The 55,732-nt window shown below is 68.3% G+C and carries 51 protein-coding genes and 11 pseudogenes; 30 read left to right on the forward strand and 32 right to left on the reverse strand.

What is annotated here, in order from left to right:
• Positions 1-590: pseudogene (locus tag ACIPSA_RS48150) on the reverse strand (IS1182 family transposase); the annotation flags it as partial.
• A 652-nt stretch (positions 591-1,242) separates the two neighbouring features.
• Between ACIPSA_RS48150 and ACIPSA_RS48155 the strand changes: the two are divergent.
• Positions 1,243-2,094 carry a methyltransferase domain-containing protein gene (locus tag ACIPSA_RS48155; protein WP_402647820.1) on the forward strand — a complete coding sequence of 284 codons (852 nt, stop codon included), beginning with the start codon at positions 1,243-1,245 and terminating at the stop codon, positions 2,092-2,094.
• 50 nt (positions 2,095-2,144) lie between these two features.
• Complete coding sequence (locus ACIPSA_RS48160) at positions 2,145-2,522, forward strand: hypothetical protein (protein WP_402647945.1); 378 nt, start codon at positions 2,145-2,147, stop codon at positions 2,520-2,522.
• Positions 2,523-2,704: 182 nt separating this feature from the next.
• On the opposite strand, the gene ACIPSA_RS48165 is transcribed toward ACIPSA_RS48160, so the two are convergent.
• Positions 2,705-3,358, reverse strand: coding sequence for a L,D-transpeptidase family protein (locus ACIPSA_RS48165; RefSeq protein WP_402647822.1), 654 nt, complete (start codon positions 3,356-3,358; stop codon positions 2,705-2,707).
• A gap of 246 nt (positions 3,359-3,604) precedes the next feature.
• On the opposite strand from ACIPSA_RS48165, the gene ACIPSA_RS48170 reads away from it, so the two are divergent.
• Positions 3,605-4,495, forward strand: a complete 891-nt coding sequence (locus tag ACIPSA_RS48170) for a peptidoglycan-binding protein (RefSeq protein ID WP_402647823.1) — start codon at positions 3,605-3,607, stop codon at positions 4,493-4,495.
• Between the two features lie 346 nt (positions 4,496-4,841).
• Here the strand turns inward: ACIPSA_RS48170 and ACIPSA_RS48175 are convergent, their stop codons facing one another.
• The 5 genes from ACIPSA_RS48175 to ACIPSA_RS48195 form a co-directional block, all read right to left on the reverse strand.
• Positions 4,842-6,044, reverse strand: coding sequence for an alpha/beta hydrolase family protein (locus ACIPSA_RS48175; protein WP_402647826.1), 1,203 nt, complete (start codon positions 6,042-6,044; stop codon positions 4,842-4,844).
• Positions 6,045-6,311: 267 nt separating this feature from the next.
• Entirely contained in the window at positions 6,312-8,537 is a 2,226-nt protein-coding gene (locus tag ACIPSA_RS48180) for an FtsX-like permease family protein (RefSeq protein WP_402647829.1), read from the reverse strand.
• Entirely contained in the window at positions 8,534-9,220 is a 687-nt protein-coding gene (locus tag ACIPSA_RS48185) for an ABC transporter ATP-binding protein (RefSeq protein WP_402647832.1), read from the reverse strand. The genes ACIPSA_RS48180 and ACIPSA_RS48185 overlap by 4 nt, the downstream gene beginning before the upstream one ends.
• Entirely contained in the window at positions 9,217-9,741 is a 525-nt protein-coding gene (locus ACIPSA_RS48190; protein ID WP_402647834.1) for a PadR family transcriptional regulator, read from the reverse strand. The genes ACIPSA_RS48185 and ACIPSA_RS48190 overlap by 4 nt, the downstream gene beginning before the upstream one ends.
• 55 nt (positions 9,742-9,796) lie before the next feature.
• Entirely contained in the window at positions 9,797-10,012 is a 216-nt protein-coding gene (locus tag ACIPSA_RS48195; RefSeq protein ID WP_402647836.1) for a hypothetical protein, read from the reverse strand.
• A 77-nt stretch (positions 10,013-10,089) separates the two neighbouring features.
• On the opposite strand from ACIPSA_RS48195, the gene ACIPSA_RS48200 reads away from it, so the two are divergent.
• The gene (locus ACIPSA_RS48200) at positions 10,090-10,290 is read left to right on the forward strand and encodes an NmrA family NAD(P)-binding protein (protein WP_402647838.1); all 201 of its coding nucleotides are present in this window, start codon (positions 10,090-10,092) and stop codon (positions 10,288-10,290) included.
• Positions 10,291-10,375: 85 nt separating this feature from the next.
• Here ACIPSA_RS48200 and ACIPSA_RS48205 read toward each other — a convergent pair whose 3' ends face one another.
• Positions 10,376-11,086: an alpha/beta fold hydrolase gene (locus ACIPSA_RS48205; protein WP_402647840.1), complete on the reverse strand. Its 711-nt coding sequence runs from the start codon at positions 11,084-11,086 to the stop codon at positions 10,376-10,378.
• Between the two features lie 250 nt (positions 11,087-11,336).
• Between ACIPSA_RS48205 and ACIPSA_RS48210 the strand changes: the two genes are divergently transcribed.
• Complete coding sequence (locus ACIPSA_RS48210; protein ID WP_402647948.1) at positions 11,337-12,083, forward strand: AraC family transcriptional regulator; 747 nt, start codon at positions 11,337-11,339, stop codon at positions 12,081-12,083.
• 404 nt (positions 12,084-12,487) lie between these two features.
• Here the strand turns inward: ACIPSA_RS48210 and ACIPSA_RS48215 are convergent.
• Both ACIPSA_RS48215 and ACIPSA_RS48220 read right to left on the reverse strand, forming a co-directional pair.
• Positions 12,488-12,937 (reverse strand): annotated as a pseudogene (locus ACIPSA_RS48215) (transposase); the annotation flags it as partial.
• Between the two features lie 21 nt (positions 12,938-12,958).
• Positions 12,959-14,140 carry a serine hydrolase domain-containing protein gene (locus ACIPSA_RS48220; protein WP_402647842.1) on the reverse strand — a complete coding sequence of 394 codons (1,182 nt, stop codon included), beginning with the start codon at positions 14,138-14,140 and terminating at the stop codon, positions 12,959-12,961.
• A gap of 550 nt (positions 14,141-14,690) precedes the next feature.
• Here ACIPSA_RS48220 and ACIPSA_RS48225 point away from each other — a divergent pair.
• Complete coding sequence (locus tag ACIPSA_RS48225) at positions 14,691-15,449, forward strand: hypothetical protein (protein ID WP_402647844.1); 759 nt, start codon at positions 14,691-14,693, stop codon at positions 15,447-15,449.
• A gap of 401 nt (positions 15,450-15,850) precedes the next feature.
• Here the strand turns inward: ACIPSA_RS48225 and ACIPSA_RS48230 are convergent, their stop codons facing one another.
• Entirely contained in the window at positions 15,851-16,276 is a 426-nt protein-coding gene (locus ACIPSA_RS48230) for a VOC family protein (RefSeq protein ID WP_402647847.1), read from the reverse strand.
• A 344-nt stretch (positions 16,277-16,620) separates the two neighbouring features.
• On the opposite strand from ACIPSA_RS48230, the gene ACIPSA_RS48235 reads away from it, so the two are divergent.
• Positions 16,621-16,935 (forward strand): hypothetical protein, encoded by a 315-nt coding sequence (locus ACIPSA_RS48235; protein WP_402647850.1) that lies wholly within the window; start codon positions 16,621-16,623, stop codon positions 16,933-16,935.
• Between the two features lie 482 nt (positions 16,936-17,417).
• Here the strand turns inward: ACIPSA_RS48235 and ACIPSA_RS48240 are convergent, their stop codons facing one another.
• Positions 17,418-18,149: a dienelactone hydrolase family protein gene (locus ACIPSA_RS48240; RefSeq protein WP_402647852.1), complete on the reverse strand. Its 732-nt coding sequence runs from the start codon at positions 18,147-18,149 to the stop codon at positions 17,418-17,420.
• Positions 18,150-19,214: 1,065 nt separating this feature from the next.
• Here ACIPSA_RS48240 and ACIPSA_RS48245 point away from each other — a divergent pair.
• Entirely contained in the window at positions 19,215-22,574 is a 3,360-nt protein-coding gene (locus tag ACIPSA_RS48245) for a GH92 family glycosyl hydrolase (protein ID WP_402647855.1), read from the forward strand.
• Between the two features lie 307 nt (positions 22,575-22,881).
• Here ACIPSA_RS48245 and ACIPSA_RS48250 read toward each other — a convergent pair whose 3' ends face one another.
• Positions 22,882-25,845 (reverse strand): Ig-like domain-containing protein, encoded by a 2,964-nt coding sequence (locus ACIPSA_RS48250; protein ID WP_402647858.1) that lies wholly within the window; start codon positions 25,843-25,845, stop codon positions 22,882-22,884.
• 628 nt (positions 25,846-26,473) lie between these two features.
• Here ACIPSA_RS48250 and ACIPSA_RS48255 point away from each other — a divergent pair.
• Positions 26,474-26,962, forward strand: a complete 489-nt coding sequence (locus ACIPSA_RS48255) for a carboxymuconolactone decarboxylase family protein (RefSeq protein ID WP_402647861.1) — start codon at positions 26,474-26,476, stop codon at positions 26,960-26,962.
• Between the two features lie 166 nt (positions 26,963-27,128).
• On the opposite strand, the gene ACIPSA_RS48260 is transcribed toward ACIPSA_RS48255, so the two are convergent.
• Positions 27,129-27,572, reverse strand: coding sequence for a peptidoglycan-binding protein (locus tag ACIPSA_RS48260; RefSeq protein WP_402647863.1), 444 nt, complete (start codon positions 27,570-27,572; stop codon positions 27,129-27,131).
• 94 nt (positions 27,573-27,666) lie between these two features.
• Here ACIPSA_RS48260 and ACIPSA_RS48265 point away from each other — a divergent pair, with 94 nt between their 5' ends.
• Complete coding sequence (locus ACIPSA_RS48265) at positions 27,667-27,993, forward strand: hypothetical protein (RefSeq protein WP_402647865.1); 327 nt, start codon at positions 27,667-27,669, stop codon at positions 27,991-27,993.
• A 212-nt stretch (positions 27,994-28,205) separates the two neighbouring features.
• Here ACIPSA_RS48265 and ACIPSA_RS48270 read toward each other — a convergent pair whose 3' ends face one another.
• Positions 28,206-28,529: a hypothetical protein gene (locus tag ACIPSA_RS48270; RefSeq protein ID WP_402647868.1), complete on the reverse strand. Its 324-nt coding sequence runs from the start codon at positions 28,527-28,529 to the stop codon at positions 28,206-28,208.
• A 166-nt stretch (positions 28,530-28,695) separates the two neighbouring features.
• On the opposite strand from ACIPSA_RS48270, the gene ACIPSA_RS48275 reads away from it, so the two are divergent.
• Both ACIPSA_RS48275 and ACIPSA_RS48280 read left to right on the forward strand, forming a co-directional pair.
• Positions 28,696-28,833: a hypothetical protein gene (locus tag ACIPSA_RS48275; RefSeq protein WP_402647870.1), complete on the forward strand. Its 138-nt coding sequence runs from the start codon at positions 28,696-28,698 to the stop codon at positions 28,831-28,833.
• A complete protein-coding gene (locus ACIPSA_RS48280) occupies positions 28,830-30,728 on the forward strand; it encodes an SMI1/KNR4 family protein (RefSeq protein ID WP_402647873.1) in 1,899 nt (632 codons plus the stop codon). Before ACIPSA_RS48275 ends, ACIPSA_RS48280 begins: the two co-directional genes overlap by 4 nt.
• 485 nt (positions 30,729-31,213) lie before the next feature.
• Here the strand turns inward: ACIPSA_RS48280 and ACIPSA_RS48285 are convergent.
• The 5 genes and pseudogenes from ACIPSA_RS48285 to ACIPSA_RS48305 all read right to left on the reverse strand — a co-directional run.
• Positions 31,214-31,312 (reverse strand): annotated as a pseudogene (locus tag ACIPSA_RS48285) (AAA family ATPase); the annotation flags it as partial.
• Positions 31,313-31,658: 346 nt separating this feature from the next.
• Positions 31,659-31,922 (reverse strand): annotated as a pseudogene (locus ACIPSA_RS48290) (IS30 family transposase); the annotation flags it as partial.
• 12 nt (positions 31,923-31,934) lie between these two features.
• Positions 31,935-32,060: pseudogene (locus ACIPSA_RS48295) on the reverse strand (IS3 family transposase); the annotation flags it as partial.
• A gap of 154 nt (positions 32,061-32,214) precedes the next feature.
• Complete coding sequence (locus ACIPSA_RS48300) at positions 32,215-32,442, reverse strand: hypothetical protein (RefSeq protein ID WP_402647875.1); 228 nt, start codon at positions 32,440-32,442, stop codon at positions 32,215-32,217.
• Positions 32,443-32,654: 212 nt separating this feature from the next.
• A complete protein-coding gene (locus ACIPSA_RS48305; RefSeq protein ID WP_402647878.1) occupies positions 32,655-33,155 on the reverse strand; it encodes a hypothetical protein in 501 nt (166 codons plus the stop codon).
• Between the two features lie 484 nt (positions 33,156-33,639).
• Here ACIPSA_RS48305 and ACIPSA_RS48310 point away from each other — a divergent pair.
• A pseudogene (locus ACIPSA_RS48310) lies at positions 33,640-34,600 on the forward strand (IS5 family transposase).
• Between the two features lie 30 nt (positions 34,601-34,630).
• Here ACIPSA_RS48310 and ACIPSA_RS48315 read toward each other — a convergent pair.
• Complete coding sequence (locus ACIPSA_RS48315) at positions 34,631-35,008, reverse strand: VOC family protein (RefSeq protein ID WP_402647881.1); 378 nt, start codon at positions 35,006-35,008, stop codon at positions 34,631-34,633.
• A 216-nt stretch (positions 35,009-35,224) separates the two neighbouring features.
• On the opposite strand from ACIPSA_RS48315, the gene ACIPSA_RS48320 reads away from it, so the two are divergent.
• Complete coding sequence (locus ACIPSA_RS48320) at positions 35,225-35,908, forward strand: GNAT family N-acetyltransferase (RefSeq protein WP_402647883.1); 684 nt, start codon at positions 35,225-35,227, stop codon at positions 35,906-35,908.
• A gap of 47 nt (positions 35,909-35,955) precedes the next feature.
• Here the strand turns inward: ACIPSA_RS48320 and ACIPSA_RS48325 are convergent.
• Positions 35,956-36,159, reverse strand: a pseudogene (locus ACIPSA_RS48325) (IS5/IS1182 family transposase); the annotation flags it as partial.
• A gap of 5 nt (positions 36,160-36,164) precedes the next feature.
• Between ACIPSA_RS48325 and ACIPSA_RS48330 the strand changes: the two are divergent.
• Positions 36,165-36,744, forward strand: a pseudogene (locus ACIPSA_RS48330) (transposase).
• Positions 36,745-36,772: 28 nt separating this feature from the next.
• On the opposite strand, the gene ACIPSA_RS48335 reads toward ACIPSA_RS48330, so the two are convergent.
• Positions 36,773-37,243 carry a MarR family winged helix-turn-helix transcriptional regulator gene (locus ACIPSA_RS48335; protein WP_402647886.1) on the reverse strand — a complete coding sequence of 157 codons (471 nt, stop codon included), beginning with the start codon at positions 37,241-37,243 and terminating at the stop codon, positions 36,773-36,775.
• A 132-nt stretch (positions 37,244-37,375) separates the two neighbouring features.
• Between ACIPSA_RS48335 and ACIPSA_RS48340 the strand changes: the two genes are divergently transcribed.
• The 5 genes from ACIPSA_RS48340 (at position 37,376) to ACIPSA_RS48360 (ending at position 41,329) form a co-directional block, all read left to right on the forward strand.
• On the forward strand, positions 37,376-38,245 hold the full coding sequence (locus ACIPSA_RS48340; protein ID WP_402647889.1) for a 4Fe-4S domain-containing protein: 870 nt from the start codon (positions 37,376-37,378) through the stop codon (positions 38,243-38,245).
• A 350-nt stretch (positions 38,246-38,595) separates the two neighbouring features.
• Complete coding sequence (locus ACIPSA_RS48345) at positions 38,596-39,168, forward strand: YbhB/YbcL family Raf kinase inhibitor-like protein (protein ID WP_402647891.1); 573 nt, start codon at positions 38,596-38,598, stop codon at positions 39,166-39,168.
• A 178-nt stretch (positions 39,169-39,346) separates the two neighbouring features.
• Positions 39,347-39,592, forward strand: a complete 246-nt coding sequence (locus ACIPSA_RS48350) for a hypothetical protein (protein ID WP_402647893.1) — start codon at positions 39,347-39,349, stop codon at positions 39,590-39,592.
• A gap of 396 nt (positions 39,593-39,988) precedes the next feature.
• Complete coding sequence (locus ACIPSA_RS48355; protein WP_402647894.1) at positions 39,989-40,420, forward strand: hypothetical protein; 432 nt, start codon at positions 39,989-39,991, stop codon at positions 40,418-40,420.
• Between the two features lie 48 nt (positions 40,421-40,468).
• Entirely contained in the window at positions 40,469-41,329 is an 861-nt protein-coding gene (locus ACIPSA_RS48360) for a hypothetical protein (RefSeq protein ID WP_402647897.1), read from the forward strand.
• Positions 41,330-41,659: 330 nt separating this feature from the next.
• Here the strand turns inward: ACIPSA_RS48360 and ACIPSA_RS48365 are convergent, their stop codons facing one another.
• Both ACIPSA_RS48365 and ACIPSA_RS48370 read right to left on the reverse strand, forming a co-directional pair.
• Entirely contained in the window at positions 41,660-42,136 is a 477-nt protein-coding gene (locus ACIPSA_RS48365; RefSeq protein WP_402647900.1) for a DUF6924 domain-containing protein, read from the reverse strand.
• Positions 42,137-42,351: 215 nt separating this feature from the next.
• Positions 42,352-42,885 (reverse strand): GNAT family N-acetyltransferase, encoded by a 534-nt coding sequence (locus tag ACIPSA_RS48370; RefSeq protein WP_402647903.1) that lies wholly within the window; start codon positions 42,883-42,885, stop codon positions 42,352-42,354.
• 373 nt (positions 42,886-43,258) lie between these two features.
• On the opposite strand from ACIPSA_RS48370, the gene ACIPSA_RS48375 reads away from it, so the two are divergent.
• A complete protein-coding gene (locus ACIPSA_RS48375; RefSeq protein WP_402647905.1) occupies positions 43,259-44,209 on the forward strand; it encodes a hypothetical protein in 951 nt (316 codons plus the stop codon).
• Between the two features lie 70 nt (positions 44,210-44,279).
• On the opposite strand, the pseudogene ACIPSA_RS48380 reads toward ACIPSA_RS48375, so the two are convergent.
• Positions 44,280-44,504 (reverse strand): annotated as a pseudogene (locus ACIPSA_RS48380) (MFS transporter); the annotation flags it as partial.
• A 425-nt stretch (positions 44,505-44,929) separates the two neighbouring features.
• Between ACIPSA_RS48380 and ACIPSA_RS48385 the strand changes: the two are divergent.
• Positions 44,930-45,058, forward strand: a complete 129-nt coding sequence (locus ACIPSA_RS48385; protein WP_402647908.1) for a hypothetical protein — start codon at positions 44,930-44,932, stop codon at positions 45,056-45,058.
• 106 nt (positions 45,059-45,164) lie between these two features.
• On the opposite strand, the gene ACIPSA_RS48390 is transcribed toward ACIPSA_RS48385, so the two are convergent.
• Positions 45,165-45,710 (reverse strand): hypothetical protein, encoded by a 546-nt coding sequence (locus ACIPSA_RS48390; protein WP_402647910.1) that lies wholly within the window; start codon positions 45,708-45,710, stop codon positions 45,165-45,167.
• Positions 45,707-46,144 carry a hypothetical protein gene (locus ACIPSA_RS48395; RefSeq protein ID WP_402647912.1) on the reverse strand — a complete coding sequence of 146 codons (438 nt, stop codon included), beginning with the start codon at positions 46,142-46,144 and terminating at the stop codon, positions 45,707-45,709. The genes ACIPSA_RS48390 and ACIPSA_RS48395 overlap by 4 nt, the downstream gene beginning before the upstream one ends.
• A 655-nt stretch (positions 46,145-46,799) precedes the next feature.
• Between ACIPSA_RS48395 and ACIPSA_RS48400 the strand changes: the two genes are divergently transcribed.
• The gene (locus ACIPSA_RS48400; RefSeq protein WP_402647914.1) at positions 46,800-46,955 is read left to right on the forward strand and encodes a hypothetical protein; all 156 of its coding nucleotides are present in this window, start codon (positions 46,800-46,802) and stop codon (positions 46,953-46,955) included.
• Positions 46,956-46,978: 23 nt separating this feature from the next.
• Entirely contained in the window at positions 46,979-47,785 is an 807-nt protein-coding gene (locus ACIPSA_RS48405; protein WP_402647917.1) for a transposase family protein, read from the forward strand.
• 169 nt (positions 47,786-47,954) lie between these two features.
• Here the strand turns inward: ACIPSA_RS48405 and ACIPSA_RS48410 are convergent, their stop codons facing one another.
• A complete protein-coding gene (locus ACIPSA_RS48410; protein ID WP_402647918.1) occupies positions 47,955-48,524 on the reverse strand; it encodes a DinB family protein in 570 nt (189 codons plus the stop codon).
• 323 nt (positions 48,525-48,847) lie between these two features.
• Between ACIPSA_RS48410 and ACIPSA_RS48415 the strand changes: the two genes are divergently transcribed.
• Positions 48,848-49,435: a VanZ family protein gene (locus ACIPSA_RS48415; RefSeq protein WP_402647921.1), complete on the forward strand. Its 588-nt coding sequence runs from the start codon at positions 48,848-48,850 to the stop codon at positions 49,433-49,435.
• Positions 49,436-49,980: 545 nt separating this feature from the next.
• Here the strand turns inward: ACIPSA_RS48415 and ACIPSA_RS48420 are convergent.
• Positions 49,981-50,271, reverse strand: coding sequence for a hypothetical protein (locus tag ACIPSA_RS48420; RefSeq protein ID WP_402647924.1), 291 nt, complete (start codon positions 50,269-50,271; stop codon positions 49,981-49,983).
• A 377-nt stretch (positions 50,272-50,648) separates the two neighbouring features.
• On the opposite strand from ACIPSA_RS48420, the gene ACIPSA_RS48425 reads away from it, so the two are divergent.
• The 5 genes and pseudogenes from ACIPSA_RS48425 (at position 50,649) to ACIPSA_RS48445 (ending at position 53,318) form a co-directional block, all read left to right on the forward strand.
• The gene (locus ACIPSA_RS48425; protein ID WP_402647927.1) at positions 50,649-50,942 is read left to right on the forward strand and encodes a hypothetical protein; all 294 of its coding nucleotides are present in this window, start codon (positions 50,649-50,651) and stop codon (positions 50,940-50,942) included.
• A gap of 526 nt (positions 50,943-51,468) precedes the next feature.
• Positions 51,469-51,849, forward strand: a complete 381-nt coding sequence (locus tag ACIPSA_RS48430) for a WhiB family transcriptional regulator (protein ID WP_402647930.1) — start codon at positions 51,469-51,471, stop codon at positions 51,847-51,849.
• A gap of 36 nt (positions 51,850-51,885) precedes the next feature.
• Positions 51,886-52,167 (forward strand): annotated as a pseudogene (locus ACIPSA_RS48435) (transposase); the annotation flags it as partial.
• A gap of 151 nt (positions 52,168-52,318) precedes the next feature.
• A complete protein-coding gene (locus ACIPSA_RS48440) occupies positions 52,319-52,450 on the forward strand; it encodes a hypothetical protein (RefSeq protein ID WP_402647951.1) in 132 nt (43 codons plus the stop codon).
• Between the two features lie 484 nt (positions 52,451-52,934).
• Positions 52,935-53,318, forward strand: a complete 384-nt coding sequence (locus tag ACIPSA_RS48445; RefSeq protein WP_402647932.1) for a response regulator transcription factor — start codon at positions 52,935-52,937, stop codon at positions 53,316-53,318.
• 401 nt (positions 53,319-53,719) lie between these two features.
• On the opposite strand, the pseudogene ACIPSA_RS48450 reads toward ACIPSA_RS48445, so the two are convergent.
• Positions 53,720-54,505 (reverse strand): annotated as a pseudogene (locus ACIPSA_RS48450) (BtrH N-terminal domain-containing protein); the annotation flags it as partial.
• A gap of 11 nt (positions 54,506-54,516) precedes the next feature.
• The gene (locus ACIPSA_RS48455; protein ID WP_402647950.1) at positions 54,517-54,690 is read right to left on the reverse strand and encodes a hypothetical protein; all 174 of its coding nucleotides are present in this window, start codon (positions 54,688-54,690) and stop codon (positions 54,517-54,519) included.
• Positions 54,691-55,732: the final 1,042 nt, after the last annotated feature.

A 55,732-nucleotide genomic window follows, 5' to 3' on the forward strand; every position in this document is an offset into this window, starting at 1 on the left:
CGCTTGACGCAGTAGTGCGCGTCGGTGTCGTACGGGGAGTCGAACCGCAGCGACGCCGGAGGCAGAGCGTGGCCGTCGCGCCAGCGCAGGCGTCCGCGTGCATCCCAGTAGTAGTGGTGCACCCACACCCGGCGCAGGATCTCCACCTGCGGCAACGCGCGCAGCCGGGGCGGGGCGGTGGGCGCCCAGGCGGCGGCCAGGACTTTGCATCCGTCCCGGCCGAAAGCCTCGGCCAGGGCGATGACTCCGGCTTTCCCGCCAGGGACCTTGCCGATCTCGACCTTGCGTCCGTAGCGCTTGTCCCACTCCGGCTCCACCAGCGGCAGCAGCCAGTCCGGGGCTGCTTGGGCGAGTTGCTCGAGTGCAGCCCGCAGGCTCTCGCCGGCCAACTCCAGGCGGCTGAGCCTGCGGACGGCGGCGAGCACGTGTGTGGCATCGGTGCGCTGGCGGCCTCCGGCCTTGAGCAGCCCGGCTTCGACCAGCCGGTTCAGCATCACATGCAGCAGCCGGTCGGCCGCATCCCCCTCGGCCAGCCGGGCCCGGAACTCGCACAGCACCGAGTGATCGAACCCGGGATCGTCCAACTCCATGCCGAGGGCATATTTCCAGTCGTCCGAGTGCGGACCGCATTTGCGGCAGCGCGGTCGGACAGGTTCTCCGCGAACTGCAACACACTGACCAGCGCCAACTGCCCAGGCGACAGACCAGGGCGCCCATCACGCGGGTACAGTTCCGCGAAGTCCTCGTCCTCGAACACCACGTCCAACCGGTCCCGCATCAGCATCGCCGGCGCTCCCTTCGGACACGCCGCCCACGCTGTCAGCACCGTCCGCGTCGGAATCCGCTGATAACTCCTCGGCCGCAACGACATCCCCGGGCCCCTCCCCGAGACACCACCCCGCCTCACTCCAGCGAACCGCAGAACAGACGTCGCGTCAGCACCCCTCACAAGATCGCCAACAGAGTCACGGCATGGGCTTTAGGTCGTGTCTCTCAACTTCGGTGGGCATGAAGGGCTTTGTCGAGGCTCGTAAACTCATGGCGTGGCATTCATGAGCACCCCGCACTGCTGCTTCCTGTGATCGGAAGGCGATGAGGGCGATGCCGGACGGCATCGCCCTCCTTGGTGTGCCTGCTGCGTGAACTACGTTCCCGGCACTGCCCGTTCCTTCCCGAGGCAGTGACCCTTTGTGTGTGCGTGCAGGCACGGTCCCTTCCCTTCGTCCTTGCCAGGAGTGCCTCGTGCCCGTGTTGCTTCCCCCTGCCCTCGCGCTCTCCCTCGACCTGCTGCGTTGCCCGACGTGCCGCACGCGCCGCCTGTACCCCGACCGCGGTGCGCTGTGCTGCCCGGCGGACCATAGCTTCGATATCGCCCGCCACAGCTACGCCAGCCTCCTGACGGGCAACCGCGCCACCAGCGGCGACGACGCCGCCATGGTCCAGGCTCGGGACCGCTTCCTGGCCACCGGCAGGTACGCGCCCATCCGCAAAGTCGTGGCCCGCCTGGCGGCCGGCTCCGTGCCTGAGCGGGGCACGGTCGTGGACGTCGGGTGCGGCACGGGCTACTACCTGGCCGGCGTTCTCGACCAGCTGCCCGGCGCCCGAGGTCTGGGCCTGGACACGTCGGTGGGCGCGCTGCGCTCCGCAGCCCGAGCCCATGAACGAGCCGCTGCGGCGACCTGGGACGTCTTCCGTCCCTTCCCGCTGGCCGACGCGGTGGCCGACGTGGTGTTGGACGTGTTCGCCCCGCGCAATCCAGCTGAGTTCCACCGGGTACTCCGCCCGGCTGGTCGGCTGATCGTGGTCCGTCCGACTGGGCGGCACCTCGCCGAGCTACGCGGCCGGGTGCCTGCGGTGGTCACCATCGACCCGGCCAAGGAACAACGCCTACACCGGGCGCTGGACCCCTACTTGGAGGCCGTCGTTACAGAAGAGGTGGAATACCCCATGGCCCTGGTCGGGCTGGAAGCCCTGGACTTGGTGGGGATGACGCCGAGTGCACGCCACTTGAGCCGTGCAGACCTGAGCGATGACGGCCTCCTGCCCGACAGGGTCACTGTCTCTGTGCTGGCCACCGCCTATCAGCCCCGGTGACCACGAGCCGGCGCCTGCGCCTGCTGACCGACGGGCAGTGGGCACGCCTGGTGCCCTGTCTTCCCCGCAACCTAGGGAAGACAGGGCGCCCGAAGGGGCTGGTCGAGGCGGAACTCCCCCTCGACCGCGCCCCGTACAAGGCGCTCGTCACCGCCGTCCTCGCGTGGAAGACCCTGGACCTGGCGCCGTGCGAGCTGGGGCAGATCGGGCCGCAACTGACCGGCCACGCCCGCGCAGTGGCCGCCGACGTGACGCGCCGGGCCGACCAGCTGCCCCCGACAGCGGCCGGTGCCGTGCTCTGGCTGCTGCCCCAGGACAGCGACCTCCTGCCGTCCGCGGCCCGCCTGCGACCAGGAGCTGCCCGGCGCTCGACTGCGCCCGTGACTGCGTTGACCACGCCCGGTATGACCGCCGTCTTTACCATCTGACGGTTACGACGGTGGTGCGGACACCACCGTTGCGACGGCCAATTGGCACTGACCTGCCGGTGCGTGTGCCGGTGCCCGCCGAACCCAGCATCCGGCTCGGCGGGCAGGCTGGCCTCGTGTGGGAGCGGGCACGCTGATGGGGGCGTGCCCGTTCCCGCGGCCTGGTATGGGCAGGAGCAGGGTCAGACGACGGTGAGCTTGGTCGGGTGCGGGTACCGGTCGAGGTTGCGGAAGAGCTTCTTGATGTCGTTGGGGGCGAGCTTGATGCAGCCGGCGCTCTCGTAGTCGTAGTCCGCGTCCCAGCGCTGGGCTACGTCCTTGCCGCGCACCGCCGGCGCCTGGCCGCCGTTGCGGGTCATCTCGCTGTGGATGAACAGTTGGTTGCGCGCCGTCTTGTCGGAGCAGGCCTGGGTGCTGAGAGGGATGGCGTAGCCCTTGATGAGACGACCGTTGTAGCGGGTGTGGAGGGGGCCGACGGTGTAAGTGCCCTTCGGCAGCCACCCCTTGCCCGAGGCGCATTCGTTACGGCCCGCATCGTTCTTTTCCCCGAGCCCGGCTCCGGATCCAGCGCGGAACTCGGCCGCGACCCGCCCGTAACGCACCACCTGAAGCAGTGAGTGCCGCGGATTGGACCTATTGCGGATGAACTTGAGCGTGGTGTGGGCATCGATCCGGGGGGCCGTGTGGTGCGCGGGAGTGGTTCCTTTGCGGCCCGGGGTGGGGTCGGCCGGGGCAACGGCATGTGAAGGGGCGGCAATGAGACCGGTCGCCAGTGCGGCGAGGGCGCCGGCACTGATCAGGGTGGCCCGGACACGGCTGGGCGAGCTCTTGGACATGAGTGATCACTCCTTCGGGGGTTTCTACGGTTCCGTGCCCCTCGTCCTGGGGGACGACAATGTGTGTCGTGGCAGCCCTGCGGGAGCTGCGGAGACCGGGCGGCCCGGGCCGCCCGGAACCACCATGCGGCACCGCGACGCCATGCCCGTGCGGCTTTGGCCATCCGCCTGATGCGGAATCATGCATGCACTCATGCAGGCCTTTGGCGTGCGGCTACGCACGCCAGTGAATCGCGGGAGGGGCACATGGCCGAGGCGTTGCCGGAGGGGTCGGCGGACCCGGCGGGCCGGGAACTGTCGGCGCTGCTGCGGAGGTGGTGGGAGAACTCCGTTCGGGAGGGAGGGCGAAAACCGACCCAGGCGGCGCTCGCCCGGCTCATCGGCGTCACCCAGACGACCTTGTCGCGGTATCTCAGTCCGGCTCACCCGCTGACGGCGCCCGCCGACGCCGTGCGGGCCCTGCACGAGGCGTTCGGCGCACCGCCCGAGGAGTTGGAGAAGGCTCTCGCGCTCGCTCGCGACACCCGCTCTGATCAGCGGCCCGCCGGGGCAGGGTCGGCGCCGGTGCGAAACGGCTGGCTGCCGAACGGCCGTGGCGTACGGCGTGTCTTTCTGGTTGCGGCGGTGGCGGCAGGTGTCGTAATCGCTGTCTGGGGTGCCGGCCGCGACATGCTGGACAGCGGCCGCACGGTGAAGCCGGCGGCCGCACCGGCCCGGCCGAGCGCTACGGTCTGGCCGCTGGTGCGCAAGGGAGAGACGTCCTCCCTGGCATGGACTGTCCAGCGACTGCTGAAGGCTCGGGGCCGGCACCTGCGCACGGACGGCATTTTCGGCCCGGAGACCCGAGCACATGTCATCGCGTTCCAGAAGAAGAATGGTCTGCAGCCGGACGGCAAGGTCGGCAAGGACACCTGGCGGATGCTGGTCCTCCCTGTGGCCCCGGGGGACACGGGCCCGCAGGTGGAGGCGGTCCAGGACCTTCTGCACCGCGCCGGGCAGCCCTCCGACATCACCGGGGCGTACACCGCCGCCACCCAGCAGATGGTGCGGGACTTCCAGCGTCGGCGGGGGCTGTCCGCCACCGGTGCCGTTGACGAGGAGACATGGCTGTCCCTGACCGGTGCAGAGCCGGCCTGACCCAATAGCGGTCGGTGGGCGGGCAGTGCGTGGTTGATGGCGCGCAGGGCCCGGGCGCGCAGGGGCGTGTGTGGGGGCGTGGGGGGACGGCCCGGCTCCCCGAACGGCATCGGTGAGGTTCGACCACATCGACTCGGCCGTTACGCGTTCCTCCGCCCGCAGGAGACCGGCCGCCAGCCGCTGCGCGAACGCTCGACCTGAGGAGAACGACGGCGAGTGGCAGGAGCGCCGACCGGGCGACGGAGGGGCTGTGCGGGTGGCCGTCCTTGCGGAAGCCGCGGCCGGCCGGACACGGCAATTCCTGGAAGTCTCCGTCGGTACCGCACAGCCGCGCGCGGTCGTCGCGTCACGGGATGAACTTCACCTCCGGAAAGGCTGAGCTCGGGCCGTCGAGCAGATGCCCCGGGCGGTGCCGCAGGTGTAGATCGAAGAACGCGAGCGGGTACGCCTGCTGGATCCGCACCGCCCGGGCCGGATCGAGGGTGCCGATCCACTCCTGCAGGTCCGCGTCGCTCATCCCGACGGCCTGTGCCAGCTGCGGGATCAGGAACTGGACGTCGGCGTACGACGAGTGCACCGCGCCCTCGGCCTGGATGTTGAGCCGCCATCCCCGCAGGTGGGACCAGAACTCGGCGACGCTCGGCTGCGCGGCCCGGGTGAACTCGGCGGTCATCATCATGAACGGCCGGTCCAGGTCGGTGGCGATCACCGGCTGCATCGGCCCGTCGAAGCTCAGCCCGGCCCGGACGCGCCGGTCCTCGCTCATCACGAAAGCCGTCGCCGTCGCACCTTTCGACCAGCCGAACATGCCGATGCGGTGGAGATCGAGGGCGCCTGGCAGGTCGGCCGGCAGCGGCCGCTGTTCGGCGTCGGGATTACGCCCGGCCGCGAGGCCCTCGATGCAGTCGAGGACGAACCGGATGTCCGTGGCGAAGTCCGGTGGTGTCAGGGCGGGTCGGCCGAGCGGGACCGTGAGCCGGCCGTCGGGGAACTCGCTGAACGCGTCGTACGTGTGATCCACCGTCACCACCACATACCCGTGGCTGGCAAGCTCCTGCACCACGATGGTGGTGTCCGACCGGTGATCGTGCGCGGCGTGCGAGAACACGACGACGGGCAGTCGTCCGCCGGTACGCAGCACCGGGGCACCCTCGTGGCCGGCCGTGAGCGGCGCCACCGCGACGTCGGCAGGGAATCCCCCCGCCGTCGCGAGGAGCGCTCGGGTCACGGCGGGGGACGTCCAGCGGGCCAGTGCATACCGTTCGACGCGCCGGGCGGGGTACCAGACGGAGGCCATCAACTCGCGGTGATGCCCGGGGCCGGCCACGGGATCCGGACGTGAACCGTCGACGAGGTGCAGCGACACCGTGCCCACCGGGTACGGTCCGGTGGGCACCGGGAGGGTGAGCTGCACCGGGCCCGGCGTGGTCGGAGCCGCCGACGCGGGGTGGGCGAGGCCGACCGGCACGGCGACCCCGACTGCGAGCGCGGCCCCGAGTATGCGACGGCGCGTCATCGGATCTTGGCTCATGAACGGCGTGCTTGTCACGGACTCTCCCTGGGCTTCTCGGACAGAACCGGGCCACGCCCTGCGTTGGGTAGCCGACCCAGCCCGCCTTTTCTTGGGTCTCTGGTTGTTGGCGATCTTGTGATGACGATCAGAAGGGCTCTGACAGGGCCCCTTGAATGCTTTGAGCATGTTCATTGCAGGTCAACGGCTTGATCGGGCCGAATCCGCAGTCCGCTGCGGACAGCTGACACGGCGGTGCCCCGGACGGCGTTCGATCGTCCAGGGCCGCGGCGGGCCGCTGGCGCGTCAGCCGTTGCGGGCGCTTTCGGGGCCGGTGATGCGTTTGAGCAGGGGCAGGGTGGAGGCGATGATCCCGAGCGCTGCGCCCAGTCCACCCGCGACCAGTGCGTAGTACGCCGCGTCGGGCGAGATCAGGTCGTAGTGCATCTGCGAGGTCAGGAACATCGCCGACGCGGCGAAGCCGGTGCCGATCGCGATCGCGGAGACGGCCAGCAGTGGCAGCGCGCTCTCCAGGCCGACCACGCGCTGCAGCAGCCGCAGCGGCGCGCCGGTGAGCCGCAGGATCGCGAACGGCCGCCTGCGGTCGGACAGGCCCGCGACGACACTCACAGCCAGGCTGCAACCGGCGATCGGCAGTGTGGTCAGCAGCACTACGTTGGCCAGCTGCCGCCAACTGGCCAGCTCCTGCTGGAGGCCAGTGCCGTAGTCGCCGACCGCGCGGGCCTGGTGGCGCGGGTAGGCGGCGGAGAGCAGCGTCCGCACGCGCTCCATCGATGCCGTCGACCCGTCGGTGGCTACATAGACCTGCTGTGTGGGCAGCTTGGCGACGGCGGCTGTGCTGATCGCGGCAGGGGGCCACTGGTGACTCGGCTGCGACTGCAGGCGGACGAAGGCGAAGGAGTCGACGGCCGCGACGCCCGCCCCGGCCGGACAGCGGCCGACCATCGGGATCTGCGCCAGGTCCGAGCAGGTCACAAGTGCCGGCGTAGCCGGGCCAGGACGGGCCGGGTCCCTGCCGACGCCGTCGGGGTTGGTGTGGACGACGGCCAGGCCCCGGACGCCTGGGATCGCCCGCACCTCGGCGATCAGTCGCGCCGGGACGCCCCCGGCCAGCGGCGCCTCGCCGAAGTCACCGTCCTCGATCACCGTCCGGGTCTGCCGGTCACCGTCGAGCGTGCCGCGGTAGTGGTTGATGGTGCCGATGATGCTGACCGTCGCGGTGGTCACGAACAGGGCCAGGACGAGGCCGCTCACCGCGCGGAAGCCGGCCTTCGGGTCGTCGGCGAGCCGACGCACCGCGATCAGGGCGGCCGGGCGGCGGGTGCGCCGGGCCACCGCCCGGGCGACGGTCATGGTCAGCCACGGCCCGGCGATGACCAGGCCCAGCATCACCACCAGGAAGCCGGGGAGGTAGGCAGCGGCCTGGCCGTTCCCGGTCGCCGGGCGGCGGCCGACGAAGTACGCCAGCTCGGCCAGGCCCGCCAGCAGTGGGATCAGCCGCCAGGCGCGCGGTGGGCGTGGGGTCACCCGGCGGGTCACGCCGAGCGGGGAGACGGTAACCCGGCGCAGCGCCAGCCGCGCCGCGATCGCCGCCGCCACCGGCACGCCGAGGCCGACGCCGAGGGCCTGAGGCGCGCTGAGCGTCAGATCCGAGAGGAAGTACCGCTGTCCGGAGAACGGGATGGTGGCGACCAGCGGGCGCAGTGCGGCGTAGAGCCCGAAGCCGACCACCGTCCCGGCGGCCGCTGCCAGCGTGGACTCGACCGCCGAGATCACCGACACCTGCCGGGGAGTGGCGCCGACCAGCCGCATCGCCGCGTATCGCTGCTCGCGGGTGGCGGCGGACAGGCGGGTGGCGGTGCCGATGAAGATCAGCACCGGGAAGATCAGCGCGCCGGCCACCACGGAGAGGACGAGCGTCATGGCGTCACCGTGCATGCCCTCGCCGTAGCAGGCGCTGTCACAGGCGGGCGGCAGGGCGGTGGCGATGGTGGTGACGGCTCTCGCCTGGGGCTCGCTCTTGATCTGGGCCGGGGTGCGACCGATGACGGCGATCAGCGAGTCCGGGGAGGGCAGAGCGGCGTCACCGATCGTGCCGGCGAGTCGGCCGGGGAAGCGGTCGCCCAGTTGGTCGGCCGGGGTGTCGCGGATCAGCCGGGCCAGCGCGGGGGAGGCGTAGTACTCGCCGGGCGCCGGCAGGTGCGCGAGGCCGGGCGGGACGGGCGAGTCCGGGCCGGTCGAGGCGACGTCGACCTCGGTGAGCGACGTGCCGTCGTAGTAGTCGCCGTGCGGCCGCCACCACAGGGGGGCCACCGACGTCTGCTCGGTACGGCTCGCGGCGCCGGTGTCGAGCCATAACTGCCGCTGGTTCGACCGGTCGACGGCGTTCATGCCGGCGAAGGTCGACAGCAGCAGCGCGACCCCGATGGCCACCGCGCTGGCGATCATGACCAGTCGGGCGACCGCCTCCCGGCCGCCGCTGACCGCCAGGCGGAGGGCAAAGGCGATCATGATGCGATCCGTCCGGTCGTGAGCAGGCTGGCCTTTCCGTCCCGGACCATGGCCTTCCGGTCGGCGTACGCGGCGACCCGGGGCTCGTGGGTCACCAGGACGACGGAGACGCCCTCGTCGTGGGCCGCGTCCACCATCAGCTCCATCACCTGCTCGCCGGTCAGCGAGTCCAGCGCTCCGGTCGGCTCGTCGGCGAACAGCACCTTGGGCCGGGCCACCAGGCCGCGGGCCAGTGCCACCCGCTGCGCCTGACCGCCCGACAACTCCCCGGAGCGGCGCTGCTCCAGGCCGTCCAGGCCCAGCCGGGCGAACCAGGGCCGGGCCTCGGCGAGCGCGGCCGCGCGGCGCATGCCGGAGAACAACAGCGGCAGGGCGACGTTCTCCTCGGCGGTCAACTCGGGGACGAGCTGGCCGAACTGGAAGACGAACCCGAAGGTGTCGCGGCGCAACGCGCTGCGGTCCGCCTCGTTCATGGTGTCGATACGGCGTCCGTCGAAGTGCACCTCGCCCGAGTCGGGGGTGAGTATGCCGGCCAAGCAGTGCAGCAGGGTGGACTTTCCCGAGCCGCTCGGGCCCATCACGGCGATCACCTCGCCGGCCTCGACGGCCAGGCTGGCACCGCGCAGGGCAGGGGTCTCACCGAAGGACAGGGTGAGATCGCGGGCCTCGACGAGGGCGGTCATGCGCGCACCGCCTCGGTGAGCGCGTCCATCCGGGCCGCGGTCAGCTCGATCCAGTGCAGGTCGGCCTCCAGGTGGAACAGGCCGTGGTCGGCGAGCAGGGCGTCGACGAGCGTGCCGGTGCGGCGCAGTTGGGTCAGTTCGTGCATCCGCTGCAGGTGCGCGGCGCGTTGGGTGTCGAGGTACTGCTGGGCGTCCCTGCCGAGCATCAGGGCCAGTACGACTTTGGTGAACAGCACGGTCTGCAGATTGGGCTCGGGGGCCACCGGCTCGGTGAGCCAGGTCTCGAACTCCGTCGCCCCGGCCTCGGTGATCACGTAGCGCTTGCGTTCGGGGCCGACCCCGGGCTCCGCCTCGCCGGCCACCACCTTCCCGTCCCGCGCCAACCGGCCAAGAGTTGTGTAGACCTGACCGTACGGCAGTGGCTTGCCTCGGCCGAAGAAGGCGTCGTAGTCACGCTTGAGGTCGTAGCCGTGGCTCGGCTCCCGCTCCAACAGCCCCAACAGGGTGAGAGGAACACTCATGAGAGGTACCATACACCCGAGATATACTCTGAGTGTATATCCGTGGAGAGTACGTTCAGGGACGCTGGTTCAGGGCTCGGGTCAGCTCTCGGTCGGCCGCTCGGGCAGCCTCCAGCTCATCTGCACGCTCATCGAGTTGACCTTGGATGTCGGCGAGGTTCTGTTCCAGCATCGTGATGCGTTGCTGGAGCTGGTCGATGTCGGCTGGCGCCCCCAGGCCGGACTCGGCCGAGGCGGCCTCGCCGAGTGCCTGGGAGAGGTGCTTCTTCAACTGCCGGACCCGCACGGCAAGGCGTTTTTTGCTCGCGGGTCTTCCAACCGCATCCCGACGACGACAGGAGCCGAGACATGAACTCCTCCAAGACTCTTCGCGGCAAGACGGTCCTGGTCACCGGCGCGACCGGGAACCAGGGCGGCGCCACCTTCCGCCACCTGCTCGCGGACAGCTGGCACGTCCGGGCCCTCGTCCGGGACGACACCACGCCGGCGGCTGCCGCACTTGCCGCGGCGTGGCTCGGTGTCCCGAGCCCGGCCGTCCGCGCGGAGTGAGTGGCCCGTGGCCCGCCGGGATCGCCGTGGCCCCAGACGACGGCATGAATGATTGAAGGCCGGATCAACTGCGCTTGTACGGCCGTCAATGGCAAGCCTGTCGTCTGAGCGTCGACGCATCCGCGGGGCATTCGCCCAGCAGTAGTGCGGCGACCGCCTCCGGCGCCTCATGCATTGCGTCGTGGCCGGTTGGCAGGTCGTGGACCTGCCACTCGGGATCGGCTTGGAGCCGGGTGCGGAGTTCAGCGAACGGCGTCCGGTCCTCCCATCCCGAGCAGTAGATGAACTCCCGACGGGGGACCCGGGCGAGTGTGCCTGTGAGCCGGATCGTTTGCAGGAACGAGGCGAGGGGATGGGGACGGCGGCGGGGATCGCCGCCGTCCGGTGGTCGGACGGCATAGCCGGTGCTCGCAGCGCCGGCAGTAAATGCTTCCCGGTAGCGCTCGGTCGTTGACGACCAGCACGACTCGCCGTCGCGTGGTACGTAGGCGTCGAGATGCACCAGTCGTGAGATCCGGCCGGCAGCGCGATCGGCGGCGGCGGCGATCACCATGCCGCCGTAGCTGTGGCCGACCAGTGTCGCGCTGGTTATGTGGGAGCGATCGAGGAGCCGCAATACGTCGTCGGCGTGCGTGTCGAGGTTGGCCGTCGCGACCGTCGCGTTGTCGTCGTCCGGTCGCAGACCGGTCAGGGTCAGGGCGTGAACGGCATGCCCGGCACGTTCCAGCAGCGGAACCACCGCCTCGAACGACCAGGAGCCGTGCCAGCCGCCGGGCACGAGGACGAACGTCGCCATGCGTTTCTCCCTCTCTCAAGTCGCGGCATCGAGGCACGCTGCCTTGATGACCTGTGGTTCGGTCGGGCGCTCTGCGCGACTGAAGACCACTCCGCATGGAGGCAGTGTCACCAGATCCAGGTGTGGCTGGCTAACGCTACGATGCCAACTGATGCCTGTTCGCCGCCAACCTCGCCAGAACGCCGGTGTGACGTCGCATATGTGGCCGTCGGGCGGGCGCCACCTCTGGCCATCCGGCGAAACAAGCGCAGTGCAGTCGCACGCACGGGGACACCTGGTATACGCAGCCGGCGGTGTCTTGACAGTTCATACCGAGCGCGGCACGTCGATCGTTCCCGCCAACCGGGTCGCCTGGACCCCCGTCGGGTTCACGCACCACCACCGCGCCCACGGCGACACCGACATGCGGATCGTCTTTCTCGCGCCATCCCTCGCCAGGCTCGTACCAGACCATCCCGCCGTGTTCCTGGCCTCCGACCTCGCCCGCGAGGTCCTGCTCGCCCTGACCGGTTCCCGCAACTACGACGACACCGCGCCCGACTACAGCCGCTCCGCGCGCTCTCGCCTCCTTCGCGTCCTCGTCGATGAACTCCGCGAAGCACACGAACAGCCACTGCACCTGCCGGACCCACGGGACGACCGACTGCAAGCCATTGCCCGGATGCTGTACGAGAAGCCGGCAGACAACGCCACGCTGGCCGAACTCGGGAAGACGATCGGAGCCAGCACCCGAACCCTCAGCCGACTGTTCCGCAACGAACTCGGCATGACCTTCTATGAGTGGCGCACGCAGCTACGCATCTACCACGCGCTCGTGCTCCTTGCCGACGGCCACGACACCACCCAAACCGCCTACGCCTGCGGATGGGCCAACCCCAGCAGCTTCATCTCAGCGTTCACCAACATCATCGGAACGACGCCGGGCCGCTACCGAACCCGTCGCCAGAACACCGCCCGCGCATCTCAACTCCCGTCGGCGGTCAAATCCTCGGGGTGATTCGTACTCGCACCCCGGCCTGATGTGGTTCGCGAACGGACAGGAGATGGCTCCTGTGTGCCTCGCGATTCCCGCGCAACTACCGCGACGGCACCAACCATCGGCTTGACCACGCGACAAGCCAGGACCGCACGATCAGGCTCAAAGAGTTGCCCCACGACGACCAAACCCAGACTCGTCGAGCCCGGGGATCAGCCGGCGAGGTCTATACCCTCGACTGCGATCAGCCGGATTGCGAACGACCGCTCGGCTTGTCGAGGCGGAGGTCGCGCAGTGCGTCGATGTCGGCGTCGAGCGCCACATCTGTCTCCCGTCCGGCCCGAGCGCCTTCGCATCCGGAGCGGGTGTCGATGACGGTTGAGGTTGGTCCCGGGGCGTGGACGCCGGGTTTCATGTGACGAGTGCAGCGTACGTGACGTGATCCGTTGCTGTTCGCACTCGGCCGGTGTGAGGTAGCCGGGCGCGTAATGCCGACGGCGCCGGTTGCGGTACGACAGCCGGCGGAACAGCTCCAGCCGAGTCTGTGCTTTCGAAGTCCAGCGCCTTCCGTGGTGCAACTCGCGCTTGAGGCCTTGGAACAACGACTCGGCGACGGCATTGTCATGACTTGGGCCGATCCGGGCCGTGCTGCGCCGGATGCCGTGCCGCCGGCACATCTCGGCGAAGGCGGCCGCACTGTGCTGCACGCCCTTGTCGGCGTGGAGAACGATGCCGTGGACCCGGCCGCCACAGGTGGCCACGGCCATCTCGATGGAGTCGGTGACCAGTGAGGTGCGCATGTGGTCGTTGATCGACCAGCCCACCACCTTCCTCGAGCAGATGTCGATCACCGCGCCGAGGTCACCGCCCACTGGCCACCGCTACGGCGCCTCCGCTCACGGGGTGCTGGGGCCCCTGGTGCACAGTGCGTGGTCGATCAGGGTGCTGGCGGTGTTCTCCTGGTCCAGTATGTGCTCCCAGGTGTCGCCGCGTGCCTCGGACATGGAGACCACGGCGCTTCGCCTGCCGTCGTCGGTGACGCCGTTGAGGGTGATGTAGCCGCCGTCTCCACCCTCGTGGCTCCAGTAGGTTCCTCCGCAGCTCAGGGGGCGTTCGGCCAGTCCGAGCCCGTATCGGCCGCCGGGCCACAGCTGTTGGACCTCGGCGCTCACGGGGACGGTCTGCTTCATTTCGGCCAACTGCCGCGTCGGTAGCAGGCGGCCCGCGAGCAGTGCGCGGAGGAAGGTGTTCTCGTCCCGTGTGGTTGTGACCCACGAGAGGTTCTCGTTGTCCACCGGTATCTGGTCGGTGACGTCCACCCGGGAACCGGGGCCGAAGAGCTGGTAGGCCTGGGCGTGCGGCCGGGGCAGGGTGGGTGAGGTGCCCGTCCATCGGGTCTGATCGAGGCCGAGCGGGCGCAGGATGCGGTCTTGGATCTCCTGGTGGGCAGGTTGACCGGTGGCCTTCTGGATGATCAGGTCGAGCAGGACGTAGCCGGTGTTGGAGTACGTCCAGTGCTCGCCGGGCGGGAAGTCGGGCGCGTGGGCCATGGCGCGGGCAACCAACTGCTCGGGGCCATAGACGTCGTGGCGCTGCCGGTAGTACTCCTTCGGCGTGTTGTATCCGGGCAGGTCGTCGTGGATGCCGCTGGTGTGCTGAAGCAGTTGGCGGATGGTGATCCGGCTGCCGTCGTTGCCGTTGCCCTGCACCACTCCCGGCAGCCAGTGGTTGACCGTGTCGTCCAGGGACAGCCTGTCCTCCGCCTCCAGTTGGAGGACCACGGTGGCGACCAGCGTCTTGGACGTGCTGGCCATGCGGAAGTAGCCGTCGGAAGGGACCGGGCGGCCGGTGTTCAGGTCGGCGGTGCCGCTGGTGGCGACCGACTGCCGACCGTCAGGCGCGATCACGCGGGCCTGCACACCGCTGATACCGAGCGCGTGGATCGCCTCGGTGTCCTGGCGCAACTGCTCCACAGGGGAGTGACCGGCGGGCTGGGCGACGGCGGTGGCCACCTCGGCGGCGAGCAGGGTAGCGACACCGACCGCCATGGCGATGCGTTTTCGCAGAGTCGAAGTCATGGCTGGACGCTAGTTTCGCCCCCCAACGGGGCGCGATCCGGCGCACCATAGGATCGGTATGGGGATATCCCCCCAGGTGTTGTCGTCAAATGTCACGCTCACATCAGCAGAGATGCCAGGAATGACGGCTGCCTGGGAGGACTCAGCGGCCTTGATGCGATACGCAGCTCTGGGGTGGGGGCGAGACTCGGAGTCGGTCACCCCGACGGGCCCGCCATATTCCCTGTGGACGACGTCGGCGCGCTCGGCGATCCCATATTCCACGCCGGCCTGGCCGTCCGAGGGAGCAGCGATCGGGCTGTTACCAGATCTACTCTTCGGTGATTTCTGTATTCAGGCAAGTCGAACCCCCGAGTCGTCGATCATCCCCAATTGCCGGCCTGATCAGGGTATTTCCAGTCTCCATCTTGGATAATTTTAGGGGCCATAAGTAAAACCCTGCCGTGGCAGATTCTGGGGTCGGCGACCCTATGAAGTCGTAACACGATCCTGTTGGTGGGATTGATGAGGCACGAGGTGCAGGTCGGATGCGGCTGGGATGATTGCGGGCATGCCCCTGGACTGGTCCCGTCTGAAGCACGCCTATGGATCCGCATCCGACCTACCACGGCTCTTTGACGAGATCGGTGATCCAGAGGTGGCTGACGTGGCGTGGGAGGAGCTGTGGGCTTCTCTCTACCACCAGGGGTCGGTGTACGAGGCCAGCTTTGCCGCCCTGCCCGTTCTGACGGAAATCGCCACTGGTCGCAAACCGGGCGGCCGCTGGCAGGCCCTTGCGCTGGCCGGCCGCATCGTCGTCGAGGAACAGCAACTCCGAGAGCCTGGTTACGTCCAGGCACGCTACCCGGCTGCGATCAACGAACTGCACCAGCTGACCCGGAACCACACGATGGCACGGCCCTTCGAGGGCGATGAAGATGACTTTTTGTACTGGCTGGAGCACCTCTTGGCTTTCGAGGGGGTGCCAGTATGGAGGCGCAGCCTGCGCCGCGAGGAGCACCCCGTGGTGTGCCCCTCCTGCGCACTGAGCTTGGAGATCGACCTCTCCCGCAAGCCGCCAGGCACCCGCCGGCGGGACCCGAACGCGCGCTTTCGGGTTGTCGGCCGCGAGGGACCCATGCTCACCGGGATCCGCCCGGCAGCCCCCGAGGACCTGCCGCCGCTAGCATCTCGGCTGCACGGTCTGGCCGTCAGGGCCGGGCAGCCAGCGGCCGCAGACCATCTGACCCATCTGTTCGGCCGCACGGCGTGCCCGGACTGTGCTTCAGATTTCTTGGTGCCGGACCAGGTCGCGTCCTTCCAGGCGTAGCGGTCTATGAGTGCGTGAAAGAATCACACGTGGGCTTTCTTGGGGCGTCTCCAGCAGATGAGGCTGGAAGCCAACGAGCCGAAGGCGTCGTGGAGTTAGGTGCGGCGTTCCCAGCGGACGGCGAGGCGCTTGAACTGATGGAGTAGGGCGAAGGTCTGCTCCACGACGTAGCGGAGTGTGCCCAGGCCCTTGATGTTCGGGGCGCCCTTGCGGGGGATGACCGGCTAATGGTGCCCCGTCCCCGGCAATCGAGCGGCACTGTTGGCGAATTCGGCCCGCTGAGTGCGAGCGGACACCGAGGCCAAGCGGCTCCCCAGCTACCTCGCATACCCGGGAGTTGGTTCGGGCGGGGTGCTGGGGAGTCGCAGGGCGGGGAGGACCTGACCCCGCTCGGCGCCCTGTTACGGGCGGGCATATGGCCGAGTCATGATCTCCATGTTGTGGCCGTTCGGGTCGTCGAAGTAGGCGCCGCGACCGCCGAAGAGGCGATTGATCTGGCCGGGCTCGGAGTGGTGCGGGTCGGCGTAGTAGGTGACCCCGCCCCTCTCCAGGCGGGCGATCATGGTGTCGAATTGCTTGTCGGGCACGAGGAACGCGTAGTGCTGTGGCTGGATCGGCTCGTCGCGCTTCTCGTAGTAATCGAGTGTCACACCGTTGCCCAAGTCGACGGGCAAGAACGGCCCGAAGGGGGCGCCGACCTTCAGACCCAGGATTGCGGCGATGAACTCGGCCGACAACTGCCGGTCCGTAGCGTAGACGGCGGCGTGGTTCAGCTGGACGGTGGACGGCAGTTCGGGTTCATGCTGGTGCTGCTGGGCATGTGGCATGCGTGGACGTGTCTCCGAGTTCTTGGATCCGCTGTGGAGCGCCGCGTGTGGGCGCTGGGAGGGAAGACACGGAGGAGAGGCGGGGCTCTTGCCCGCCTCGTGCTCACGCCGAGGCCGGGTGCCTCACTCGTGTATGGCCTATGGCCGACCCGGCAGTCACATGATCAACGTTACTGCTTCACTGCGCGTCACGGCAATGCAAAAACTGTTGTCCGCGGCCAGCCTCAGTCCTACCCGGCCGGCCGGAGGGCTGCCAGGCGGGACATCTGTGGACGATCGCGTTGCGTACGTCCTGTCAGACACTCCCGGCGAGATGCGCGAGGCGCGGGATGCCGTCGTGGTGAGTGCACGGTCGCTACGCCCGTCGGCTGGCCGACGCTCCGTTGGATGGCGCGTTCGGAGTGATCGAGTTGGCCGTGTGCCGGTTCAAATACCTCAACTCCCTCTGCCCGGCCGTGACGTTCGCGGAGCAGGTTCCCGGGCTGACCAGCCCTCATGCCCGCTGCACCGCGCTGCTGCGAAGCGCGCTTGAACCGATCGCGCTGTGTCTGGCGGGTCGCCCAGGCGCTCGTCCGGCTGCAGCGTTGAAGATCCGGGTCGCCAAGGACACGCTCCTGAACCTCCTGCGCGCGACACCTCTCGGGCAAGCTGCTGCGTGACGGCAGCTTTTCGGCTCTGTCGAAGATCTTTGACGGGCGGGGTGCTCAGAGCGAAGGCGGGTGGACGCCCCCGGGATACTGGTTGCTGGTTGCCATGCTCACGGACCGGGTCAGTGAGGGTGCAGTCGGCGGCTATCGCCTGGTCCCACCCTGCTGGACGCCCGACGGTATCCGGCCCGGTAGCTGACCGCCCTCCACCGCGAACGCCGGGAGGCCGAGTCCGTCTTCGCCGAGATCAAAACCCATCAGCGCGGCGCGCGGCGTGCTCGGGTCCCAACAGCAGGACGTCGGCGTCTCGTTGGCGATCACCACCCGGTAGTCCCGGCGAACCTCCCGGTCCGCACCTGCCTGTTGAGCGGTATGTCCGGCTCGATGGCTTGTTCGCCCCGTGTGCCCGGTGCGCCGGTGGTCCAGCTACGCCTCCTGGCCCTCGTCGTCGTCCTGACCACCAGCCGGACTGTCCACCTCGTGCGGGTGCGAACCTACAGGTGTGATGCCAAGGCGGCGTACACCTTCCGCCAGGCGTCGGCGCCGGCCTGCGGGTCGTAGTCAGCTGGGCGGTCGGCGCAGGCGAAGCCGTGGCGGGCACCCGGGTAGGTCACCAGCTCGTGCGGTACCTCGGCCTTGCCGAGTCGCTGCTCGGCCTGCTCCCATTCCTCGGCCGGAATGATGTGGTCCAGCTCGCCGCGAAAGCCCAGCACGAACGCGCCACCCGCGGCGATCCGCTCGCTGGTCTCCAGCGGGGGCACGGGACCGACCAACGGGAAACCGCTGTTCAGCAGCCACCCAGGGTAGAAGACCGCGGCCAACTCGAAGCTCAGCTCGGTCGCCGCCCGCAGCGCGATGTGGCCGCCCATGCTCAGGCCGAGGAACGCCACGCCCCGCTCGCCTGCTTCGGCGCGTGCCGCCCCCAGCGCCGCGGAAGCGTCAGCGACCAGCTCGTCCCGGTCCAGCGCGCGCATCAGCACCAGGCCGTCCTCGCGCTCCTCGGCGGAGTAACCGAGCTGGGTGCGGCGAGCATTGCGCCAGTAGTAGTCGGGCGCCAGCGCGGTGTAGCCGGCCGCCGCCAACTCCGCGCAGGTCTCTCTTACGTAGGCGTTGATTCCATACAGCTCGGAGCAAACCACCACGGCGCCCCGCAGTTCACCCGTCGGGCGGTGCACGTACGCCTCGATGCCGCTTGCCTCGCCGAGTGTCTCCCACTGACCAGTCATCACTGCCCCCGTGTCTCGATCGTCGGCTCAACTGTAGTGGCCGACAACTGCTTTCACCTTCGACATTCTTCGGTACCGCGTCAGCGCTGCTGAGGCTCGATCCGGGAGGGCGAGGAGGTTGCCGCTCCAGCGTTCTTCGCCGTCTTCGGCTGGTGTCACACGCAAGTCAAATGAGATCGGCTCGTGCATGTGGAAGTTCACAAAGATGTCACCGAGTCACGGGACATCCGTAGGCGTCGGAGCGGTCCCGGCGCAGATGCACGGCGCGCGTGGCGCGCCCGGCCCCCTCCCGCGCCCGTCCCTGCCCATCGGGTGACTCTTGGCGTGGTAAAGCGCCGAAGAGTTGACATAGGTCGGGGAAAGTGGTGTTCATACCTTCTATCCATCAATGTTCCTGCTTGAATGCCTCGGGCGATGTGTCTTTGGATCGATGCGTTTGCGAATGGGTGAATGCTGACGGAGGGGCGTGCGGTCGGGTCGGGCGTGGCGGGACAGGTCGTGGATGACGTTCCGGCGTGATGGGAGAAGCCTGGCTCTCGTACGTGTCTTGGGCGGTGCGCCCTCGTGGCGGCGGTGGGGAAGCAGCCGCTGAGGGATCGCCAATCCCCTGAGGTTCGGGGCGGCTCGTAGCTGGTCCGGCGGAGGGGGCGGGTCTGCGCCCTCGACCGCGGAGGTCCGCACGCGGGGCCGAGCCGGGGGCGAGCGCCGGATGTGTGAGGGATCAGGGGCCGCCCATCGGATCTGGCGCAGCGCGCAGCGCGCAGCACGGAACAGTGGCGCCGACAGTGCAAGTCTGTGAACTTCGCGCTCACAAAGTCCTGTTGGCCTCGTTGACATGCCATAAGCACACGCGTTTCACTCAACACCCGTGCATGGCAACGTTGTCAGGCCGTTCCGAGCGACCGGCAGCGTTGCCTGTCGCTGGCGTTCCTCGTTTTTCGGCACGCCAGCACCTCATGTGCGAAGCGCGTATCGCTGCGGAGGCAACCGATGGTCCGACCCCGAGGTTCAGCTGCGCCACTCAACCGAAAGAGATTCCGTCAACGCCTGGCCGTGGTGTCCGTCATGGGCATGGCCGTGCTCCCGCTCCCCGCGATCGGGGGCGCCCATGCCGCGAGTGCCACAACGCCGGCCTTCGTGAAGGACCCCGCGTCCCTCGTCAACCCGCTCATCGGTACCTCCGGTGCGGTGGACACCTTCCCCGGCCCCGACATGCCCGCCGGCATGGTGCAGTGGGGTCCCGACACGACACCCGACCGCCCCTCGGGCGGCGGCTACGAGTACAACGACAACAAGATCTCCGGCTTCAGTCTCACCCACGTCTCAGGACCCGGCTGCGGCGTCGCCGGCGACCTGCCCGTCCTGCCGGTCACCGGCGCGCTGTCCGGCAGCCTCGGCGATGCGTCTGTCGGCTTCAGCCACGACGACGAGAAGGCGGGCATCGGCTACTACAAGGTGACCGACGCGAACGGGGTCAAGACCCAGTTGACCGACGCCACTCGTGCCGGGCTGGGCACCTTCACCTTCCCCGCGGGCCGGCAGGCGAACCTGCTGTTCAAGCTCAGCGGTGGCGCCACGCAGGTGGACGGGACCCGTGTCCGGGTGGTGAACAAGAAGGAGATCAGCGGCGCGATCGACAGCGGTCACTTCTGCGGCGCGAGCAACCGCTACACGCTGCACTTCGACATCAAGTTCGACCAGCCGTTCACCGCGAGTGGCACCTGGGTCGGCAGCACCATCAACCCCAGCGCGACATCGCTCAAGGCGGGCAAGGTCCGGCAGCAGGCTCTACAGGCGCACCCGTCGAAACCGCTCAAGGAGAAGCACTTCACCGTTCCCGCGGCGCCGTCCCCGACCGTGCACGGGAGCGGCAGCGGCACGCCCTCCGTCAGCCCGTCTCCGGCACCGAGCACCGGCACTGTGCCCCAGGCGTCCGCCGCCGGCAAGACCTCGGCGGGCACGGCCGTCGAGCCCCCGACGACAGGTGCGAACGGCATGTACCTGACCTTCGACACTTCCTCCAACCCGACGGTGCGCGCGAAGGTCGGCATCTCATACACGAGTGACGCAGGAGCGGCGGGCAATCTCACCACCGAGATCAAGAATTGGGACTTCGACGCCGTCGAGCAGGCGAACCATGACGCCTGGAACGCGGTGCTGAACAAGATCCGGATCGGCGGAGGCTCCTCGGACCAGCAGGTGCAGTTCTACAGCGCTCTCTACCACGCGCTGCTGCACCCGAACGTCTTCTCGGACGACAACGGCCAGTACATGGGCATGGACAACCAGATCCACAAGCTGGCCAAGGGGCAACAGGCCCAGTACGCCAACTACTCGGGATGGGACACCTACCGCTCCCAGACCCAGCTCATGGCCATGGTCGAGCCCAAGGTCACCAGCGACGTCGTCACCTCCATGCTCAACGGGTTCGACCAGACGGGCCTGTTGCCCAAGTGGGCCTCGAACAACGGCGAGAGCTACGTGATGGTCGGTGACCCGGCCGCCGGCATCATCGCCGACGCATACGCCTTCGGGGCTCGGGGCTTCGACACGAGCAAGGCGCTCGCCGCCCTGCAGCACGAGGCCGCCGTCCCGAACAACGACCGCCCCGGCGAGTCGGTGCGGGACGCGAAGGGCTACCTCCCGCTGGACGAGAACGACTACGGCTGCTGCAACTTCTACGGCCCCGTCTCCACCCAACTGGAGTACGACTCCGCCGACTACGCCGTCGCCGCCTTCGCGAAGTCGCTGGGCAGGACGGCCGTCTACAAGAAGTTCGCCACTCGCGCACAGGACTGGATGAACGTCTTCGACCCGCAGACCGGCTACATGCAGGGCAAGAACAAGAGCGGCCAGTTCGCGGGCGGTTTCACCCCGGGTACCTCCAACGGCTTCGTGGAGGGCACGTCGGCCCAGTACACGCCGATGGTCCCGTTCAACCTGCGGCAGCTCATCCAGGCGCGCGGCGGTGACCAGGCGTACTCGTCCTTCCTGGACAGCCTGCTCGACAACATCACGCACCCCGGCAACACCGACGCCGACCTGAGCAACGAGCCCAGCGTGGAGATCCCCTGGGAATACGACTACACGGGCCAGCCGTGGAAGACCCAGGCAGCCGTCCGCAAAGCCCAGCAGAACCTGTACTTCAACGCTCCGGTCGGCTCGTTCGGCAACGACGACCTCGGCGCGATGAGCTCCTGGTACGTCTGGTCCGCGCTCGGCATGTACCCGGAGACCCCGGGCACGGACACCCTGGTGCTCGGCAGCCCGGCGTTCCCGATTGCCAAGGTGGCCTTCGCAGGCGGCAAGGCGGTGCAGATCAAGGCACCACAGGCCGCGCCCGACGCGCCGTACGTACAGTCGCTGGACGTCAAGGGCAAGGAGTGGAAGACCTCCTGGCTTACGTACCAGCAGTTCGAGGGCGCGGGCACGCTCGACTTCACGCTCGGCACCCAGCCCGACAAGTCCTGGGCGTCCGACCCGTCCGCGGTACCGCCGTCGGACACCACGGGCGGCGACCGGGTGCTTGCCGCGACCGGCCCCTCCAGCGATGGCCTCGTCCTCCAGCCGGGCGGATCCGGTGACGGCACACTGAATCTGACCAACCTCGGCAGCAAGGCCGTCACGGTCGACTGGAAGGCGACGGCGCCCTCCGGCATCACGCTGGACACGGCGTCCGGCTCGGTGCCGGTGCCCGCTTCGGGAAGCGCCGAGGCGAAGGTCCATGTGACGGCGGGCTCGACTGAGGGAACGTTCCCGGTCACTTTTGCGCTGACCGACCACGCAAGCGGCGCGGCGCTGAGCGCTGCGACCCTCCGCGTGGCCGTGGCCAAGGCCGGTGCGCTGTGGCCCTACGACACCAACGAGGGCATCTATCCCGACGGCGCCGGCTTCTCGGTCGGTTTCGACGGCGGCGGTTGGGCGTACTCGCACAACGCGCTGTCGGCGGCGGGTGTCACGAGCGGCTCCACCGTCACGGCCGACGGCATCTCCTACACCTGGCCGACGGTGACGTCCGGTCAACTGGACAACCTGGAGATGGCCGGCCAGACCATCCCGATGCCGGCCGGTACGTCGGGTGCGTCGCTGGGCCTGCTGGGCGCGGCGGTCAACGCGCCGACCGACGGCAGCGGGGTCTCGGGCACGCTGACCGTCACCTACACCGACGGCACCACCTCCCAGGCGACAGTCGGTTTCTCGGACTGGACGCTCAACGGAGGTGGGAGCAAGCCGCTTCCGGGTGACACGACGGCCATCACGACGGCCTACCGCAACACCGCGAGCGGAGGCCGGGACAACGTGAAGACCTACGTCTTTGCCACGAAGGTCCCACTCGACGCATCCAAGCAGGTGGCGTCGATCACGCTTCCGGTGACGGGCTCCACGGGCACCGACCACCTGTTCGCCTACGGCTTCGGCAAGTGAGACACGGCAGGCGCTGACGGCGGCGGGCTGGTTCCGGGGCACGAGCTCCGGAACCAGCCCGCCGGCTGGCGTGCGGCCCCGGCCGCCCCGCCCGCGTGGGCTTCCTGGCGACACTGGCACACAGTGCCCGCCCATCGCCCCCTGCCAAGTCCTGGAAACGGACACCAAGGTGCGGGCATGAGGCGCTGAGCTGAGGAAAGGCGGGGCAGCCTCCGTGCGGTGGGGTCCTTCCACCGCACGGAGGCCTGCCGTCGTACCCGGGTTCCAGGGGGTCGTGAGCCCCGCTCGTGGGTGGCGCGTTGAGTGGTTACCGGGTGGTGGGGTTGTCGATTTCGAAGCCGTCGAAGGTGGCGTAGGTGCCCGAGAGCTTGGTCACCACAATGGTGTGGACGCCGGCGGTGAGGGTGGCGCTGGTGTAGACGGCGACATCGGTGTGGCGCGCTCCGTCGGCAGGCACGGTGTCGACGACGGTGGCGGGTCTGCCGTCGATCGACACGCCGATGTTGCCCTGGTCGGTGAACTCCTCACCGAACGTCTTGATCCCGGTGCCGATGAACGTGTACGTGATGCTGCTGCCGTCGGTCGTCGCGTAGTGCACGTCGTCGTCGTGGTCGCCGTAGCCTCGGCTTCCCAGGTAGTCCCAGGTGTTGTAGACGATCGAAGGATCGGTGTCGTTGAGGCGTGCTGCGGCCGGCGGGGTGCCCACGTAGACCAGGACGGCTGCTGACGGCTTCGACGTGGCTCCGTTCTTGTCGGACTGTGTGGCGGTCAGGGTCTGCTGGCCGGGGGAGGAGTCGGTGAGCGTGCACGACCAGGTGCCGTCGGGTGCAGCGGTTGCCGTGCAGCCTGCTTGGTTCGTGCTGTCGGTGACCGCGACGGCGTGGCCGGCCACCGCTGTGCCGCGCACCGTGAAGGTGTCCGTCAGGCCGGTGGTGCCGCCCGTGGGGGCGGTGATGACCGGACGGGGTACGTAGGTGCCGACGGTGACGTCCGTGCCGTCGGCTCCGGTAGGTACCGTGGCGATCAGGAAGCCGGAGGAGATCCACTGGACTTCGGTCGCGCGCCGGTCGCCGAAGTACACCGGGGTGCTGCGCGAGAAGCCGGCACCGGCGATGAGAACCCGTTCGGTCGAGGAGCCGGCAGCGACGGGCGTGGGCGCGGAGATGTAGCTCGCTTGGAGGGGGAGGTCGCCCGCCGGCGACCGGTGCCCGTCGGCGACGCCCGCATGGGCGAGGAGAGAGAGGGGGATGTCACCCGGGCCCGGGGACGCGGGGATGGTGGTGTTGTCGTTGACGTGGGAGTCGATCGGCAGTGTGCAGAAGTAGCTGCCCGCGGGGTCGGAGAAGTAGTTGCCGGTCACCCAGAAGTGGCCGGTGGCCGAGCAGCCGCCCTGGGCACCGAGTGCTGCCAGCGGGTGGAACTCGACGTTGCCGCTGAAGCTGATCCACTCCGAACCGGCGTCGTCGTAGAACGCGTTGAAGCGCGAGCCGTCGTTGTAGACGACGTTGCCGGTGACGTGCAGGCCGTGGGCCAGGGTGGCCGTCGTGTCGATGGTGCCGTCGGCCTGGTACACGTACTGCGCCTGGTGGCCCTCCATGTAGATCGCGCCGCCGTCGTCGAGGACCTGCATGACGTTGAAGATCAGGTTGTTGCTGATCGTGTTGTCGGCGTTGATGTTGGTCGAGTTCTGCGGATGGTCGGCATCGTCGACGTGGCCCTGGATGACACCCGCGGTGATCCCGGTGTACGGCAGGTCGTAGAGCTCGTTGTGCGTGATCGTGGTGTGGCGGCTGAACAACAGCGTGATGCCGCAGGCCGAGCGGTAGTCCGTGCCTGCGGCGTGTATCACGTTGTTCGAGACCGTGGTGTGATCCAGGATCTCGTTCGTCCCGACGTGGTCCGCCTGCACGGTCTTCGTGTCAGGGGTGCAATTGTCCTTGATCACCGAGGCCGGGACGGCAGTGGGAGTAGGGTCGTACGTGCAGCCGAGCGACAGCGCGGTGGAGGCGATCCCGGTGAACTCGTTGCCGTCGATGACGTTGTGCGATCCCCCGTACATGAAACTCAGGCCGGCGCCCCCGAGGTTGACGAATCGGTTGCCGGTGACCCTGACATGACTGGCCCCGGTGAAGGCGACGTTCGCGAGGGGCTGGGTGAGTGCGCCCCACGGGCAGCTGCCGGCGGGGGCGGAGAAGGAGCACAGCCCCTGGTTGTTGGCGCCGGTCCTGTGCAGATTGCTCTGTACGTCGGCGAAGCCCGCCGGTGACGAGGGTGCGTTCCAGGTGGCGTACGAGAACTGGAGGCCCGCGAAGGTGATGTCGTGCAGGGGTTTGGCCAGGCTGCCGGCACCTTGCACCAGCTTCTCCAGCCGGGGCAGTTCGACGTCCAGGCCGGTGATCCGCTGACCGCTCTTGGGCGTGTAGTAGAGCGTGTCGGTGGAGCTGTCCAGGGACCACTGACCGCTCGTCAGAAGACTGCGGGCGCCCTGGACCGTGGCCGGCAGCTGTGAGGTGGACATCGACGGCAGGCCGCCGGTGCCCTGGCTGAACGGCGCGATGTCGGTGACGTTGGTCCAGCAGGGCTGGTCCATGACCAGCGTGCTGCCGGACAGCCGTGCGACCCCGCACTTGGAGTCGGTCCACGCGCCGTTGCCCGCGGGATAGTCGAACTCGACCTGCGCCAGTTGCGCGGGCGTGAGCCGTGCGAACCAGGCCAGGGCCGCGGCGTCGTTGGACAGGTCGTACCCTGTGGCCGACCCGGCCCAGTTGCCCGTGAAGTGCAGGGCCGCCGGGGTGGCCTGGGCGATGGGGGCTTGCCTGTCGGCCACGTAGAGCTGACGGGTGGCGCTGCCGTGAGGCACGTGTGCGGCCCACACACCGGTACTTCCCACCTCGTGCCAGCCGGTGACCCTGGAGGCGCCGGAGATGACCGGGTGGGCGCCGGGCGCAGCCTCCCACACCACGGGGCGCCCGGGGCTGCCGGAGTCCTCCGCGCCGAACTTCCACGTCTTGCTCAACCGGTACGTGCCGCCGAGGAGTTCGACCCTGGGGCTCACCGGGGTCCGGCCGTGCTCAACAGCGCGTACTTCGGCCTGCGCGGTGGTCAGGGAACAGGGGTTCCTCGATGTGCACGCCGCACCGTGGCCGTCCGGCGCTGCCCACAGCACCGATGCGGTGGCGGCCCGAGCCGGACTTGCCGCCACACCCAGCGCTCCCGCGCCGACCAGTCCGAATGCGAGTAAAGAACCGAGGATCTTACGCGTCGACGCCATGCATTTCATGACCGCTCCGGTATCCGTCCAGCCGCGAGCATGCCCGCGGGGAGACTGAGACATCCGATGAATGGGGTCAACCTGACAGTCAACGCTTGGCGCTGTCAACGGGCTGTACGGGGTTTCAGGTAGAGGATACGGCCTCCGTGTTGGTGAATCCGGAGCAATGGATCGGATGTATGGATGGTTTTGTGTGTCCATTCGATGCCGAGCTGGGCGAGCGCGGCCCGCTGCACGTCCGTGAACTTGCCCCGCCTGGCCCGGGTGTTCGGGACCCGCACGCCCTGCTTCACGACCATGGGCTCCGTCCGTCTCGCCGACGTCGGCGATCTGTTCGCTGCATCCGCGCTCCGCGCTCCGCGCTCCGCACGGCACCGGCCGGGTCCCGGTCCGCGCCTTCCCGCTCCACCCACTGCGCGTGCCGTTGTTCGTCGGTGAGTTCAGCCTGGCTGTGGCGCCGGAAGGTGACCCTTCGCTCGAAGCTGTCGCCTGGCGCCTGGCCTCCAGCGTCGTCACCGGGTCCGGAGCGCGCCGGGAAAAGAAGTTTTCGGGTCCCTGTCACATCCTGGTGATTCGGTCCGTCAGTGCAGTGACGTCGCCTACCACGCCGATGCGAAGGAGTGCAGTCATGACGAACACCTCGATCTCCCGGATGCCGAACCCGGCCGAGTTCGTGCCGGAGCTGAACGACATCAGCGCGGCTCTTTTCCGGGCCACGGGCAACCGCTCGGTGCCGCGCACCACGATGAGCCTCGTCCACCTGCGTGCCGGGCAGATCGTCGGCAACACCTACCTGACGGTGCTGAACACCGGCTTCCTGCGCAAGGCCGGAGTGGCGGAGGAGCGCATCACCGCTGTCTCGTCCTGGCAGGATGCCCCGTACTTCAGCGACGCCGAACGAGCCGCGCTCGCCCTGGTGGAGGCCACCCTCCAGCCCGCGCCGCACGGCAAGGAGCGCGTTTCCGACGAACTGTACGCGGAGGTGGCCAAGCACTACGACGAGAAGGCGCTGGCCACCCTCACCATCGCGATCGGCCAGATCAGCTTCTTCATCGCCCTGGCCGTCATCGGCAAGCCGCAGCCGGTCAGCTCGCTCGCGGACGAGCAGTGGGACTGACCCGATCCGTCCATCACCCACGTGCCGGAACAACGCGCCGCGCTCAGCATCCTGACCGGGAGGGTAGACGCCGCTGCATCCGCAACCGGGCCTGAACTGCACCCAGGCAAGGCGATGGCCCGCCACCTCTGGTGGCGGGCCATCGTGCGGGATTCCGGGCGGGGTGTCAGGAGTCGCGCAGCGGGCCGCGCACGGAGAGCTTGTCGCACAGCTGGGAGCCGTTCATCGCGCGCCACTGCCATTCCAGGGCGTCACGGGTGTTGGGGCCGTAGACACCGTCGGCGGAGAGGTGCAGGGAACTCTGGACCTGCTTCAGCGCCGACTCCGTCTTTGCGCCGAAGACACCGTCGAAGCCGCCGGTGTCCTTGCCGTAGCAGTAGTTCAAGGTGACTTGGAGCACGTAAACGGCGTCGCCCGACGCACCGCGGCGCAGCGTACAGAAGTTCGTACCGCGAAGTCCAACGGTCGGGACGTCGGTGTAGTAACCGTGCGTGTCGTAGTGCTTGGTTGTGGTGTTGCACCCAGAAGCGGCCTGGGCCGACGGGCTGTTGATGACGAGGCCGGCGGTGAGAGCGGTCAGGGCGCCGAGGCATGCGAGCGCACGCTTCATGATGGGTCTTCCCCCGTGGTAGTTGTTACGCCGCAGGTCAGGCGGCGGCTGACAACACATCAGCAATCGCGACTATAAGATCATCCGACTGTAGATGGGGTATCGCAGGCGAACCGGACGAGCACGCCTCGCCCGGGCCGATCCCAAGGCGGACGACCACCCGAACCGCTTCCTCTTCTCGCGGGGCGGCTTCACCAGCAATATCCACCTGAGCGCCGACGGGCGCTGCCGACCGCTGTCCCTGATCGTCACCCCCGGCCGACGCGGGGACTACGCCCAGCTCGTGCCGGCGCCGGAGAAGGGACGAGTCCCCGCCTCGGACCGGGGCGGAGCTGTGGTCACGGTCCTTCGCGTACAAGGTGTGCTCGGTGTCGCGGACCTGCTGGAGGAGGTCGCAGCCGAGGACGGGGCCGCTCGTTGATGTGCGGCCGGCTGCGGTCAGCAGGGCAGCGGGACGGCCCCGTTGCGCTGCTGGGGCGCAACGGGCCCACGCTTGATCGCAGGTCGGCCGGCGTATGGGCCGGCGTGACGCGACTGGGCGCGGGCCGCGAGTCAGGGTTCGGGGCCCGGGGGCTCCGGAGGCGTCGAGGGGAGCGGCGGCCGGGCTGGTCCCGGGACCGCCGGCGGTGAGCCTCAGAGGCGGAGCGTCCCGGGGAACGCGCCGTGGCCGACGCCGGGTGCGGTGAGGGCCAGCCAGCCGTGGCCGCGCACCTGCGTGTCCGGGCCGACCTCGCCGGGGTCGACCGAGAGGTACCCGCAGGCGGACCGGGCGCCCGTGGTGCCCGCGTTGGACGGGGCTTCGTCGTACTCGGGGTCGAAGTCAGGGTCGTCGACCGCGAGGGTCTCCCACGGCAGCGGGTCGCCCTCCCATACGGCGTCGCCCTCGGCGGCGTACCGACGGATCACCCGGCCGTTCTCGGCGACCATCCACACGTCGGAGCCGCCGGCGTCGTCCAAGAAAGTAGTCGGGGGAGGCGCTGAAGGCGCCGGCGGCCGAGGCGGCCGCGAACGAGGCCCGCTGCAGGGTTCGGGTGCGCACGGTGCCGCGGTCGTCGTACTCCAACCACTGGCGCCGGATGTTCCCGCCACTGCGGAAGGCGCTGTGTGGGAGGCGGCAGGCGTCATGGACGACCCGGTCGCCGCGAAGGCGTTGATGTATTCGCTGCAGCTGGTCGAGGAGAAGCCTGCGAGCGGGATCGTCCTACGCCGGGGAAGGGGCGGGGCGCCGTTGTCGGTGCCGGATGACACCATCCGGCCATGAGCGACGAGTCTTTCAACTGGCATGCGTTTCTGGGACGTTGGCAGGAAGAGTGGGTTCCGCGCGTGAACGAGGACGAGGACGAGGACGGCGGGCAGACCGTCGTCCCCCTGGGCAGGCCCGGGGCGGACGAGGCGGCGATCGTCGCGGCCGAGCAGCGGCTGGGGCGGCGGCTGCCGCCCTCGTACCGGGAGTTCCTGGCCGTGAGCGACGGGTGGCACGTGGAACAGACGGCCGGGATCTATCAGCTCGGCGGCGCTGCGGACATCGACTGGTTCCAGGATCCGCACGACATGACCTCGCTTTATGAGCAGAATCTGGGCGACAACCCGCGTGAGGAGGACAGCCTGCTGGCCGGGATGTGGCAGCGGGCGCTACGGCTGGAGACGGACTCCGACATGTCGTACGCCCTGCTCGACCCGGGCGACAGCGACCAGGACGGCGAGTGGGCACTGTACGTCTACAAGGGCTGGAGCGGTGAACTGCCGGACCGTTACCCGTCGTTCCGCGCGTACATGGAGGCGATGTACCGCAGCTTCCACGGCGACCGGGTGCAGAGGCCCGACTTCCTGAACGCGACCACGCGCGCCCAGGACGCCCATGTGGAGGAGGGCCGCCTGCTGGCCCTGCGCGGACGGTACGAGGAGGCCCTGCCCCTGCTCGAGGAGGCGCTGTCCTTCGGACGGCCACGGAGTGCCGACCTGCTGAACCAGCTCCGGCATCTGCTGGCGCCGCGCAGCCCCCGGGGTTACGGCTACCTGGTCGCCGACCGGCGCTACTTGCCCGAGATTCTGCCCGTGGAAGCCATGGAGCTGGCACGCAGCGGATGGCGGCTGGGCGGGGACGACCACTGGCTGAGGATGATGACCGCTCGCGGAGCCGCCCGGAAGACCGCCGAGGTCGTACTGAGCACGATGCGGGACGGCACCCACCGCTACGCGCCCCCGGGTCCATGGGGCCGGGCCGTCGCCGAGGCCCGGAACGCGGCCCGCTGGGGGGCGACCGACGCCGCGTGGCGGGTGCTGCGGGACGCGCTTCCACTGTGGGAGGCGCCCGGGCCCTTGCTGATCGCCCCGATCGGCCTGCTCGCCGATCCGGTCCTGGGTCCGCTGATCACCCCGGAGCGTGGGCGGGAAATCCTCGCGACACCGCGCGCCGGGGAGACGGGACCCGCTCCCGAGCGGGTGCCCGATCTCGACCCGCCGGGCCTCGCCTGGCTGACGGAGCCTGCGGCGAACGGGCAGCCGCTCGACGGGTACCGCTGTGTCTGGGTCGAGGGGATAGACCCCGCCCGCCTGCCCGCGCTGATCGGCGAGGAGAGCGCCGAACTTAGCGCGCCCACGGATCCGCGCATGGCGTCGTGGCAGGCACCCAAGCCCCACGAGCGAGAGGGCGTGGAACTCTGGGAGGACCGGGCTGTGGTGGCCGTCGGCCGCACCGCAGACGGGTGGGCCTTCGCCTTCGACGGCCACTCCCACCGCCACCTGAGCAAGCTGTTCCTTTCCCCCGCTGCGGCAGCCTCCTCATCCGGCCGCGCGGTGGTGGTGTGGAGCGACCCGAGGAGCTCGTCCCTGGGCGGCCATCCGGCCGCGTTCCACCTGTCGGTGGCCGAACAGGGCGAGGAACTCTACGCGTTCACCGTGCGGGGTACGGAGATCCAGCGCTCCGGCGAGATACCCGAGGCCCTGGACCCCGCACGGTTGTTCCGCCCGGAGGACAGTGAACTGGACTGTGAACTGCGTGTGTTGGAGGCGATGCAGACCGAACTCGGGCTCTCGCTTCCCCGCTTCGCGCTGACCCAAGGCAGGCTGCGTACCTTCACCACCCGGTCCTGGACCCGGGCGCCACGCGCGGGCGAGGGGTTCGCCTACCTCAGCTTCGTACGGCACCGGCCCTGAACGCGGGCGGGCCCGCCCTCCCGTGAAAGGCGGGCCCGTCGGCGACGGCTGGCCGTGACATCTCGACCGACGGCCGGCCGCGGTATTTCGACAAGCCCAGGGTCGGGCTCGGCAACTGCGCTCGACCCTACGGTCCCCATGCCGGCACGAGCACGCCTGCTTCTCCGGACTGAAGGGTGCTCTGGATGTCCTGGGCACGAGCACTCGTTGACGGCTGCGAAGAGGACTCCGGTACCGGCGGACGACGGCCGCAATAGGTCATCACCAGATAGTGGGCGCCCAACGTGATACCAGGGCCGAGCCATAGGGCGTTGCCGTTGGCCGACTCACCGATCGCCGCTTCCGCGACCGCGCCTGTGCCCTGGCCCGCCGCGCTACCCCACCGCTACCGCCCACCCCGGGAAGGTGGGGACATCCCCCTCGATCCGGCCGACCGCAACGCGTTCCGGGCCGGCCGTCCCCTTGAACCGGGTTCGTCGCCGACCGCAGGTGGCGAGGGTGTGGATGACGGCTGCGTCGATGTTTGGGTTGGCGTCGAACTCGAAGGCCCGCAGCGACTTCTCCCGCGGGAACTGGGCCGCCTGAGACAGATCAGAACGGCTCGAAGCTCGGGTTGACCGGACCGATCTCACCGAGCGCTGTCAGTTCGTCGAGATCCTCCTGCTCAGGGAACTCCAAGGCGTCCGGATCGATGCCGTGATGCGGATCCACGTCGCGCAGGCGCTTGACGAACGAGAGAACGAAGTCGGTGAACGATCCGTCGAAGACCTCGGGGTTGGCTCCGTTGATGTTGGTGACGACCTTCCAACGATCCGGCTCCGGGGCGCACGGCCAGAAGAAGTGCTCGTCGCCCGAATAGTCATATCCCCAGGAGACGAGGCCGCCCGGGTCGGGATGGAATCGGAACGGTTCAGTGGATGCAACACCGGCTTATGTGATCGATAGTAGATGGTCGTTGAGAGCTTCGGCGGGTGTCTTCCAACCGAGGCTCTTGCGAGGGCGGCTGTTGAGGGTGGCAGCGACCGCCTCGATGTCCTCCGCCACCCACCGGGAAAGGTCAGTGCCCTTCGGGAAGTATTGGCGCAACAGGCCGTTCGTGTTCTCGTTGGTGCCGCGCTGCCAGGGACTGTGCGGGTCGGCGAAGTAGACCGGGACGCCGGTCTCGATCGTGAACTGGGCGTGTGCCGACAGCTCCATCTGTTTGACGCGCATCAGGCGCGTGACATGCTTGCGGTTGATCTTCCGACCTCGCGAGCGGAGTTCGGCATGGATGCGCGGGGCGCTGTAGGCGTTGTGGTGTTTGGCACGGATCTCGCGGATCTCGGCGACCACGGCGACTGCTCGGCCTGATGCGCGGCGCGGGCCTGCGTGGTGGCCTGCTACCGGTAATGGCCAGAGCGGGGAGACACCAAGGACCGGACCTGGCGTATCCGCTTCACGTCGAAGTCGGCACAGTTGTCGGAGATGAAGTCCCAGCGGCGGGGGCTCACTTCACCTCCCGAGCGAAATAGGCGGCTGCCCGGCGCAGGATCTCCCGCTCCAACTGGCATTGCTTCTCTGCCTTCAGCAGCCGCTGGTTCTCGGCTCGCAGCCTGGCCGGCTCCTCGGCTGGACTCTGCACGCTGCTGTCTGACGGCTTGGGTGCGGATCGAACGGTGTCCTTGCGGACCCACGTGCGCAGCGTCTCCCCGGTGATCCCGAGATTCGCGGCCACCGCCGCGTACCTGGACATCCCCCCTGGACCATCAAGATCCATTGTCAGGGTGTCCCGTGGAGTGAACAAAGAGTGACCTGCCCAGCCCTTGCCTCGGCCTGACCAAGCCTTTCCCAAGTCCCATGTTTTGTCGCAGAGTTGGGCATGAGCCTGGCAACACCGGACACATCAAACTGGGCCCCAGCGACGGATGGCCGGCCGCTCGGGTGACTTTACAAGGGCGGGCCGTCCTCTGGGTGGCGCGAGACCATGTAGCTCTCGCCGTAGATCGATTCGTAGGTGATCTCAACGGCGAGCCGATGCCTGATCAAGTGCCAGAGATCTCCGTTCCGCTGGGAGTCGTAATTTTCGACGTGGAGCAGGAAGCGTGAGGTACCTGCTGGTATCGCCCAGGGACGTCGAGTCATGCCCATGGCTGCCGGGCGCTCCCGGACGGCGTTGCGGATAGCCTCCAGCCCCGCTCCGCCCCAGTTCCCAAGGTGGACGCCGTCGAGCCATACGTTCGAGCGAGTCACGAATGCGGGCCCCAAGCCATGGTTGGCCAGGCTGATCCCGGTCCGACCTCCCAGACGCTGTTTTGTCCAGATCTCCAAGACGGGGGCCACAGAGTGACGGTTGTGCTGCCGAGCGATACGACCTTGCTGGATCGACACACCGAATGAGGCGGTGGCGATGGCGGTCGCGCAGATGGCGGTCACAGTGTTGGCGTCCACGTGGCAACTCCTCCCCAGACAGAGACCGCTGGCGGCCGGGTACGGTTCCAACTGGGTTGGCGTGTGGGGCCTGCAGCCCGTCCCGGGCGAAAACGTCCCGAGCCAGCGCGACAGCCAAGGTCGCAGGCGAGCGGGTAGATCAACAGAGCAGGTTCGCCCCATCCCTGAGAATCGGGTGCGGAGATTGGAAAATCGCCATCAGCACCGCGTGGGAGCCTTCGGTATCCATGGATCCTGCCCACCCTCGCTCCGGTGCCGTGTCAAGCCACACCTTGCAGTTCCCCGGGTAACAGTGGCCAGTCTGGGCCAAGAAGCGGACAGTCTCAGCCCTCGGTGAGGATGTGGCGCGAATACCGACGCCCAGCGCGCTGACCGGTGCTTCCGGGTGGGTCATGAAGAACTGGGTGTGGCCGAGTTTTTCGGGCGCGACAGCTACTCACTGTTAGGCGGTGTCTCTTCGATCAGGTGAGTCGTTGGTCAGATCATGCTCAGCAGCGGGGATCTGACTGACGAGGAATGGGCGGTGCTGGAGCCACTGCTGCCGAAGAGCAACAACCGGTGCGGCCGGTGGCGAGATCACCGCCAGGTGATCAACGGGATCATTCGCCGGCTCAGCACCGGTTGCCAGGGGTGCAAGCTGCCCGAATGCTTCGGCGCGTGGCAGACCGTCCACAAGCGGCACCAGCTGTGGTCTGCCGACGGTACCTGGGAGAAGCTGCTCCAGGATGTCCAGGCCGTCGCTGACGCGGCCGGGGACATCGACCGGGGACATCGACCGGGACATCGACTGGGACATCAACGTCGACTCCACGTCCATCCGGGCCCAGCGGCACGCCGCTGGAACTCCCAAGGCCCTGCTGGCACTGCCGACCGAGTCAAAAGGGGGCATGGCAAGATCGATTCCCGTGCGCGCGCACTTGCGCGTGCGGGAGGTGCTTCAGGAAGCAATCCGGTGGACGAGTCCCTCGGCCGGTCCCGGGGCGGGCTGACCACCAAGATCCGCCTTGCTGCGGACGGCAAGTGCCGCCCACTGTCACTCGTTATCACGCCAGGTCAACGGGCCGACTGCACCCAGTTCGAACCCGTGCTGGACAAGATCCGCGTCCCTCGCGCCGGGCTCGGCAGACCTCGCCGGACTCCTCGTAGCGTCAGCGCAGACCGCGCCTACAGCAACGGCATGATCCGTGCCCACCTGCGACGCGGCGGGATCCGGCACGTGATTCCGGAGAAGAGCGACAGCCGGAGCGCCCATCTACGCAAGGGCTCGCCGGGTAGAAGGCCCCCAGGCTTCGACCTGGTGCGGTAAGAAGCGCAACACCGTCGAGCGAGCGGTGAGCAAGCTCAAGCAATTCAGAGCCGTGGCCACGCGCTGTGACAAGCGCGGATACGTCTTCCTGGGTACGGTCACCGCTGCCGCACTCCTTATCTGGCTCCGGTCCTCATGACGCTGAGCGTCGCCTCTCGCGGCCTCTTCTTCAGTGACGGACCAGGCAGAACGGATGACCTGCGGGGTCGCTGTATATCCGCCAACTCCGTCCGTCCGCACCGTCGTCCAGCACTCTGGCGCCCTGGGCCAACACCTGTTCTTGAGCGCGCTCCAGGTCGGCGACACCGAAATCCAGGTGGAACTGCTGTGGCCGGCTCTGGTCCGGCCACAGCGGCGGCTGGTACTCCGCTACCCGCTGGAAGGCCAGGACGAGGCCGGATGCCGTGTGCAACGTGGCCCAGTCCTTGCTGAGCGCCCATCGCCGATCCGGCCGGTTGACGGTGCCGCCAAGGAGCGACTGGTAGAACTCGGCGAGTTCACCGGGGTCGGAGCAGTCAAGTACGACGCACTGCAGATCAGCGATCACGGGGGTAGATCCTAGGCGGCTACCCGGTGACTCGACCACTCATAATTGAGATCGCCGAGACAGGACCTAGTTGAGCTGCTGATCCCTGTCGGCTGTTTTCAACACAGGGGGCATAAGATCGACCGGCAAATGGAGGGCGGCGTCGTTTGGCGGCGGCGAGCAGCGGTGGGCGGTTGTTCGCCGGCCCACCGGTTTCGGTCATGCTCTAATCGCCGGATGACGAAGATCGAATCAGGGCTGATACGACGTTGGCTGGACGGCTGGACCGTCGCCCGCTCCCTGCCCGAGGCCGAGCCGGTCGAGCCCGCCGGGGACGGCCTGCGGTCCAAGTGCGACCAACCCGGCCGCGAGGTCGAGGTGTTCGCCCTGCGTGCGGACGAGGAGCCCGAGTCCTTGGCACGGCTGGCGACAGCCGTCGCCGCCGCGCGGCAGATCACCTGGCTCACAGTGCCTACGCTGCGCCCAGGCACAGTCGAAGCCATCGTCGGCGCCGCCGGACTGGAGTTGCTCCACCGGTCCGAGTGGTTCATGACGGCCGATCTGGCCGAGCACCCGCAGCACGCGCCTGCCGCGCCGTACGAGCGCGAGGTGCGCACGGAGGGACCAGTCACGGTCGTCTCCCTCCATGCCCCCTCCGGAGAGGTGGTAGCGCGCGGCTCCATTGCCGTGGTCGGCGGTGATGCGATCGCCGATCGCATCGAGACGGACGCAGCGCACCGCCGACGCGGCCTGGGCCGCGCCATGATGAGCGCTCTGGCGGAGGCCGCTGTGTCCCAGGGCGCCCGTACTGGTCTTCTCATTGCCAGCGAGGAAGGCCAGCGCCTCTACTCCTCCCTCGGCTGGCGCCACAAAGCCGACGTCCTGATCGCCCGGGGGCCGGTGGTTCCGTCCATCCGGTAGGACCTGTCTCGCTGTGCGGAGGCCATGTACGACCGACCGGAAATGGATCACTTGAGGCGTCGGGTGGCGGGACGGCCGTCCCGACGGTAGCGGCCCGTTGCCCGGCGGATCAGCATGCGGAGTGTGACGAGAGCGGCGACGAGGTGGAGGTAGAAGTCCACGACGCTGCCGCTCTTCTCTGTGCAGCACCGGAGCTTGCCGTAGCCGTTCATCCACGAGTGCGTACGCTCGACAACCCAGCGCTTGCCGGGATGAACTGTGGGCACGGATCGAGCCGTTGCTGCCGGTTGTGTCGCGCCGCACGGATCACCCGGGCCGGAAGCGTCTGGACGACCGGAAGGTGCTGTCGGGCATCTTGTTCGTGCTGTACACCGGCATTCCGTGGGAGTTCCTGCCGCAGGAGCTGGGCTTCGGTTCCGGCATGACGTGCTGGCGACGCCTGCGTGACTGGAACGACGCGGGTGTCCGGCAGCGTCTGCACGAGTCGCTCCTGGCTGAGCTGAACGCCGCCGGTGTGCTGGACTGGTCGAGGGCGGCCCCGACAGCGACCGGTCGCGCTCCATGCCGACCGCGGCTACGACCACGACAAGTACCGCAAGCAGGTCCGGGCCCTTGGGATCACCCTCGTCATCGCCCGTCGCGGCACCGACCACGGCTCAGGACTGGGCGTCCACCGGTGGGTCGTTGAGCAGAGCTTCGCGCTGCTGCACTGGTTCCGCCGGTCACGCATCCGCTGGGCAATCCGCGACGACATCCACGAAGCCTTCCTCAGCCTGGCCTGCAGCTTCATCTGCTGGCGCCGACCGAAGAAACTCTCACTTTGTCAGGAGTTCTAAGGAACATGGAGTGCGAGGCGGGACCTCGCTACCGAATCAGGTGATCACACTCTTCGACGGCGCTTTCGTGACAGCCCAGAAGGAAGGTGTGGATCGTCGTGAGTTGGTCGCCGGAGAAGGCGGCCATCAATCGGCGGCTGCGGGCGTCCATCCCTTCGTAGAACGAAGCGATCCGTTCGAGTCCTGGTGCCGAGGCTTCCACGAGTACGCGTCGGCGGTCCTGCGGGTCCGGTTTACGTCTGACGTATCCCGCCTTTTCGAGGCGGTCGATCATGTGCGTGACCGCGCCAGTGGTACGCCCGAGTTGAGAGCTGAGTGCGCCGGCGGTGGAGGCTCCGGCGCGGTTGAGTACGTGCAGGCAGAGCAGGTCGGTCTGCGCGATGCCGAGTTGCTGGGCGATCAGGTCGTTCAGGCGTCCCAGGGCTCCGGCGAGGTCTGTCATGGACGCAATGATCCGGTCGGCCAGTTCGTCATGGTCATCCTGCGGTTTGACGGGCATGCGAGGCACCATTTATCTTCGCGATTCAGATACTTAGCTGTGCAGCTACTGTACCCAATGCATTGCTGCTGCGGACTGGAGGGCCTCATGACGGCCCTGGTTCGGGTCGTGCTCCTTGGGAGGAGTCCTGCCATGGACGGCTGGTACGTGGACGACCGCTGCATCAACTGCGATGCCGCCCGACAGCTCGCGCCCGGCCTGATCGGCGAGACCGGCGGACGGTCGAAGATCCTGCGCCAGCCGAACGACGCGGCGGAGACGCGACGACTCCACGCGGCCGCCTTCGCTTGTCCCACACGCTCGATCCGCCCGGCGTCCGGGCAGCCGGACCAGGCGCTCGACCCTTTTCCGATGCCCCTGGACAACGGCGTACTGATGTGTGGACATAACTCGAGGCACACCGCCGGGGCCAACTCGTATCTGTTTTTGCGGTCGTCCGGCACGGTCATGTTGATCGACACACCGCGCTGGAGCCGTGAACTCGCCGAGCGTTACGCAGCTTCAGGCCTCGTCACCGATGTGCTGCTCACGCACCGGGACCACGCCGCACACGGCTGCCGCTACGCGGACCATTTCGGCGCCCGGCTATGGATCCACGAGGGCGATCTCGACGCAGCACCGGACGCGGACCAGGTGATCCGGGGCTTGGAACCTGTGGAGATCGGCGAGGGCGTCATCGCCCATCCGCTGCCGGGCCATACCCGGGGCAGCGTGCTCTACCTCGCGGATGACCGGTACTGCTTCAGCGGAGACAGCTTCTACTGGTCACGCACCACCGGTGATCCGGAAGTCGCAGAGAGCGTGACCTGGTGCTCCATCGAGGAGTTGGCCGCATCCTTGGCCAGGACGGCCGGACGGCTGCGATTCGAATGGATCCTGCCAGGCCACGGAGACCGTCACCGCCTGACCGCCGACGAGATGTCCCGGCGGCTGCGAGCACTAGCCGAACGCACGCGACTGCTGGGGCCCAGGCCGATCGACTTCACGGCCGTCCGCTGGTGAGGGCTGACCTGACCGGCATCGAGGTCCACACGGCGGCCACAAAGCCCTTCCTCGGCATTGGCGACTGCCGGAGCGCAATGAGGCAGGCTGACCTGATGCTGGACGGCCGGCAGGACCCGACCCTGCGCGTCTTCGCGGCCCAGGCCACCGCTTGCGCCGTCGACGGGCCTAGCTGGTGATCTTCCCCGGCGTCGGGCCACGGCCTTCCCGCCGTCCTATGGCCGGCCGTCGCCCGCGAGGTGCGCGAACCGGCCGCAACCGCATCCGCGCAGCCGGAAACGGACATCGCCAGCTCAACGTGTAACGCGCCCAGCCGACTTATCCATACGTGCAACAGACAAGGACATACCATGACGTTTCTGGGTACCCTCCTGAAGAACAAGCGCGCCGGCGAAGCTCATCTGACCTGGAACCTCCCTGCCCTGTCCGGTCCCGAGGTGCTGGAACTGCACAGCACCGATTTCGAACACGAGAGTGTCATCCCCAAGGCTCACGTCGGCAGGCGCGCCGGCGGCGAGAACCGCTCTCCCGCTCTGGATTGGACCGGCACGCCGCAAAGCACCGCCCAACTGCTGCTGGCCGTGGAGGACATCGACTCTCCCACCCGCACCCCGTTCGTCCACTGTGTTGCCCTGCTCGAACCCGAACTCGTCACGCTGCCCACCGGAGCCTTGAACGCAGGCAGTCCGGCCCAGGGAGTGCGGGTACTGCGCTCAGGAATGGGGCGAGGCTACCTGGGCCCCGAACCGATCAAGGGACATGGCCCGCACCGGTACGTCTTCCAGCTGTTCGCCCTGCCCACCGCCATCACCTCGGCAGAAGGCGACGCACCGCTGGACACAGCCAAGCCCAGGGCGGTGCTCGCCACCGTGAGTGGCCCGGCCCTGGCTCGCGGCCGCCTCGACGGTCTCTACACACGCTGATGCCGAACCGACAGCGCAACGGCAACGCCAGAACATTCCGCTACGTCGGGTTCAAGCCCACACACCCCGCACCTTGGAAGCAATCATCCAGCGGCGGTCGCGTTCCGAGCGCGGGGTGAACGGCTTGACGGCGAGGGTGCCGCACGTCCAATCGCACGGCTGGCTCGTTGGACCGGGCATGACGACGAGGTACGACACGGCCCCGCGGCGCGCCCCGAAGACAGAAGGCGCCATTCCGACGACAGTCCGCTTCGACCCGGGCGAGTCCCGGGAGGTCGACCAGTGGATTTTGGAGCTGCGGGCACAGACCGGCATCCGCTGGGACAAGGCCGAAGTGATGCGGGAACTACTCCGCATGGCACGTACGCCCGACAGCATCCTGTGCGACGCTCTGGCCGCCCGCGCTAAGAGGACCGGCGCCTGAGACGGCGAGAGGGGGTGTGCCACAGTCGGCACAGCCCCGCGTACGGCTTCCGACGCGGCTACGCCGACAACAACCCCGGCCGTGAACGACGACCAGGCGGTGGAGCTGAGCCAGGCCCACGAACAGCATCTGCCGCCATAACGGCCCACCGACGGCACGAGACGCACATCACACCAGCCCGATGCCACGGTTTCCGACCCTGCCAGCACTCCCTTGATGTGACGGGCGCACCGGGCTCCACAAGCAGCATCGAGGGGGACAGGTTGCCAGAGACAGCGATCGGGTTAGCGGCACGGGGCGCGACGTTGAGCGCACGGCTGCTCCACCAGTGGATCCACAGCCGGACGCAGGTCCAGCTGGCCCGCCTCATCCAGCAGGGCTCCAGCGACCGCGTCCGTGCCCTACGCACAACCCGTCAGCCGCATCGTCCGCCTCACCATCGACGACATCAACGACGACGAGACCACCGTCACCGTCCGGCTCGGAGACCCGCCGTCACCGCTGCCGCAGCCCGTCGCCGCCCTGATGCGGGCCTACATGCGGTCTCGCCCGCACCTGCCCTACGCCAGCAGCAGGAGCTCGCAGTGGCTCTTCCCCGGCCGTCAGCCCGGACAGCCCATGAACCCGGTCAGCCTCCAAGTCCACCTGCGTGGGATCGGCGTCCCTCCTCAGCGCGGAAGGACCTCCGCAATCCGCCAGCTCGTCGTCCGAGCCCCGGCGCCGGTCATCGCGAAAGCACTCGGCTATCACGACAAGACCGCCACCCGCCTGGTCACCGAAGCCGGCGGAACCTGGAGCCGGTATGCCCTGGGTGACCGCAGGCGCTGACCCGGCTGGACCTTGATCCTGAAAGCAGAGGGAAGGTTCAATCGCCGCATGACTGGGAGTGACATTGACCTGGGAGTCGTGACGGCGCCGTCGGGAGTCCTCGTCCTGGGGATGGCGTCGTGGATCGACTACTGGCCGCAGCTGGGCCAACCACTATCCGAGCGCGCAAGTGCTGCGGCATCAATCGGCGGCGGACACGTCCACGACTGGATGTGCGAAATGGCCGTGGTTCGCGCTGCCGGTGACCAGCCCTTGATGGTGCGGGCCAGCACGGCGACGTCGCCCTTCGATGGAGGACCAACCATCGAAGTCCTTGAAATCGATCTCGGTCTGCCATGGGCCGGCACCGCAGGGGACGAGCCGGTCCTCCTTGGCGACCTACCGGTCGACCGCTGCGGCATGGTGCTCGGTGATGCGCTTGCCCTGGACTCCTGGACCGGAGACGGCCACCCATCAACCGACGGCCTTGCCGATGTCGTCTACTGGGGAGCCTACGCGGAGGCCGCCCATCGTCAGTTCGGCGGAGACCTGATCTTGCGACACGGCAGTCAAGTGCGAGGGTGGCTCGACCTCCCGCTCGACGACGCCAAGAAGCTCGGTGACGCCCTCAACGACTGGAAAGGCGACGAACAGGACCGGGGCGTCATGGTTGCAGTCGATGAGCACACCGACTTCCACCGCTTCAACCGCGCCAGTTGGACCCACCCGCTTCGGATCGGCGCCATCAAGGTCGCCGACTGCCCCGTTCTGGGAATCAACTGGGACAGCGGCGACCACTCGATGAGACATCGCGGCGAGCGCCGCTTCGGACAGGTCTATCCCGTGGCTCTTCAGCCTGGCTCCACGGGCCAGACAACGATGCGCTGGACGATCCCGCCCTACGGTCCCGGCCACGACGGCGCAGAGTGATCAGCAGGCACCACCGACCACTGAGGGTGACCAAGCTGGAAACCGCTGGAGAATACGCGACACCTCAACATGCGGGCCTACCAGTCCCACGGCCGTTACCCCTGCACAGGCGTGCATTCTGACGGCCGCGTCATGCCCAGGGGTGACGGACGTCCTCATCGCTGCCTCGAGTGCGCCTCACCCTCGGGGTCGGCGTCACCGAGAGCGGCTGCCTGGCTACCCGGGACCCCAGGCCACCGTGCGAAGCTGATACGCCCGTCGACGACGATCATGGCCTCGCCGCTGATGGGGATTCAGGAAAGGGCTCTGGCCGCAGTTCCGTGAGCCCGTTCAGAAGGACTGGTAGAGACCCTCGGGATCATCGTGAGCCCATGCTGCGTACTCCTCGAAGCCCAGGTTGCCGATGCTCAGGTTCGCGTGGACGTCGTGGACCCCTGCGGGGATGGTGCGGAACTCGCGACCGAACTCGATGAGCTGTTCGTAGTCCTCTTCGTCCACGCACTCCTCACGCGTCAGCGTGGTGACCGCCAGCAGCGCGTGGCTTTCGGCCTGCATGGTTGTACGGTCGGCAAGAAAGACAACGGCCAGGTTGTCGTCGCCGCAGACCGCAGCCAGCACCTCGTCAACGGTCGCCCCTGCCCAGGCCGGATCGTCGATGAAGTGGAGGTGCGCCTCGTACTGCCCGTCTCCCCAGGGCTCCATCAGCGCCGCCGTCACGTCCTGCCAAGCCTGTTCGTCGTGGTACTCGGTCCTGACGACCAGGGCATCGAACTCATCACGGCCGGTGACGGGGGGCAACGCTCTCACGGATCCTTCTCCTCAGTGACGATCGGTGAACTGTGCTCGGCTGTCTCATGGGCCGTCTTCGAGGCTCTGGCCGCAGTTCTGTGAAAGCGCAGGTCAACGACAGGAAGACACCATCCGTCCCTGGGTGTCCGTACCGTCGCGATCAATGCGTTCAGGGGCGTAGGGGCGTAGAGACGGTGGTCGGCGGTCTTGTGATGATCGACGGCTCGGCCGGTTCATGCCTGGAACTCGGTGAGATCGATGGCGTGGACGCGCAGCGGGTAGCCGTACACCGGGTGTGCCGTCTCCCGCTCGGGCACCATGCCGAGCTTGCGGATGACGTTCTCGGAGGCGTTGTCCCCCACCCGGTTGATGCTGATGACTCGGTCCAGGCAGCGGTCCTGGAGCGCGAACTCCAGCGTGGCGTGCGCGGCTTCGGACGCGTATCCCTGGCCCCAGAACTGTGAGCCGAGCCGCCAGCTGATCGCCACGGCGGGCATCACCTCCGGCAGGAACTCGGGCACGGACAGTCCCGTGAAGCCGATCAGTTCGCCCGAGGCCAGCAGCTCTACCGCGAAGAGTCCGAAGCCCTCCTCGTCCCACTCCTCCTCCCACCGCTCGATGTCCTCGGCCGTGTGTTCCAGGTCGCGGACCGAGCCGTCGTCGATCCAATGCATGACCCGTGGGTCCGCGTTGATGTCCGCCATCGGTGCGAGGTCGTCGTCGTGCCAGCTGCGGAGGAGGAGACGGGGTGTGCGGATCTCGGTCATGCGCCCATCCTGCCGAAGACACGCGCCTCATCGCTAATCCGGCGCTCGCTCGCGCCGCCGCTCCTGAACTCACAAGGCGTCGAGCCGCCTGCACGTCACATCGTGACGGGGGAGACATCGGGCCGACGGCGGGGCAGACGGCGTGCCACTTCGGCAGCGCGGTCGAGAGGTGAGATCGATTCGGTGGCAGCCTGCCACAGCACCAAGATCATTCACGGAATCGCGGGCAGAGCCATTTTCAAAGAGTCCCAACGACGACGGCCGCCGCGCCCGCGGCCTGACCGTGGAATTCGCCAGGTCCTTTTCCAACGCCCCTTGGTGAGAGCCGATCTCACTGAGTGAAAGAGCAAGCTCAGAGGGTTCAGGGGGATTCTTGCACCGCAGCGAGATCCAGTACGGCAGCGAGATCCAGTACGGCAGCCCTACAACCGACAACACCACTCCTCGCACCACCCTGCACCGGGTCAGGACCCGAGCGGCCGCAGTGGTTCTCGTCGGCATCCTCGCGGCCACCGGGTCGGCCTGTGCCGCGCCGACCGCGGAGGACGCCTCACCCGGCTCACCCAGTACGCCTGCCAAGCAGAACAGCGAGGCCAAGAGCAGCACCAAGGACCAGATCAGCGACGGCACCGCCGCGGCCGGGACACCTGCAGCCGCACCAGATGGCGGCTCGGACATCCGGAGCCTGGCCAGGGACTACGGGCCCGACACCTGCCGGGAGGGATGCGTCTGGCGCGAGGCCCGACCCACCGACCACGTCTGTGTCGAACGGCAGGTCCGGGAGCAGGCCCGCAACGACAACACCCAGACCGCCGCCCGTCGCTCGGCCGGCAATGGCGGCAACGGGCCCAACGCCTGCGCCACCGGCTATGTCTGGCGCGAGGCATACGCAGGCGACCTGGTGTGCGTCGAACCGCGGATCCGGGACCAGGTCCGCAACGACAACATCCAGGCCTACGACAGGCGGGTGTCCACCCGGCTGTGGAAGTCCCGGTGGGCCCCTGAAAGGCAGTGCAACGGCGATACCTGCGAGGCCAGGAGCGACGAGGACATGTCGTGTATCCAGCTCAACGGCGACCACTACAATTTCGGCCAGGTCCGCCTCTCCATCCGCCGCAACAGCGACAACCGCGTCCTGTGGTCCGGCACCGTCAACGCCACCAGGCACGCCCGCTTCGCCGGCGGCAGCTTCGGCAAGGAGACCACTCTGACCGACTGCTCCAAGTACGGCCGACCGGTGAACGGCTACGCCCAGGCATACGACGTGATCTCCAACCGCTGGTCGGTCCGTTTTCCGGTCTCGGTCGGCTGCGCCACGCTCTGACCCTGCTCGCCCCTGTCGCTCGGCCGGCGGTCAGCGGCTGGGGCACGGCCACAAGCGCAAAGGCACCTCAAGGCTTGCGCCGGCGGCGGTCCACGACGACCCCGGCCACGAGTCCGAAGAGCAGATAGGGAACCCAGCGGGCTGCGTTGACGATGCCGAGCTCCGTGGCGGACGCGCCCAACGCCACAACGGTGAGGATCTGCAAGGCCAGCCCCGTGACCTGGGAACCGACAGCGGACACAGCCGAGGCGGTCCAGAGGCGTACGTACCCGGGAACTTCCACTAGGCGCGGCATGATCGGACCGTACCAGTGAAGATCATCAACAGGTGATGTCGGAACAGGTCACCCAACGAAGGCGAGCATGCACCAGCGTTGCCAGTTCTCATCGACATTTTCGAGCGGTCTGATCGCCAAGTGCTGCCCAAAAACGTCGATAAAGGTTGCCCGCTCTCGCCTACGAAACCACGGGACTGCCGGACGACTTCACCATCACCCGCCACGACGTCCCCAGGGCGCCGGAACCCCCGGAGGGGGCCAGGACCTGCCCGCCGAGGTGATGCGCCCGCTCCGCGCCCACCTCGACCACTTCGAGGACATGACCTGCCGCGTACAGGCCGCCGCCCTGGTGCCTTTCTGGAAGAGGCCCCGGAAGCCGAAGACGGATCGGCAGAAGGAAGTAAGGAGGTGGGCGAGCAGCGCATGCGGCTCCGTGCGGCCGGGTGCCGTCACTTCGCCGCAGGGCGGTCCCGTCGGCCCGCGCCCGGCAGAACCGCATCGGCAACGCGGCCGCGCGCCGCGACGCGCGCGCCCTGTCCCGACTGCGGCACTCCAACGCATGGCTGTGGTGAACCATGCGCCGCCATTCGGCCAGGCGCTGGTGCTGATCGGAGCCCTCCCGTCGCGGCGCTGTGCTGCCGTCCAGCGGCTGATGTGTCAGCTGTCAGCTGTCAGCTGTCAGCTGTCGGCTTCGTCCTGCGGTTCGGCCGCGTCGCCGATGGCGACGCGCAGGTCATGGATGCCTTGCAGGATGTCGATGAGGGCTTCTTCCGCCCCACTCAGAGCGTGTCGGGTTCCCTCCGTGTCGCCGCGTTCGGCGTGCAGCTGGGCGCCGAGGGTGTACACCGCCGTCATGACGGCGGCGAAGGCGGCCTCCTTGCCGGGTGGCAGTTCTCCCGCCTCGGGTTCTGAGACCTGCACTGCGGTTCGCTGCAGCCGGTTCGTCAGGACGTTGACCGCGAGGCCGGGATCCGCTCCTAGCTGCTCCTTCCAGCCGAGCAACGTCTCAAGGACGTCTTCGATCTCCCCTTCCTCGGTCAGCCGGGTTGCCACGGTGATCTCGAGTTCCGTCTTCGCCAGCAGAGTGCCCAGCAGGTGCAGGCGGTCTTCTTCCTGCGGCCCCTCGGATCGCTTCTGTGGATCCACTTCCGGCCCAGCCGCCAGGGCGGCCAACGCTGCGGAGATCTGCTCAGCACTCACCGGGCGCTCGCTACGGATGTTCACGCCCCCAGCTTCACCCAGCGAAGCCGTACCCGCCCGCCCAGTACACGCGAGCCCCGGGCGAGTTCCACCACCCAGACCAGCGTGTAGCCGAGCAGATCGAAGGAGCTCGGCGAACGTCCATTAGTTCTTCCGTGGCGCTCCGCCAGCAGACCCAGCACGAAGGACCGCGCTCTGCGATGCGGCTCCACCCGGTCGGACCGACGCGCCATCCGCGGCATCAGGCTGTCGAACACACTGACGGGCGTGCCCCTGCAGACGCGCACCTTGCCGCAGCCCCAGAGCCCGTACGCTCCGGCTCCCACCTCCTGTACCCCTGCCCAGACCTCGGCGTCATCCACGACGAAGCCGCGCCATGAGCAGCCGGCCGGGAGCGAAGCCAGGGCGCCGGGCAGCGTACGCGCCTCCAGGCGCCCCGCCCCTCCGGCTGCTCTCACCGATACCCAACGCATGCCGATGCCGAGTGTTCCGGCGCCGAACCACAGACGCTGCCGGTCACTCGGTGAGGGGTCCCACCCGCGGGATGCTCAGCCCAGACAGGCGACCCCACAAGATCCCGTCAGAGCCAAACGGTGTGCCCGCCTCGTCCTGCCAGATCCCAAAGGTCAAGCCCGTAGATCCGCAGCGGATCTGCACCACTCAGTTCTCCCCGCCCGGGCCGGTCCTGAGCAAGTTCGGGCGTAGCGGCGACGGACCACTGGGCTGATTCCTCGGAGTCCTCCGGCGGGCTGGCGACGACAGCGGGACTGGGGCGGCACCCATCCCGGTCAGCAGTTCCTCATCAGAGGATGGAGGCGGTTCTGCGCAGCCGCGCCAAAGATGGTGACCGTGACGCTCTGTACGTCCTTGTTCGGCTGCTGGGCGAGACAAATCGGGCCCAAGAGGCCCATCGAGCGGGCCAGGACTTCGGTCCGGAGGATCAGTACGCACACCAGATCGTGGCCCGCTTTCGTTCGCCATCAAGCGGTGCGCAGTGACGCTCGGCACCTGCCATATCCGACCCATCAGGAGGCGGTTCGTGGGGTGTGTCGTTCGCCGGTGAGACAGAGTCAGGACTGTTCATCACGGTGCTGGGTCGGTTACTGCTTCCGGGTGAAGCTGGCGACGTTCGTCCTCGGCGAGGAGGCCGAGTTTGACCAGGCTTTTCAGCTCGGCGCGGATGCCCTCGATGTTCTTCGGGAGTGTTTCGTGGTCAAGGGCTTCGCACACGTCGCGGGCCCGGAGGGAGCCGGTGGCCTCGTTGAATAACCAATAAGCATGCCGGGGACACCGTGTCCCTGGTCTACCAGTGCCGCCTGCCGCTGTCCACGCGCACCGTGAACTACCTCGCCGATCTGCTGCGCGGACACCTGAAGCCGATACGGTCCAGGTGGCGGGCACTGCCGGCCGGGAGGATCGCGACCATCGTGCTGGCCGTGCTGCGGCACGATCAGCGCCTGGCCGACATGGCCGGCGGCAACGACGTCTCCGCCACCACCATCCGGCGCTGGCGCGACGAGCAGATCACCTTGCTGGCCGCCAAGGCCCCACGGCTGGACCGCGCCCTGAAGAAGATCGCCCGGCGGGGCGGCGAGGTCGTCCTGATCGACGGCACCCTGATCCCCACCCAGCGCCGCACCGGGACGGCGAACCGGCCGAACTACTCCGGCAAACACCACTGCCACGGCCTGCACGTCCTCGCCCTGACCGACGAACGGGGCCGGATGATCTGGATCTCCGCGGCTCGGCCCGGCCGCACTCACGACATCACCGCCGCCCGCCGTGACCGCACCCTGTCCCACCTACGCGCCGCCGGCCTCGGCGCCCTGGCCGATCTCGGCTTCCTCGGCCCGGACGACGACCCGGATGACCCCGTGGTCGTCACCGGCTTCAAGGCCACCCGCGCCCGCAAGCTCACCACCAGCGAAAAGGAAGCGAACCGGGCGCTCGCCCCCGCACGCGCCTCGGTCGAGCACGGCTTCGCCCATCTCAAGAACTGGCGGATCCTCACCGAGCTCCGCACCGATCCCGCCCGTGCGACCGGCCTGCTGCGCCCCCTGTTCGTCCTGACGACCTCGAAGGAGCCCGCTGACAGATGATCTACACCCGAGACCTCCGCCCAACACCAGCATGACCACCCCGAACGACCCTCACGCCACCACCCTGACCAGCTACTTCAAGAGGGCGCAGCTTCACTGAAGCTCGCAGCCACGGAGCGTCACGGAGGCCACATAGGTTTCGGAAGCTCGATCGCCGGTTACCGGAAAGTCATATTCGGCGCGGTACGGCTCCGTCCTGCCAGCGGTAGAGGTCGCGCAGCAGGGAAATCTCGGCGCCGTGATGGATCAGCTCCCTGTTGACGTGCAGGACGATGCCCTCCATGGGAAACCGCTCGGGACCCACCGTGGGCGGATTCTCCAGGTCAGCGTCCGAGAGCTCGCGGACCCCCGCGTTCCATCTCCCGTACATCTCATCGAGCTGCTTTAGCGCCTCGTCAGCGGTCCCCGCGTAGGCGAATGTCTGGGAGTCGAGGTCCTGGCCGCCGAAGTGCCATCCGACCCGATAGCCCAGGCAGGAGACGATGATGTGCGCCAGCCGCCAGGCAATCGTGGTCACCGGCGCCGGCGCCGGCACCGGGTCAGGGGACGCGGAGTCCATCGTCCATTCCCCCGAACCTGCCGACATCGGTGTGGTCGACGTGCCACGTGGGCGGATGCTCCAGCAGCCGCGCACCGGTTCCCAGAAGTACTCCTCATCGGCAAGACCGTGCAGCCGCGGCCGCAGGTTCTTGTGCCAGTGCCGGTCCAACTGGTCCGCGAGTCGCTCGCTTCTTGTCATTTCCGCACACTACATACAACGGAGACCTGGCTGCGTCCCTCGCGGACACCGTCGCCGACCGTGGGCCGCGAGAGCGTACCGCACCGGGAGATGACGCTGGGGGCCGATGTGCCCTTCGGGCCGCGCCGCCGCGAGCGGCTGTTTGACATTAACAACCCGGCTGGCTGGGTTGGGTTCAATGACTCAAATGTGACAGCCTCGACCGATGACATGACGGATGATCAAGACCGCAGACTCCCGCCCGAGATCAGCATGAGTATCCCGAGCGCGCGCCACGCCAGAGCCTCCGACCTGCATGTTCGAAGATGGCGAAGACTCACTGTTTGTCACCTGCCGCGTCCGGTCTGGTCGTCGTCCTGCGGGCGCGACAGGGCAGGCCCGGCTGGACCGGGAGCCACGCGGTGACCCGTCTGCTGACGGCCGGTTACACGGCCGCAGTACTGGCACTGACGGTCTTCCCGATCGTCGTGACCACCGGCAAGTACGCCGACATGCAGCCCTGGACCAGCCAGGTCAACTACGTCCCGATGCTCAGCCCCGACCCCAGCATCGCGGCCAACGTGCTGCTGACGGTCCCCCTCGGCATGCTGCTCCCGCTGATGTCCGCCAAGGCCGGCTCGCTGGCCCGGGTCACCGTCGTCGCGGCGGCAGTCAGCTTGTCGATCGAGCTGACTCAGCTCCTCATGTTCATCATGTGCCACAACGCCCGTTCCGCGGACGTCACCGATCTCATCGTCAACACGCTCGGCGGCATGGTCGGCTACCTCGCCCTTCGCCTGGCGTCCCGTGTCCGGGCGACTGCACGCCTGCTGGACGCACTCGCTCTGCCGGGCTCCGCTACGGCCACTCGGCAGCACGAGGTGCGCGCCGGCGCCCTCCACCCCGTGGACACCACCGTCGCCCGGTCCTGACCTCCCACATCCTCCGGAAAGGCATGCCTTGAAGCACAGGAGACCAGCGACGGCCTTCGCGGACGCCCCGCTCACCGCAGTGGCCCTCGCCACCGCCCTGCTGAGCAGTACCGCCGACGGCACTCCCCGGCTCTCCGGTGCCGTCGGGCACACCGGGAGCACCGACAAAATCGGGACGCTACCGGCCGCCGCCGGCGCGGGGCTGCGGCTGATGGTGTCTGCGCCGCTGCCACCGAGCGCACATGAAGCCGTTGCTCGCCGGTCGCTTGACGGCGAGGTACGAGGACGCCGCCCGGTCCGCTGCTACAGCGAGCCGTCGTCCGCGCCGAGGTGGACGGCTGCCGGGTCGTGCAGGGGCCGCAGTTCGGCAGCGACCACCACGGCAGCCCGATAGCGCCCGAAGCGGCAAGGACCCGGCCTTCCAGGACACAGCCAACCCCGAAGAGGGGAGCAGTGCGTTTGCAAAATAGGCGGCGATGAACGGCTTGCGTGCGCTGCTTCTGCTCCTCCTGGCATGGATAGCGCTCATACAGATCCTCCAGGTTCTAGAACTGCAGGCCGTCGCGGTGCAAGAGGGCGAGCACGCCGCCAGTGACTATCAGGAAGGCGCCGATCTGTCGGACGTCGCGTAATTTGTCCGACCGGCTATTCCTGCGGCACCAGATCACGCCAGTGATCGTCGGCAACCACGCCGCCGGATACAGCGCCCACGCGGCACGCTTCCCGGAATTTCCTCCAAAGTTGGCAAGCGCGATGGCCCCCGAGCCCAGGACGGCTGCCGCGACCCACCACCAGTCGGCGACAGTGGACTTCTGCCGTTTCTGTTCGGCTGTCAACTTTCTCTCCTCGCACGAGTACGGGCCCCGGCTGTGGCGACAGCGGGGGCCAGTGGACTGCCGAGATATCAGCCGTGATGCCGATCTGGCCGTCGATCGTGACTGCGGAGCCGTTCCCGGCCACCTTGGCCGCGATGCCCTCGCTGGACAGCGAGGCAGTCAGAGCGTGAGCCTGGTCGGCATAGTCGCCCGGTCCAGGGCGACTGCTGGTGCCAGGCCCGGCCCTCCGGGCACCCCGATGCCCACACGCGACTCCCGGCGAGCCGCAGTACGGCCCCCGGCGGGGCTCGCCGTGTCACAACACAGCCACAGGCACCGCACAGCGCCCCCGAAAGCCCGCATGATCTTCCTCAGGATCAGCAACCACTGGGGGGAACATGAAAGCCCGTACAGCCGCCTGCACCGTCCTGCTCGCCCTCGTAGCAGCCCTCACCGCCTGCAGTGGCAGCGACGACTCCAAGGCCAACCCTGCCGCCTGTAAGGCTGCCATGGAGAAGCAGTTCAAAGACGCGATGGCCGCCGGTGACAAGGCCAAGTCCGAAGGCCGGCCTGATGCGTGCCAGGGCGTGGACGACAAGACGGTGCGGAAGTACGCCACCGAGATCATGCAGAAGCAGCTCGGCGACGCCGTGGACAAGAACCTCCAGGGCCTGGAGACCGCCCAGCCGTAGGGGGACGGTGCAGTGTTCGGTCCGGTGTTCCCCGCCGCGGCCGACCTGCTCCGCATGGACTGGCACGAGCTCTCCCAGCGCTTGGCTCGAGAGTGGTACCCGCGCAGCCGCAAGGATCAGTCCCAGGTTTTTCCTTCCCCGTCGAACTCACCGTCGCAGCTCGACGAGTTGGACCCCTGAGTTATCTATCAAGCGGGTAACGGGGGTTCGAATCCCGCCGCCGGCGCCACGCCGGTGTCGGCTGGCGGCCCAGGGTGCCTACGGTGCGCCGTCGCCGACCCTGAACTCCGCACACCGACGGCACGGGCCGTCCACCATGGGGGAGTTGAGGCGGGCGGCTTGTGCCGTACTCAATCCGCCCAGGCCACATCGACGACCTCGATACCGTCGAGTTACGCGACGAACCGGCATGACTGGCGGGCCGTCCAGGTGGCCCCGGCGCAGGCCAAGGCGGGCTGTCACCCGATGGGATGGTCGCCGGGGTGACGATGTTCCCCGTCGGGGCGTGGTTGTCGTACGGTCTCGAATGCGTGTCCCGCACGTGGGGGAGCGCGGCGGACCGGTTCGGGGAGAGGACGGCATCGGGGTGGGCACGGATGAGGAGTGGAGCGAGCACGCGGCCTGCCGTGCGGCTGATCCGGACGAGCTGTTCGTCGAGGGCGCTGCGCAGGGCAGGGCGAAGGCCGTCTGTACCGGGTGCGTGGTGCGGACCGAGTGCCTTGCCTATGCCCTCGACAACCGGATCGAGCACGGGGTCTGGGGCGGTATGACGGAGCGGGAGCGGCGTGCCCTGCTGCGGCGCCGGCCGACCGTGGTGTCCTGGCGTACGCTGCTGGAAGCGGCACGCACGGAACACGTCCGACAGGCACGCCGGGGCGACGGTGAGGGCTCGGCCGCGACGGGTTGAATTGTGCTGGCGCTTCGAGCGTCGCGGACGGCCCCCGCCAAGTGGCAGAAGGGCGGTGTGTTCGTCCAGCTCACCGGCGTGCTGCGCAGGCCGTTACGGCAGCAGGAGGGCAAGCGTGCTGAGCCGTCCGCATGCGTGATCGACGCGCAGAGCGTGAAGATCTCCACCAGCGTCCCGGTCGCCGGCCAGGGTACGGACGTGGCGAAGAAGATCGTCGACCGCAAGCGGAGCATCGTCACCGACCCCTATGGACTACTGCTTGCGGTGCTGGTCACGGCCGCGAGCGTGCAGGACTCCGTCGCCGGCACCCACCTGGTCGCCCCCGGCAACTCGCTCCCTTCGCCAGGCTCGCCGCCAGGCAGGCCGATCGGCTCTGGATGGGGCAGTCCCTCAACCTGGACACCCACCAGACGCTGGCTACCTACTCGGACAGGGCATCAGCCCATCCCTGGGCGTGGGGTTGTCCCTCATGCCGCTGGCTCACCCCTACCAGGCAGCGATGGCGGCACGGCCGCCGGCCGCCCTGTCCGACAAGCCACTCACCGCTGTCTTCGGCACCGGTACACCGGCGTTCCAGCGGGCGATGAACGACACACACTAAGACAGCCCGTTGAAGGCCGCGCGGGACTACATCACCACGGTCTCCCGGCTGCGCAGGAACACGCCGGGTGAGGCGCGGGAAGCGGATGCCACCGCCGCGGCCCGGCTCGACCCCACGCTGGGCGACTTCCCAGAGACGGAGCTGGGGCTGGGCGTGCTCCAGGGAGGGAGGCCCGACCGGCGGCGGAACACGCGGATGTGGCCCTTACCTGGCCGACCCCGCTGCCGTACGTGCGGGACATCCTGCTGCCGGTTCTCGGCGGGGGCGAAGGCCTGGGACCTCGCGTGGCGAGCGTCGCACACGTCGTCGTACGACGGCCCGGCCGTGATGTACCTGACCGGCCTGCGTGAGCGATTCACCGCACTCGGCGGCGACCTCACTGAGGCCCCGCCCCCGGCAGACGTTTCCGCGTCACCGCCACAGTCCCCAACACGGCGCGCCGGAGGTGAGCCCCTTACCGCCGACTGACCGATCACCCGTCCGCGTGGTCATCGCCAACGACGAACGCGTCGTACGCGACGGCGTGCGACTGATGGCCGAGACCCAGCCCGACCTCGCCGTCATCGCCACCGCAGCCGGCGACGGTGCCCTCAGCCCCCGGGTCGCCGGGCGGCTCATCCGCAGCTACGCCGCCCACCGTCAGGCCGACCGCATTGACCCCGCTGCCCTCGAACGCCTCGCCACCCTGACCGACCGAGAACGCGAGGTCCTCACCCTCATCGGCGAAGGACTGAGCAAGGCCGAAATCGCCGCCCACCTCGTCGTCTCCGAACACACCGTGAAGAGCCACGTCAGCCGCCTACTCGCCGAGACCGGCTGTCGCGACCGAGCCCAGGCCGCAGTCCTGGCCCGCCGCATCACGAACTGACACGATTCTCAACCGCCGCCAGGCCCGATGGCTCACCTGGTACTGCACACATTCAATGCCGACTCTTCGTCAGTGCTCCTGCACGACCGCCGAGGGGCTGGTCTGCAGGGTGACCGGGCCCTGTCGTCTCCGGCCACGCTGCTGCTGGCTCGCTACGATGCGGTCGGCAGCCAGTGGCTGATCGCACGCAGCACGCACCTGCCCACCGCCGTACGCGGCGACCTCGCACCGCACCTGCATCGGCCGACCCCGAGCACCCCTGGCACGGACAGCGCTTCAGTGCCGACTGGGGAACCCGTGGCGAACTGGAATACCACCCCGTGCGGCCCGACCTGGTGGCTGATTGTGCCGGTGAGTAGCAGCAACAGGTGACGGTGAGTTCCGGGAACGAGTGGGGCTACTCAGCTGCCGGAATGTCGGTGAGTTTCGGCAACACGCTGGATCGTGTTCGGGGCTTTGCTCCCCAGGCGGCTCAGCGCCTGCATGGCCTCGCGCTCCATGCGTGAAAGATCGCTGAGGACGGTGCCTGCCCGTACGAGGTACTGCGCATCGCCTGATTCGCCGGCCTGTGTGATCAGTGCTGCGACTTCCGTCCACAGGGTCGCTGCCTCGCTGTACAACCTGAGACCGGTGCGCAGGTGGCTGCTGTCGAGCTGTTGGGTGCATTCGGCGAGGAAGTCGCGGTAGAGGTTACGGAACAGGGCGCCGCCGGTGCCGGCCTTCTCCATCAAGAGGGCGGCCTGCGGCAGGTCCCGCTGCGGATTGTCGGTGCGTTGGAGCCATGTGCCTACCAGCCTGCCGGCCTTCTGGATGCCTCGGTGGCCGAGGCTGGCGATGGGCGGGTTGAGGAAGGTGTCGGCGCAGGCGGTGATGGCGGGAATGATCTGGCTCCGCGGGGAGGGCCGGTTCCTCGGAGTCGTCAGGGTGAAGGACCGGTGCCTGGCGGTCATCAGGCCGCGCGCGGCCCTGGCCTGGGCGAGGCTGGTGAGGCTGGTGGATACCGCTCCGCCTTGCTGGTCGGTGTCCACCAGGTAGGCGTCGTGGTCGTCGTAGCCGTACATGGCGACGACATGACCGCCGAAGTGCACCTTCGCCCCGAAGTAGTCCAGGTAGTAGCTGTCGGGCTGCAAGCCGACGGGGTGGCCGGCGTCGATGAGGGCCACCACGTTCTCCCATGCCCTGCGGGGCAGTAGTCGGGTCAGTGGAGGAGACGGTGCCGCCTGCCACCGCGGTGGAAGCGCATTGCTCCGTAGGCGAGGTCGGCGAGCAGAACGACGACGCCGATGAGCAGGAGGTAGAAGAGACCGTGGACGGCGACCCCGATGATCCCCAGGACGATCGCCACGATGATGAGGAGCAGGAACAGGCTCATCGGCCCTCCCGGTGACTTGCATGTTTGTCCACCCCGCAACGACATGGGGAGGCATGATCCGGGTTTCCGATTCCTCGGCGGGGAAACTGGTGCACGTCCACGGGAGTGGTGATCGGCGCCCACTTGGTGATCTTGGTTTGAGTTGGGCGTGCGGTCGATGTCGCATGACGTCAGCAGACCGTCTCGGTGCCGTCGGAGCCAGCGTTCTGAGCACCCCCGTATGCATCCGGACGTTGCAGGTCAGACGGTTTGGCTCAGCCCCGACAGGACGGCGCGCCGCAGCAGATGTGGCGTCGGTTCAGCCCGCTGGCGAAGTCGTGCAGCGCTTCCCGGTACGCCTCGATGGCGGCGTAGCCCTGGGTCTCGGCCGCGTCGTGGAGCCACTTGCCGTCACGGGCCGCAGCTGTGCCCGGTGCGGCTCCCGCCGATCAGAACCTGATCCCGTCGGGGCTTTCGCTGCATGGCCTTGCCGTGGACGCAGTCGTGTCCTCGCATGAGCCGTGTGCGCTGAGCGCGAGGCCATGAGTCGATACCCGGGGCCGCTGTTGCGGGAGTGATCGTCCGGGCGTGGGTCCTGGCCCCTCACTTTCCGTGACCTGGTGCCGTACCGCGGCAGACTCGGCCCGTCCGGGTACGTCGCTTGCCAGCCGCGACTCGTTGGACAGGCGTGGCAGCACAGGGACCTGGTGCGGGTTGGCAGTACACCCGGTGGCGGGAGCAGGTGCAGCGTGTCCTGGCATCCAGCGAGCCGGCGTTCATGGGGCGTATGTGACGCCGGGTGTGTAACCCGAATGGCCTATCGCTCTGTCGAACCCGGCGTGCCGTGTTCCCCCGTTCGGCGCAAGCTGGAGGCGGATCCGCTGCCGTTCCCGTGATCACTACTGTGCCCCGGGAGGCGTGATGGTCGTCGTGCTGGGCCTGCTTGTGCCAGTGATGCTCCTGGCTGTGGTGTTTGCACTGAGTCTTTACGAGGATTTCTTGTTCCCTCCGCCACTGGCGCCCCAGACGGAGCCGGAGGTGGTACACCCGGATGCCCCCGGCT

It is taken from the genome of Streptomyces sp. NPDC086549, assembly GCF_044746205.1.
Classification (GTDB): Bacteria; Actinomycetota; Actinomycetes; order Streptomycetales; family Streptomycetaceae; genus Streptomyces.

Coding starts and splice junctions, on each gene's coding strand:
- ACIPSA_RS48220 (WP_402647842.1), bottom strand. CDS start 14,140: ATGACTTCGACTCTGCGAAAACGCATCGCCATGGCGGTCGGTGTCGCT.
- ACIPSA_RS48245 (WP_402647855.1), top strand. CDS start 19,215: ATGGGCATGGCCGTGCTCCCGCTCCCCGCGATCGGGGGCGCCCATGCC.
- ACIPSA_RS48250 (WP_402647858.1), bottom strand. CDS start 25,845: ATGGCGTCGACGCGTAAGATCCTCGGTTCTTTACTCGCATTCGGACTG.
- ACIPSA_RS48340 (WP_402647889.1), top strand. CDS start 37,376: ATGGACGGCTGGTACGTGGACGACCGCTGCATCAACTGCGATGCCGCC.
- ACIPSA_RS48180 (WP_402647829.1), bottom strand. CDS start 8,537: ATGATCGCCTTTGCCCTCCGCCTGGCGGTCAGCGGCGGCCGGGAGGCG.
- ACIPSA_RS48170 (WP_402647823.1), top strand. CDS start 3,605: ATGGCCGAGGCGTTGCCGGAGGGGTCGGCGGACCCGGCGGGCCGGGAA.
- ACIPSA_RS48280 (WP_402647873.1), top strand. CDS start 28,830: ATGAGCGACGAGTCTTTCAACTGGCATGCGTTTCTGGGACGTTGGCAG.
- ACIPSA_RS48320 (WP_402647883.1), top strand. CDS start 35,225: ATGACGAAGATCGAATCAGGGCTGATACGACGTTGGCTGGACGGCTGG.
- ACIPSA_RS48410 (WP_402647918.1), bottom strand. CDS start 48,524: ATGACAAGAAGCGAGCGACTCGCGGACCAGTTGGACCGGCACTGGCAC.
- ACIPSA_RS48430 (WP_402647930.1), top strand. CDS start 51,469: ATGCGTGTCCCGCACGTGGGGGAGCGCGGCGGACCGGTTCGGGGAGAG.
- ACIPSA_RS48185 (WP_402647832.1), bottom strand. CDS start 9,220: ATGACCGCCCTCGTCGAGGCCCGCGATCTCACCCTGTCCTTCGGTGAG.
- ACIPSA_RS48240 (WP_402647852.1), bottom strand. CDS start 18,149: ATGACTGGTCAGTGGGAGACACTCGGCGAGGCAAGCGGCATCGAGGCG.
- ACIPSA_RS48230 (WP_402647847.1), bottom strand. CDS start 16,276: ATGCCACATGCCCAGCAGCACCAGCATGAACCCGAACTGCCGTCCACC.
- ACIPSA_RS48265 (WP_402647865.1), top strand. CDS start 27,667: ATGGGGTATCGCAGGCGAACCGGACGAGCACGCCTCGCCCGGGCCGAT.
- ACIPSA_RS48275 (WP_402647870.1), top strand. CDS start 28,696: ATGGACGACCCGGTCGCCGCGAAGGCGTTGATGTATTCGCTGCAGCTG.
- ACIPSA_RS48225 (WP_402647844.1), top strand. CDS start 14,691: ATGCCCCTGGACTGGTCCCGTCTGAAGCACGCCTATGGATCCGCATCC.
- ACIPSA_RS48345 (WP_402647891.1), top strand. CDS start 38,596: ATGACGTTTCTGGGTACCCTCCTGAAGAACAAGCGCGCCGGCGAAGCT.
- ACIPSA_RS48335 (WP_402647886.1), bottom strand. CDS start 37,243: ATGCCCGTCAAACCGCAGGATGACCATGACGAACTGGCCGACCGGATC.
- ACIPSA_RS48165 (WP_402647822.1), bottom strand. CDS start 3,358: ATGTCCAAGAGCTCGCCCAGCCGTGTCCGGGCCACCCTGATCAGTGCC.
- ACIPSA_RS48255 (WP_402647861.1), top strand. CDS start 26,474: ATGACGAACACCTCGATCTCCCGGATGCCGAACCCGGCCGAGTTCGTG.
- ACIPSA_RS48455 (WP_402647950.1), bottom strand. CDS start 54,690: ATGAGCCTGTTCCTGCTCCTCATCATCGTGGCGATCGTCCTGGGGATC.
- ACIPSA_RS48360 (WP_402647897.1), top strand. CDS start 40,469: ATGACTGGGAGTGACATTGACCTGGGAGTCGTGACGGCGCCGTCGGGA.
- ACIPSA_RS48350 (WP_402647893.1), top strand. CDS start 39,347: ATGACGACGAGGTACGACACGGCCCCGCGGCGCGCCCCGAAGACAGAA.
- ACIPSA_RS48205 (WP_402647840.1), bottom strand. CDS start 11,086: ATGGCGACGTTCGTCCTCGTGCCCGGCGGCTGGCACGGCTCCTGGTCG.
- ACIPSA_RS48425 (WP_402647927.1), top strand. CDS start 50,649: ATGAAAGCCCGTACAGCCGCCTGCACCGTCCTGCTCGCCCTCGTAGCA.
- ACIPSA_RS48370 (WP_402647903.1), bottom strand. CDS start 42,885: ATGACCGAGATCCGCACACCCCGTCTCCTCCTCCGCAGCTGGCACGAC.
- ACIPSA_RS48440 (WP_402647951.1), top strand. CDS start 52,319: ATGCCGCTGGCTCACCCCTACCAGGCAGCGATGGCGGCACGGCCGCCG.
- ACIPSA_RS48200 (WP_402647838.1), top strand. CDS start 10,090: ATGAACTCCTCCAAGACTCTTCGCGGCAAGACGGTCCTGGTCACCGGC.
- ACIPSA_RS48190 (WP_402647834.1), bottom strand. CDS start 9,741: ATGAGTGTTCCTCTCACCCTGTTGGGGCTGTTGGAGCGGGAGCCGAGC.
- ACIPSA_RS48260 (WP_402647863.1), bottom strand. CDS start 27,572: ATGAAGCGTGCGCTCGCATGCCTCGGCGCCCTGACCGCTCTCACCGCC.